54 protein-coding genes (2 of these 54 running past the window's edge) are annotated in these 57,671 nt (G+C 55.2%); 22 read left to right on the forward strand and 32 right to left on the reverse strand.

The window, feature by feature from the left end; translation table 11 throughout:
• Positions 1-977, reverse strand: the 5' portion of a protein-coding gene (locus ACAW74_RS02745) for an aminopeptidase P N-terminal domain-containing protein (protein WP_370696656.1). 319 nt of this gene lie to the left of the window's left edge; the window shows 977 of its 1,296 coding nt (coding positions 1-977); its start codon is at positions 975-977; its stop codon lies off the left edge, out of view.
• A 98-nt stretch (positions 978-1,075) separates the two neighbouring features.
• On the opposite strand from ACAW74_RS02745, the gene ACAW74_RS02750 reads away from it, so the two are divergent.
• The gene (locus ACAW74_RS02750; RefSeq protein ID WP_370696657.1) at positions 1,076-2,620 is read left to right on the forward strand and encodes a S8 family serine peptidase; all 1,545 of its coding nucleotides are present in this window, start codon (positions 1,076-1,078) and stop codon (positions 2,618-2,620) included.
• A gap of 19 nt (positions 2,621-2,639) precedes the next feature.
• Positions 2,640-2,996: a hypothetical protein gene (locus tag ACAW74_RS02755; protein ID WP_370696658.1), complete on the forward strand. Its 357-nt coding sequence runs from the start codon at positions 2,640-2,642 to the stop codon at positions 2,994-2,996.
• Between the two features lie 424 nt (positions 2,997-3,420).
• On the opposite strand, the gene ACAW74_RS02760 is transcribed toward ACAW74_RS02755, so the two are convergent.
• From ACAW74_RS02760 to ACAW74_RS02770, 3 genes are all read right to left on the reverse strand, one after another.
• Positions 3,421-3,915, reverse strand: a complete 495-nt coding sequence (locus tag ACAW74_RS02760) for a GyrI-like domain-containing protein (protein ID WP_370696659.1) — start codon at positions 3,913-3,915, stop codon at positions 3,421-3,423.
• A 219-nt stretch (positions 3,916-4,134) separates the two neighbouring features.
• Positions 4,135-5,097 carry an alpha/beta hydrolase gene (locus ACAW74_RS02765; RefSeq protein WP_370696660.1) on the reverse strand — a complete coding sequence of 321 codons (963 nt, stop codon included), beginning with the start codon at positions 5,095-5,097 and terminating at the stop codon, positions 4,135-4,137.
• Positions 5,098-5,297: 200 nt separating this feature from the next.
• Entirely contained in the window at positions 5,298-5,714 is a 417-nt protein-coding gene (locus ACAW74_RS02770) for a DUF3052 family protein (RefSeq protein WP_370696661.1), read from the reverse strand.
• 496 nt (positions 5,715-6,210) lie between these two features.
• Here ACAW74_RS02770 and queG point away from each other — a divergent pair, with 496 nt between their 5' ends.
• Complete coding sequence (queG, locus tag ACAW74_RS02775) at positions 6,211-7,152, forward strand: tRNA epoxyqueuosine(34) reductase QueG (RefSeq protein ID WP_370696662.1); 942 nt, start codon at positions 6,211-6,213, stop codon at positions 7,150-7,152.
• Positions 7,153-7,233: 81 nt separating this feature from the next.
• Entirely contained in the window at positions 7,234-7,902 is a 669-nt protein-coding gene (locus ACAW74_RS02780; RefSeq protein ID WP_370696663.1) for a TetR/AcrR family transcriptional regulator, read from the forward strand.
• Here ACAW74_RS02780 and kynU read toward each other — a convergent pair.
• Positions 7,876-9,174: a kynureninase gene (kynU, locus tag ACAW74_RS02785; RefSeq protein ID WP_370696664.1), complete on the reverse strand. Its 1,299-nt coding sequence runs from the start codon at positions 9,172-9,174 to the stop codon at positions 7,876-7,878. The two genes, ACAW74_RS02780 and kynU, sit on opposite strands and share 27 nt — an antisense overlap.
• A gap of 329 nt (positions 9,175-9,503) precedes the next feature.
• Here kynU and ACAW74_RS02790 point away from each other — a divergent pair, with 329 nt between their 5' ends.
• A complete protein-coding gene (locus tag ACAW74_RS02790; protein ID WP_370696665.1) occupies positions 9,504-10,511 on the forward strand; it encodes a nitrilase-related carbon-nitrogen hydrolase in 1,008 nt (335 codons plus the stop codon).
• Between the two features lie 89 nt (positions 10,512-10,600).
• Here ACAW74_RS02790 and ACAW74_RS02795 read toward each other — a convergent pair whose 3' ends face one another.
• Positions 10,601-11,227: an NUDIX hydrolase gene (locus ACAW74_RS02795; protein WP_370696666.1), complete on the reverse strand. Its 627-nt coding sequence runs from the start codon at positions 11,225-11,227 to the stop codon at positions 10,601-10,603.
• 199 nt (positions 11,228-11,426) lie between these two features.
• Positions 11,427-12,296 carry an alpha/beta fold hydrolase gene (locus tag ACAW74_RS02800; RefSeq protein WP_370696667.1) on the reverse strand — a complete coding sequence of 290 codons (870 nt, stop codon included), beginning with the start codon at positions 12,294-12,296 and terminating at the stop codon, positions 11,427-11,429.
• 141 nt (positions 12,297-12,437) lie between these two features.
• On the opposite strand from ACAW74_RS02800, the gene ACAW74_RS02805 reads away from it, so the two are divergent.
• Complete coding sequence (locus tag ACAW74_RS02805) at positions 12,438-13,109, forward strand: hypothetical protein (RefSeq protein WP_370696668.1); 672 nt, start codon at positions 12,438-12,440, stop codon at positions 13,107-13,109.
• 119 nt (positions 13,110-13,228) lie between these two features.
• Here the strand turns inward: ACAW74_RS02805 and ACAW74_RS02810 are convergent, their stop codons facing one another.
• From ACAW74_RS02810 to ACAW74_RS02835, 6 genes are all read right to left on the reverse strand, one after another.
• The gene (locus ACAW74_RS02810) at positions 13,229-14,872 is read right to left on the reverse strand and encodes an NAD(P)/FAD-dependent oxidoreductase (protein WP_370696669.1); all 1,644 of its coding nucleotides are present in this window, start codon (positions 14,870-14,872) and stop codon (positions 13,229-13,231) included.
• A gap of 43 nt (positions 14,873-14,915) precedes the next feature.
• Positions 14,916-15,068, reverse strand: coding sequence for a hypothetical protein (locus ACAW74_RS02815; protein WP_370696670.1), 153 nt, complete (start codon positions 15,066-15,068; stop codon positions 14,916-14,918).
• A gap of 11 nt (positions 15,069-15,079) precedes the next feature.
• A complete protein-coding gene (gene yiaA, locus ACAW74_RS02820) occupies positions 15,080-15,472 on the reverse strand; it encodes an inner membrane protein YiaA (protein ID WP_370696671.1) in 393 nt (130 codons plus the stop codon).
• 200 nt (positions 15,473-15,672) lie between these two features.
• Positions 15,673-16,290 carry a TMEM175 family protein gene (locus ACAW74_RS02825; protein WP_370696672.1) on the reverse strand — a complete coding sequence of 206 codons (618 nt, stop codon included), beginning with the start codon at positions 16,288-16,290 and terminating at the stop codon, positions 15,673-15,675.
• Between the two features lie 12 nt (positions 16,291-16,302).
• Positions 16,303-16,968 (reverse strand): NADPH-dependent F420 reductase, encoded by a 666-nt coding sequence (locus ACAW74_RS02830; RefSeq protein WP_370697216.1) that lies wholly within the window; start codon positions 16,966-16,968, stop codon positions 16,303-16,305.
• Positions 16,969-16,992: 24 nt separating this feature from the next.
• Positions 16,993-17,763: a type 1 glutamine amidotransferase domain-containing protein gene (locus ACAW74_RS02835; RefSeq protein ID WP_370696673.1), complete on the reverse strand. Its 771-nt coding sequence runs from the start codon at positions 17,761-17,763 to the stop codon at positions 16,993-16,995.
• A gap of 131 nt (positions 17,764-17,894) precedes the next feature.
• Here ACAW74_RS02835 and ACAW74_RS02840 point away from each other — a divergent pair, with 131 nt between their 5' ends.
• Both ACAW74_RS02840 and ACAW74_RS02845 read left to right on the forward strand, forming a co-directional pair.
• Entirely contained in the window at positions 17,895-18,251 is a 357-nt protein-coding gene (locus ACAW74_RS02840) for a winged helix-turn-helix transcriptional regulator (RefSeq protein WP_370696674.1), read from the forward strand.
• A gap of 101 nt (positions 18,252-18,352) precedes the next feature.
• Positions 18,353-19,579, forward strand: a complete 1,227-nt coding sequence (locus ACAW74_RS02845; RefSeq protein ID WP_370696675.1) for an acyl-CoA dehydrogenase family protein — start codon at positions 18,353-18,355, stop codon at positions 19,577-19,579.
• Between the two features lie 72 nt (positions 19,580-19,651).
• Here the strand turns inward: ACAW74_RS02845 and ACAW74_RS02850 are convergent, their stop codons facing one another.
• Positions 19,652-20,050, reverse strand: a complete 399-nt coding sequence (locus ACAW74_RS02850) for a hypothetical protein (RefSeq protein WP_370696676.1) — start codon at positions 20,048-20,050, stop codon at positions 19,652-19,654.
• A gap of 96 nt (positions 20,051-20,146) precedes the next feature.
• Here ACAW74_RS02850 and ACAW74_RS02855 point away from each other — a divergent pair, with 96 nt between their 5' ends.
• Positions 20,147-21,454, forward strand: a complete 1,308-nt coding sequence (locus tag ACAW74_RS02855) for an acetylxylan esterase (RefSeq protein WP_370696677.1) — start codon at positions 20,147-20,149, stop codon at positions 21,452-21,454.
• Between the two features lie 68 nt (positions 21,455-21,522).
• On the opposite strand, the gene ACAW74_RS02860 is transcribed toward ACAW74_RS02855, so the two are convergent.
• From ACAW74_RS02860 to ACAW74_RS02885, 6 genes are all read right to left on the reverse strand, one after another.
• Positions 21,523-22,710: an alpha/beta hydrolase family protein gene (locus tag ACAW74_RS02860; RefSeq protein ID WP_370696678.1), complete on the reverse strand. Its 1,188-nt coding sequence runs from the start codon at positions 22,708-22,710 to the stop codon at positions 21,523-21,525.
• A gap of 145 nt (positions 22,711-22,855) precedes the next feature.
• Entirely contained in the window at positions 22,856-24,334 is a 1,479-nt protein-coding gene (gene araA / locus ACAW74_RS02865; protein WP_370696679.1) for an L-arabinose isomerase, read from the reverse strand.
• 96 nt (positions 24,335-24,430) lie between these two features.
• Positions 24,431-25,123 carry an L-ribulose-5-phosphate 4-epimerase gene (locus ACAW74_RS02870; RefSeq protein ID WP_370696680.1) on the reverse strand — a complete coding sequence of 231 codons (693 nt, stop codon included), beginning with the start codon at positions 25,121-25,123 and terminating at the stop codon, positions 24,431-24,433.
• Between the two features lie 129 nt (positions 25,124-25,252).
• Positions 25,253-26,932: a ribulokinase gene (locus tag ACAW74_RS02875; protein ID WP_370696681.1), complete on the reverse strand. Its 1,680-nt coding sequence runs from the start codon at positions 26,930-26,932 to the stop codon at positions 25,253-25,255.
• A gap of 145 nt (positions 26,933-27,077) precedes the next feature.
• Positions 27,078-27,695, reverse strand: a complete 618-nt coding sequence (recR, locus tag ACAW74_RS02880) for a recombination mediator RecR (RefSeq protein ID WP_370696682.1) — start codon at positions 27,693-27,695, stop codon at positions 27,078-27,080.
• Between the two features lie 112 nt (positions 27,696-27,807).
• A complete protein-coding gene (locus ACAW74_RS02885) occupies positions 27,808-28,086 on the reverse strand; it encodes an ATP-dependent Clp protease adaptor ClpS (protein ID WP_015331825.1) in 279 nt (92 codons plus the stop codon).
• A 105-nt stretch (positions 28,087-28,191) separates the two neighbouring features.
• Between ACAW74_RS02885 and ACAW74_RS02890 the strand changes: the two genes are divergently transcribed.
• The gene (locus ACAW74_RS02890; protein ID WP_370696683.1) at positions 28,192-29,676 is read left to right on the forward strand and encodes a sodium:solute symporter; all 1,485 of its coding nucleotides are present in this window, start codon (positions 28,192-28,194) and stop codon (positions 29,674-29,676) included.
• Between the two features lie 59 nt (positions 29,677-29,735).
• Here ACAW74_RS02890 and ACAW74_RS02895 read toward each other — a convergent pair whose 3' ends face one another.
• The gene (locus ACAW74_RS02895; protein ID WP_370696684.1) at positions 29,736-30,326 is read right to left on the reverse strand and encodes a 2OG-Fe(II) oxygenase; all 591 of its coding nucleotides are present in this window, start codon (positions 30,324-30,326) and stop codon (positions 29,736-29,738) included.
• A gap of 377 nt (positions 30,327-30,703) precedes the next feature.
• Here ACAW74_RS02895 and ACAW74_RS02900 point away from each other — a divergent pair, with 377 nt between their 5' ends.
• From ACAW74_RS02900 to ACAW74_RS02915, 4 genes are all read left to right on the forward strand, one after another.
• The gene (locus ACAW74_RS02900; protein ID WP_370696685.1) at positions 30,704-31,504 is read left to right on the forward strand and encodes a hypothetical protein; all 801 of its coding nucleotides are present in this window, start codon (positions 30,704-30,706) and stop codon (positions 31,502-31,504) included.
• Between the two features lie 65 nt (positions 31,505-31,569).
• A complete protein-coding gene (locus ACAW74_RS02905) occupies positions 31,570-32,862 on the forward strand; it encodes a glycerophosphodiester phosphodiesterase (RefSeq protein WP_370696686.1) in 1,293 nt (430 codons plus the stop codon).
• Positions 32,849-33,661, forward strand: a complete 813-nt coding sequence (locus tag ACAW74_RS02910; protein WP_370696687.1) for a hypothetical protein — start codon at positions 32,849-32,851, stop codon at positions 33,659-33,661. Before ACAW74_RS02905 ends, ACAW74_RS02910 begins: the two co-directional genes overlap by 14 nt.
• A 97-nt stretch (positions 33,662-33,758) precedes the next feature.
• Entirely contained in the window at positions 33,759-34,583 is an 825-nt protein-coding gene (locus tag ACAW74_RS02915) for a metallophosphoesterase family protein (RefSeq protein WP_370696688.1), read from the forward strand.
• 82 nt (positions 34,584-34,665) lie between these two features.
• On the opposite strand, the gene yidD is transcribed toward ACAW74_RS02915, so the two are convergent.
• A complete protein-coding gene (yidD, locus tag ACAW74_RS02920) occupies positions 34,666-34,875 on the reverse strand; it encodes a membrane protein insertion efficiency factor YidD (protein WP_370697217.1) in 210 nt (69 codons plus the stop codon).
• A gap of 147 nt (positions 34,876-35,022) precedes the next feature.
• On the opposite strand from yidD, the gene lgt reads away from it, so the two are divergent.
• Positions 35,023-35,871: a prolipoprotein diacylglyceryl transferase gene (gene lgt, locus ACAW74_RS02925; protein WP_370696689.1), complete on the forward strand. Its 849-nt coding sequence runs from the start codon at positions 35,023-35,025 to the stop codon at positions 35,869-35,871.
• Positions 35,872-36,049: 178 nt separating this feature from the next.
• Positions 36,050-36,673 carry a transposase gene (locus ACAW74_RS02930; RefSeq protein WP_370696690.1) on the forward strand — a complete coding sequence of 208 codons (624 nt, stop codon included), beginning with the start codon at positions 36,050-36,052 and terminating at the stop codon, positions 36,671-36,673.
• A gap of 14 nt (positions 36,674-36,687) precedes the next feature.
• Here ACAW74_RS02930 and coaE read toward each other — a convergent pair whose 3' ends face one another.
• Positions 36,688-37,290, reverse strand: a complete 603-nt coding sequence (gene coaE, locus ACAW74_RS02935) for a dephospho-CoA kinase (protein WP_370696691.1) — start codon at positions 37,288-37,290, stop codon at positions 36,688-36,690.
• 453 nt (positions 37,291-37,743) lie between these two features.
• Here coaE and ACAW74_RS02940 point away from each other — a divergent pair, with 453 nt between their 5' ends.
• Together ACAW74_RS02940 and ACAW74_RS02945 are read left to right on the forward strand one after the other, a co-directional pair.
• The gene (locus tag ACAW74_RS02940; RefSeq protein WP_370696692.1) at positions 37,744-38,298 is read left to right on the forward strand and encodes an RNA polymerase sigma factor; all 555 of its coding nucleotides are present in this window, start codon (positions 37,744-37,746) and stop codon (positions 38,296-38,298) included.
• Positions 38,299-38,699: 401 nt separating this feature from the next.
• Positions 38,700-39,179, forward strand: a complete 480-nt coding sequence (locus ACAW74_RS02945) for a CHRD domain-containing protein (protein WP_015331814.1) — start codon at positions 38,700-38,702, stop codon at positions 39,177-39,179.
• A gap of 93 nt (positions 39,180-39,272) precedes the next feature.
• On the opposite strand, the gene hisB is transcribed toward ACAW74_RS02945, so the two are convergent.
• Complete coding sequence (gene hisB / locus ACAW74_RS02950) at positions 39,273-40,433, reverse strand: bifunctional histidinol-phosphatase/imidazoleglycerol-phosphate dehydratase HisB (protein WP_370696693.1); 1,161 nt, start codon at positions 40,431-40,433, stop codon at positions 39,273-39,275.
• 455 nt (positions 40,434-40,888) lie between these two features.
• Between hisB and ACAW74_RS02955 the strand changes: the two genes are divergently transcribed.
• The 3 genes from ACAW74_RS02955 (at position 40,889) to ACAW74_RS02965 (ending at position 45,878) form a co-directional block, all read left to right on the forward strand.
• A complete protein-coding gene (locus tag ACAW74_RS02955) occupies positions 40,889-41,923 on the forward strand; it encodes an NYN domain-containing protein (protein WP_370696694.1) in 1,035 nt (344 codons plus the stop codon).
• Positions 41,924-41,978: 55 nt separating this feature from the next.
• Entirely contained in the window at positions 41,979-43,274 is a 1,296-nt protein-coding gene (locus ACAW74_RS02960; protein WP_370696695.1) for an anthranilate synthase component I family protein, read from the forward strand.
• 624 nt (positions 43,275-43,898) lie between these two features.
• The gene (locus ACAW74_RS02965) at positions 43,899-45,878 is read left to right on the forward strand and encodes a DEAD/DEAH box helicase (RefSeq protein ID WP_370696696.1); all 1,980 of its coding nucleotides are present in this window, start codon (positions 43,899-43,901) and stop codon (positions 45,876-45,878) included.
• A 91-nt stretch (positions 45,879-45,969) separates the two neighbouring features.
• Here the strand turns inward: ACAW74_RS02965 and ACAW74_RS02970 are convergent, their stop codons facing one another.
• The 4 genes from ACAW74_RS02970 to apaG form a co-directional block, all read right to left on the reverse strand.
• Positions 45,970-47,481 (reverse strand): serine hydrolase domain-containing protein, encoded by a 1,512-nt coding sequence (locus ACAW74_RS02970; protein ID WP_370696697.1) that lies wholly within the window; start codon positions 47,479-47,481, stop codon positions 45,970-45,972.
• A gap of 162 nt (positions 47,482-47,643) precedes the next feature.
• Complete coding sequence (locus ACAW74_RS02975) at positions 47,644-49,008, reverse strand: monooxygenase (protein ID WP_370696698.1); 1,365 nt, start codon at positions 49,006-49,008, stop codon at positions 47,644-47,646.
• A 33-nt stretch (positions 49,009-49,041) separates the two neighbouring features.
• Complete coding sequence (locus ACAW74_RS02980; RefSeq protein ID WP_370696699.1) at positions 49,042-49,818, reverse strand: O-methyltransferase; 777 nt, start codon at positions 49,816-49,818, stop codon at positions 49,042-49,044.
• A 3-nt stretch (positions 49,819-49,821) separates the two neighbouring features.
• Positions 49,822-50,208 (reverse strand): Co2+/Mg2+ efflux facilitator ApaG/CorD, encoded by a 387-nt coding sequence (gene apaG / locus ACAW74_RS02985; RefSeq protein WP_015331804.1) that lies wholly within the window; start codon positions 50,206-50,208, stop codon positions 49,822-49,824.
• A gap of 112 nt (positions 50,209-50,320) precedes the next feature.
• Here apaG and ung point away from each other — a divergent pair, with 112 nt between their 5' ends.
• Positions 50,321-50,986, forward strand: a complete 666-nt coding sequence (ung, locus tag ACAW74_RS02990) for a uracil-DNA glycosylase (RefSeq protein WP_370696700.1) — start codon at positions 50,321-50,323, stop codon at positions 50,984-50,986.
• 101 nt (positions 50,987-51,087) lie between these two features.
• Here ung and ACAW74_RS02995 read toward each other — a convergent pair whose 3' ends face one another.
• The 4 genes from ACAW74_RS02995 to ACAW74_RS03010 form a co-directional block, all read right to left on the reverse strand.
• On the reverse strand, positions 51,088-52,566 hold the full coding sequence (locus ACAW74_RS02995; protein WP_370696701.1) for a RagB/SusD family nutrient uptake outer membrane protein: 1,479 nt from the start codon (positions 52,564-52,566) through the stop codon (positions 51,088-51,090).
• Positions 52,567-52,581: 15 nt separating this feature from the next.
• The gene (locus ACAW74_RS03000) at positions 52,582-55,746 is read right to left on the reverse strand and encodes a SusC/RagA family TonB-linked outer membrane protein (RefSeq protein ID WP_370696702.1); all 3,165 of its coding nucleotides are present in this window, start codon (positions 55,744-55,746) and stop codon (positions 52,582-52,584) included.
• A 452-nt stretch (positions 55,747-56,198) separates the two neighbouring features.
• A complete protein-coding gene (locus ACAW74_RS03005) occupies positions 56,199-56,714 on the reverse strand; it encodes a hypothetical protein (protein ID WP_370696703.1) in 516 nt (171 codons plus the stop codon).
• 30 nt (positions 56,715-56,744) lie between these two features.
• A protein-coding gene (locus ACAW74_RS03010; RefSeq protein WP_370696704.1) for a SusD/RagB family nutrient-binding outer membrane lipoprotein crosses the window boundary here: on the reverse strand, positions 56,745-57,671 show its 3' portion. Its footprint extends 552 nt past the window's final position; 927 of the gene's 1,479 nt are visible here — the last part of the coding sequence; its start codon lies off the right edge, out of view — the gene reads right to left on this strand; it ends in the stop codon at positions 56,745-56,747.

The following is a 57,671-nucleotide window of genomic DNA, read 5'->3' on the forward strand; positions in this document are numbered from 1 at the left end:
ATGATTTTGCCCACTTCGCGGTGATATTCGTCCCAGATATTTCCCGTTACGAGCAACTGCGTGGCCGCCCTCATCACGCGCAATACGGCGTCGTATACGGCCCGCTGACGCGGCGTGAAACGGCCGCTCACCGGAATCGAGCGGGTCATATCAGCATTGTAGTTGGCATACTCCGCCCCCAGATCGAGCAGCAGTACCTGGCCCGCCTGGCATTGCGCGTTGTTTTCGATGTAATGCAATACGCAGGCGTTTTTCCCCGACGCGATGATGGGCGTATAGGCTGCCCCGCGCGACCGATTCCGCAAAAACTCGTGCATCATCTCGGCTTCGATTTCATATTCCCAAACGCCGGGTTTCACAAAGCCGAGCAGGCGACGAAACATGCCGTCGGTGATGTCGATGGCCTGCTGCAACAGCGCCACTTCCTGCGGCAGCTTGATGGCCCGCAGCTGATGCATCAGCGGAGCCAGCCGGGCGAGCGTATGCAGCGGGTATTGGCGTTTGAAATCGGCCACGAACCGGGCCTCACGCGTTTCTACCTCGTTGCCATTGCGGGTGTGTTCGTTGGCGTTCAGGAAAACGACCTGCGCCTCGAAGACCATCTGCGTAAAAATGGCGTCGAACTGCGTGTTCCAGTAAATCTGTTTCTGCGGAATGCCCGATGTGGCCTCGGCCTCGGCCTTGGTAAGCTTGTGTCCTTCCCAGATTTCGATCAGCTCGCTGGTTTCGCGCAGAAACAGCACCTCACGGAACTTCGGGTCGGGGTGTTCGGGGAATAACACCAGCCGCGACTCTTCCTGATCGACGCCCGACAGGTAAAACAAATCGCTGCTTTGCCGAAACGGCAGCGTGCCATCGGCGTTGGTGGGCAGAATATCGTTGGCGTTGAGGATCACCATCGCCTTCGCGGGCAACAGTTGGGTGAGTCGCTGCCGATTTTGTACGAAAAGTTGGCTATCAATGGGCGAATAGCGCATAAGCAAGGACGAAATCGTGTTTGTTTTGTTGATTGGGAGAAGAGGGCAGTTCGGCTGCGCTGTTCCCCTGCCCAAAGATCGTTGTTTTCTGCTGCGCTATGCGTCATCTGCTCCTTCTTGCTCTTATTCTTTCGGCTACCCTGGCGGCCGCCCAGTCAGGCAATCCACCCAGCTACTGGATTCTGCTGACCGACAAAGACCCCTCGGCAATGCCCGCCCTATCGGCACAGGCGCTGGCCAACCGGCAGGCACTGCACCTGTCGATCGACGATACCGATAAACCCGTTTCAGGTACGTATGTGCGGCAGTTGCAGGCCCTGGGCATTGCACCCAAAAGCCAGTCGCGCTGGCTCAATGCGGTGTCGGCGCGGCTCACCGATGCCCAGCGCGAGCAGGTAAAACGACTGGCTTTCGTGCGAGACCTGCACCCCATCGACCCGGCCATCGTAATTACGAGCCTGCCCAACGTACCCAGCCTGAGCCAGCCGCAATTAGCCCCGGTAATGAGTCAGATTCAGTCGCAGGCGTTCGCGCAGGAAAACCTCACCGGTCGGTTTGTACAGATCGGGGTGATCGACGCGGGCTTTTTTGCGGCCGACTCGGCGGCAGTGCTGAAGCCCATTGCGCAACGGGGTGGGTTCCGGCAGGTACGTGATTACGTGAACCGGGCCAAATCGAAAGACAACCTCTTTCGCACGCTCGACACCTATTCTGATACCCACGGCACCGAGGTGCTGGCAGCCATCGCGGGCTACGATCCCGTCGGTAATCTGCAACTAGGGCTGGGCTATGACGCCACCTTTTACCTCGCCCGCACCGACGCCGGCAACCGGGAGTTTCGGGGCGAAGAAGACAACTGGGTGCAAGCAATGGAATGGCTCGACAGCCTGGGCGTGCGGCTGATCAACACCTCGCTTGGCTACGCGCGGGGCTTTTCCAACCCGCAGGAGAATTACGAAACGTTCCAGATGGACGGCCATACCAGCCTGATCAGCCGCGCGGCGCAGATGGCCGTCGATAAGAAGGGCATGCTCATCATTGTGTCGGCGGGCAACGAGGGCGACGACCGCAACTGGCGGATCATCAGCACGCCAGCCGACGCTGAGGGTGTACTGGCCGTGGGCGCTACCAACTCGCGCTTCTGGAACCGCATCGGCTACAGCAGTATCGGGCCGGAGCCCCTCCCCTACCTGAAGCCCAACGTATCCTGCTTCTCGCTCTACGGTACGTCGCTGTCGGCCCCGGTCATTACGGGGTTTGCCGCCTGTCTGATGCAGGCCAATCCGAAACTGTCGAGCCGGAAGATCAAGGAGATTATCGAGAAATCGGCGCACCTGTACCCCTACGGCAACAATTACGTCGGCTACGGCGTCCCGCAGGCAACCCGCGCCCTGGCGTTGGTACGCGGACAGGAACCACCCCAAACGGCCCGCGAGGTACGTGCCAAAGGCAAGCAGTTTGCCCTGACGCTCACCCAACCTGAAACGGCCGTGTCGATTTTTCGGAAGAAAGACGCCACGCATGTGTTGCAGCAAGAGGTGGTGCGCCCCGCCAAAAACCAGCTTACCATCCGCCGACAACCCAACGAAGCCCGCACCACCATCGACCTCAAACGGGAGGTGGTAGAAGTGATCTGGGAATAAGGCGTAACCCCTCTTGAGAATGAGACCTAAAGTCGCACCAATCTTTGGTAAAAATTGGGTTGAGTTCCTTAAGTTGGCTATCGGTTTCTTCTTATTAGCTTGGATACCGGTAGACTGCGCCAGAACTACCTATAAAAGTTACATTCAGTCTACGCTAGATGAAAGACCTACTAAATATGCTAGAGCTATTATTATTGAGAAGAAACATTTTCTGGGGAACGGTCCTGTTTCGCATGAGTTTAGACACTACTATAGTTTTTACGTAAACAACATTGAATATGAGGGAGTAATCAGAAATAGTTTCCTCAATATAGGCGATAGCATCACTATCAAATATTTAATATCTGACCCTACAATTAATACTGAGCCTAAGTAACATAGACTTCCTGCTGGTTAAACATCTATTAGCATCAGTACACAGGTAATAACACTACATAGGGTTTTCTCGTGGAATCAGGAACACTGGCTGGTATGAAAACGGCTCAGACAGTGACCTATTTTGTGACTGACTGCACTATGAGTATTAGTCAATTAGTCAGAAGCGGATTCACTTTCGTGGCTATCCAATGTCGCTAGTCAGTAAAATTTTTGCACTGCTGGCGAAATATGGTTATGGCAGAGTATACATGCCGCAGTAAATCCAATAGTTTACAACGGTACTATTCGAGTTTTATAACGCTGATAATGAATTTATTATATCGCTTAAATCCACCTGGCATGGCGACTAAACTCTAGCTGTTTGCCGAGCAAGCGTGGGAGCCTATCGACTTTTGAGTCTCAGACGGGTTTATGAAAAAGCCTTAATTCGTGAGATACATGGTCTTTGGCCGGATGGGAATCCAGATCTCCTCTTCCGAATCAGGATGGGCGTTTTTGTAGTTGGCGCCGAGCACCTCGAAATGAGGCCGCTGGTCTAGCTCATACGCAGAGGCGGGTAGCCAGGTCGTGAAGATGTACTGAATAGTGCGGGTATCAGAGCTAGACCCCTTGTGCTGAAACATGGCATATAACCCACCCGGCAAGATGAATGGTTGCATCCCGCCAGGTACGTTGCCCACATCCGACACTTCAACCAAGGCCCACTTCTCGAACTCCATAGCCGGGTTAAAGGCATCGAAATAGTCGGCTGAGTAGGTTTGCAGTGAAATCAGATCTGTCGATAACCGATTGGCGATCTGATGCCGAAGCGGCATAAACGCCCGCCACAGGTCGCCCGTTCGGTTGTGCGTCAATGACATCGTCAGCCGCATCCCGACCAGTGTTTTGGCCGCAATTGTTTCAATCCGTGGTTGCATCGGGTTTTGTCGATTACGGTTGCACCTGCACTATGATTGTATTGGTAATAGCAGTGCCTCCGACGGGGAATTTACATTATTGGACGGAACCCGGAAATGGAAGTAAGCGAAAACGGGCCACCTAGCGACTCTATCTGGTGATAGCGACGCAGGCGCCCTTACACACATGGAGTTGTGCCGTTTTTTTGAGCTTTCTAATTTTCACTTATTGCACTTACATCACTTTGTTGGATCGTATTTCCAATTCTTATAAACAAACCGTATCGCATCATAATAGGCAGGAATTGGCTCTGTCATGTGGTCCTCGTAAGGATAATATTTATACTTGTGTTCAAATGTTTTTAACCTATTCTGTTTAACTAGTTTATTAAACCTTAGCAAGTCATTTCGAAAAGTACCATCTTCATTCCCTACGCTATAGAAAAGTTTTTTGTCTCTCATTGGCAGTTTTGGTAGTTTTTGTTCTGCCACTGGTAAAATATATTTATTACCAAACCATATCGAAGGGCTTATTGCAATATATGCATCGAACATATCAGGGCGCGTAAGCATGCAATTAATAACCGTAAGACCACCGAACGAATGTCCGGCGAACAGTTTGAAAGAACTTGTTTTATAATTAGCCTTTATGTAAGGCATTAATTCCTGTTGAATAAAGTTTAAAAACTGCTCATTGCCACCGGAAGTCTTATAGGTAGGAGACACTTTACCGTCGAAGTCAGTCAAACTAGTAATGGGAGTAAGGTCTTTTATTCGGTCCAAACTAACAATACCCACTATTATTATTGGAGGAATAACCTGCCAATGCCTTAAATACTCGATATATGCAGAAAGAATGTGAAAATGATTCTCCCCATCTAAAAGATACAAAACGGGTAATGCCTTGTTACTATCTACAGAATCGAGTTTGGGAACATTAATGTATATCTGGCGATCTTGATTTAGCACCCGGGAATGTATTAAATGCACATCGTTGGCGATATGATTATACAACTTTGGTACTTGGGCTATTGCCTGTGATGTGAGAAGTACAAAGATTATTATGAAATGCTTCATATCATTGCCGAAAAGTCCGGTAATAGTGCTTAAATGTTGAAATACCTCGTTCAAGATTGCTGCCAACTCACCGATTGCCGCACGTTCAATATAAAAAGCGCACCGCACCGGTGGCACGGTTCGCATTTTGTAATACTGTATTTAGTTCAGCTCTTGTTTTTGGGACATGCACCCCGTTGCCAAGACGCTGTCAGCAAACTGATATTGCCCAACCGGGGCGTTTATCCTGTCAGCCGAAATCCGCCGAACGAACCAAAAGTCCAACCTCTGTAGCCCGCATCCTGTCGCCGGAAGCCTGCCCATGCAACACAGGTAATTAACTTAATCTAATGCTTGAGTTTTCCGTAACTGTTGTTATAAATTTTTCCGTCTTTAGGATGAGTAAATTTCAAGGCTGACCAAGTAGCGTTAATACTTAAATTTTTACTTTCCACAAGGCCATATTCGTAGCCTATTTCGATCACTTTAGTTAGCTTCAGATCTGTTCCTTGCTGACCTGCCTTCGGCCATGATACCCAAAGCATACCTGTTTTCTTTAACTGGTTTTTCAGCTTGGCAAACTGCTCGTGCATCTCTTGCTGCTTCGTAACAAAGAGGTGTATATAGTCGAACGTACCATCGAGGGTTGTCTTAATATCCAGATCGGGTAATTCTATGTCCGCAATGGCTTCCTCGGGCGCATTAATGAACAGCGAACGCCCCCCTGATTTAATGCCCATTTTGGATGAGATAGATTTCGTCATGTTTAGCGCTTGTCGCTTCTTCTGTTACTGCCTGCCCTCGCTAGCTTGCAACTCGCGCCGACAAGCAATGAAAAAATAGGCCAAAAGCAAAGAGAGGTAGGGGCCTTTCTGTAAAACAAATTAATGTACATCAACTCGCTAAATGATAAATTCTTTTTAGTCAACCAGTTATTATTTATTAAACCTCCACATCGGCATCTGGTTGTCAATAGAATAATCAGTAAACGACTTGCCTAGTTGTACTAATTTCACCAAAAAAGAGACAATCACTCAATGTGTTGTGCACATAGGGAGGGGCATCCGAAGCCTTCGTAAATACTACGTTGGGGCTGACAAACCGCTTGGCTGATTCACGAAAAGATACGGTTGTATTTCGCCGTACACAAGCGTACGTGTTGTAACAGCCGGTTCTGTCGTCCTTTTCAATGCTGTCCACCGCCTCGATAGTACGTACCTGACCAGGAAACCTATACCGGTTCGAAAACCTTATGGGTTTGTGAACAACGCTGCGACCAACGCCCGACTTATCAAGGCCAAAGCCCTCGACCTAGGCTTCGACTTCTGCGGCATTGCCAAAGCGGAGTTTCTGGAAGCCGAAGCCCCACGCCTTGAGAACTGGCTCACCCGGAACATGCACGGGCAGATGGGTTACATGGCCAACCACTTCGACAAACGGCTCGATCCGCGCCTGCTGGTCGACGGGGCGCAATCGGTGGTGTCGGTGCTGCTCAATTACTTTCCCGACCCGACCAAGCGCCTGCCCGAAGGCGACGACGACCTGAAGCTTTCCAAATACGCCTATGGCACCGACTACCATTTCGTGCTGAAAGACAAGCTCAAAGACCTGCTTCAGTTTATTCAGGATGAGATTGGCGAGGTCGGCGGCCGGGCCTTTGTCGATTCGGCCCCGGTAATGGACAAGGCGTGGGCGGCCAAAAGCGGGCTGGGCTGGGTGGGCAAACACAGCAACCTGCTTAACCGGCAGATGGGCAGCTTTTTCTTCATCGGCGAGCTGATTCTCGACCTGCCCCTCGAACCCGACGGCCCTACCACCGACCACTGCGGCACCTGCACACGCTGCATCGACGCCTGCCCCACCGACGCCATCGTGGCCCCGTATGTGGTGGATGGCAGCCGGTGTATTTCCTATTTCACGATCGAACTGAAAGAGGCGATTCCTGAAGAGGTTCGGGGCAAATTTCAGAATTGGGTCTTTGGCTGCGATATCTGTCAGGATGTTTGTCCGTGGAATCGGTTTGCCAAACCGCATCAGACCCCCGCTTTCGACCCCTCACCCGAGCTGATGGCGATGAGCCGGAACGACTGGCAGGAGATTACCGAAGAGGTGTTCAAAGAAGTTTTCCGCCGCTCGCCGGTGAAGCGAACGAAGTGGGAAGGCTGGCAACGAAATGTAACTTTTCTGCACCAAGAGGATTAACCAAGCAGTCTGACGTTATATTTAGAGCGTAATTAATCAACTGATTTACAAGATCAGATACAGGGTAACATCAGCTTTTCTATGACCCGCGATCGACAGCAGACCGAACAACGATTGATTGATGCCGTTCACGAACTGATCACCACAGAAGGCTTTGACCAGGTACGTATCAACCGACTGGCGCAACAGGCGAAGGTGAATAAAATCCTGATTTACCGCTACTTCGGTGGTCTGAGCGGCCTTATCGATGCCTACTACGCCAAGTACATGCCCGTCAGCACCGACCCGCTCGTCGACCGAAATCAGCTGGAGGATATTTCGGCCGAGGCTTTTCTTAAACTGTGCTGCGACTACCTGCTCAATGAGTTTCGGGAGTTAAAAACCAATTCTCCCGCCCAGCAAATTCTGAAGAACGATCTGTTCGCATACCAACCGGGCGCGACCAACCCGCTCACGGCGGGAAAAGAAGAGCAAATTCAATCCATGGTCGACACCATGTCGCGGCTGGTGCATCCGGTGCATGGGCGTCCGTTGCTGGCCGTATTTGTGAGCGCTATGACCATGCTGACCTTTCTGGCGCAGGACAAACGTACCCTGTTGGGCATTTATCTGGGCGACGAAAAAGGGTGGGACCAGATTGAACAGGCCGTTCAGTTTTTACACGACGGTCTGGCCAAACTGGTCAATACGGACAACAGCGCTACTCCGATGGCGCAGCCTGTCTCAGCCGATGGTCAGCAGACGACGTAGCGTGTCAGCCACCTGCCAGACCTCCTCAAACGTATTGTAAAGTGGGGTAGGCGCCAGCCGGATGCAATCGGGCTCACGCCAGTCACCGATGATGCCTGCCTCGATAAGCTGCTCGAAAACCGCACGCCCTTGCTTGGCCACCAACAGCGACAACTGGCAGCCGCGCTGCGCCGGGTCGGCGGGGGTGATGATCGTGAGGGCTCCCTGCTGCGTCAGGTCGGTGAGCAGAAACTGGAGATACGCCGTTAGCTGTTCGCTTTTTCGGCGCAGATTGGGCATACCAGCGACGGCGGTTAGTTCCACGGCGGCATTGTGGGCCGCCATCGCCAGTACCGTGGGCGTGCTTACCTGCCAGCCGTCGGCACCAGGCATCGGCACGAAACCACCGGTCATCTCGAACCGCCGCGTTTGGTCATAGCCCCACCAGCCGGCCAGCCTAGGTACGTTGCCGGCATCGCTGGCAGCGGCATGGTGCTTTTCGTGCACAAACACCCCCGATAGCCCACCCGGCCCGCTATTGAGGTACTTATAGGTACACCAGAACGCAAAATCGACGCCCCAGTCGTGGAGGTGCAGGGGTACGTTGCCTATGGCATGCGCCAGATCGAAACCCACCGGGATGTTGTGTGTCTGTGCTTTCTGCGCGATGGCTGCCATATCAAACGCCTGGCCGGTGTAGTAATGCACGCCGCTCAACAGCACGAGTGCCAGCTGATCGGCGTGCTGGTCGATGGCGTCGAGCAGATCCGCTAATTGCCAGGTTGCGGCATCGGGGCGAGGCGTTACTTCCACCAGCACCTGTGCCGGGTCGAGTCCGCGCGCCCGCACATGGGTTTCCAGTGCGTATTGGTCCGACGGGAAATCACCGCTGATGGTGAGGATTCTTGTACGTCCTTCCGTAGGTCGGTAAAACGAGGTCAGCAGCAGATGCATGTTGACCGTCAGGTTATTCATGGCAACCACTTCGGCTTCGGTGCCACCCACGATATGCGCCAGCGCGGCTTTGCTCCGTTCGTGGATAGTCAGCCAAGGGTCGTTTTGCAGAACCGGATCGCGCTCAAACCAGCCTTCAACGGCCAGTTGCTGCCATACGGCCAGTTCCCGATCAATGGCGGCGCGGGTAGCCTTGGGTTGCAGACCAAGCGAATTCCCGCAAAAGTAAATGAGCGATTGGCCGTTGCGTTGCGGGATGTGAAACTGATCGCGGTAGCTGCGAAGCGAATCGGCCTGATCGAGTTGGCGGGCGAAGGTGCGGTCGTTGATGAAGTTCATAGACTACGGAACGAGCCAGAGCCGGCTCGGGGTGCAAAGTTCATCCATCGGCGCGATTTATCGTATTGGGCCGGGTACGTGCCGACAGCGCAAAGCGGGATTTCGATCAACAAATTGGCTAACTAGGTGCCTGTCATCCGATTAGCGAGCAGGGATTTCTTGCGGATTGGCCTGTCTTTTCGGCCTGAATAGCCGCGTGCGTACTGAATTAGCGTCCGTAGTGTAATTTGCGGGCGTGTCATCGTCGTTTTTACCACCATTAATACACGTTTGGAACAAATGATTGACGAAACGGCCTCGTCAGATCAATCATTGCAACACCTACCCCCATGTACAAAGCCCTTGCGCTCCAGTTAACCTGCCAGACCATTAACCATACTACCACCCGCGACGAAGCTGAGGCCGTTATGCTGGCCTCGATCGACCGCATCGACAAACAGATTGAAGCGTCTATCGGTTTTGCGGGGCGGGATACCCTGCTGGTTGTGGTGCCCGAGTATTTCCTGACGGGTTTTCCACAAACCGAAAGCATTGTAGACTGGCGCGACAAGGCCGCTCTTGAGCTCGACGGTCGGATTTACGAGGCACTGGGGGCGATGGTGCAGAAGCACAAAATCTATTTCTCCGGCAACGCCTACGAGCTCGACCCCCACTTCCCCGATCTGTATTTTCAGACGAGCTTCATCATGGGCCCGAACGGCGACGTAATTCTGCGCTACCGCCGCCTCAACGCCATGCTGACCCCCACCCCCCACGACGTATGGGCTTACTACCTCGAAGCCTATGGCTACGACGCCGTTTTCCCGGTGGCTAAAACCAACATTGGCAATCTGGCCTGCATTGCGTCGGAAGAGATTCTGTACCCGGAGGTGGCGCGTTGCCTGGCCATGCGCGGGGCCGAAATTTTCCTGCACTCGACCTCTGAGGTCGGGAGCCCCATGCTAACCCCGCGCAACGTAGCGAAAATGGCCCGCGCCACCGAAAACATGGGTTATGTGGTATCAGCCAATTCAGCGGGTGTGACGGGTATCAACATCCCGATGGGCTCACTCGATACGGGCTCCAAAATCGTCGATTATAGGGGGCTGGTGCTGGCCGAAGCGGGAGCGGGTGAGAGCATGGTGGCCAACGCTGATATCGATTTGAATGCACTTCGGCAGTTTCGGCAGCGCACCGGCCCGGCCAACCTGCTGTCGCGGCAGCGGTTCGAACTCTACGCCGACAGCTACGCGCAACACAGCTACTACCCACCCAACACGCTCCTGGCCGAAACACCCGACCGCGCCGTTTTCCAGCGTAACCAGCAGGACGTAATCAAGCGTTTGTTTGAGAAATAGCAGGGTAGGCAGGGAATGGCAGGGGTTGCAGGGGGCACCGAGTAAACCGATTCCCTGCCTACCCTGCTATTCCCTGCAACCCCTTGCCCCTATTCCAGCACAGCCAGAAGTTCTGCAATCATCATGGCGGTGGCGCCCCAGACCCGGTGGCCCTGAATGTCGTAGTAAGGAGCATCGACGGTGACGCCCCGGACCTGAATCTGGCTATCGCCGACGATGGTTTTGTCGAGCAGGGTGTCGAGGCTTACTTCAATTACGGCATCGACTTCGCGCGGGTCAGGGTAAAAATCGGGGCGCGCTTTCATGGTGCCCACCACGGGCTGCACGTAGAAATTGCTGGGGGGAATGTACAGCTCCGTTAGTTTGCCCAGCACCTTTACGTCCTGCACCCGAATCCCGATTTCTTCCTGCGCCTCCCGCAAGGCTGTCTGAATCAGGTCGCGGTCGGTGCGTTCCATGCGCCCCCCCGGAAACGCCATTTGTCCCGCATGCACGCCATCGTACTGAGGGCGCAAAATGAGCGGCAGGTAAATCGTATTCTGGTACGGGTAGAACAGGATCAATACGGCGCTGCGGCGGGTACGTTCGTTGGGCCGAATGCCCAGTTTGGTACGGGCCGACGACGCCATGAGGCGATGGGCTGCTTCGCCCGGTAACGGTTGCTGGAGCCGCTGCTGAAGGTGTTCAATGAAGAGGGGGAAGGTGGGACGAAGCATTCGGTGGAGCGACGGCGTAACAGGGTTAGGAGGCAGCGATAGAACCGTATAGGCTCAAAAATACACATTCGCCCGTAACAGTCACCCGTAATCTGCTCACGAATGGCCGGTTTTATACCCAACGTCGGCCGTACGTATGGAGCGCTGCCTTACACTGTTAACTGCCACCGGGGCTGTGCTGCGCTGACCGTCAGTGGACTCATGCTGCTCCCTCCCGCAAAAAAGTCAGCAGCAGCCGGTTTACCGCGTCGGCCTCTTCATGCTGCACCCAATGCGTGGCGTTTTCGAAAAAGACCAGTCGCCCCCGGTCGCACAAATCAATACTGGGTTGGGCCATATCGCGCACCAGAAAGGCATCCCTAACGCCCCAGATCAACAAGGCCGGCACAACAACGCGATGCCGGGCAGGTAGAGCCGGACGCCGCCGCGCATAGGCCCGATACCAGTTGACCATCGTCTGAAAAGCCGGAGCACCCGTTGGACCGGGCTGTGCCCACGCCGCCCGATAAGCAGCTAGATCGGCTTCGGAGAACGTACCTGAGCGGCTACTTTGGCGCAGGGTACGGGTCAGGCTCCACCAGTTGCCCAGGCGACTGAGCCATTCGGGCAGGCGCGGCAGTTGAAAAAACAGGGTGTACCAACTTCGAAGCAACTGACGCGGCGAACGACGCAGAAACCGACTCATCACGGCCGGGTGAGGTACGTTAAGACAGACCAGGCGCTCTAATCGGCCGGGGTGGGTGATCGCCAGCCACCAGGCCACTAGTGCCCCCCAATCATGCCCGACCACGGTAGCTTTCTCGACGCCCGCCCCATCGATGAGCCCCAACACGTCGGCAACCAGTTTATCGATGGTGTACTGACCAAGGCCAACGGGCTTATCGCTGCGGTTGTAGCCCCGCTGATCGGGTGCCCAAACCCGATAACCCGCCGCTGCCAGCGCGTCGATCTGCGCCCGCCAGCCATACCAGAACTCTGGAAAGCCGTGCAGTAAAATCACCAGCGGCCCGTCGGGCGGTCCGGCTTCGACGACATGCAGTCGAATGCTATTGGTGTCCCGAAAAGGCATGATGGATCCACTAATTTGTTGACAATTCTACCGGATAGTAAAGTTGCAGAATGGTGTGACGGGAACCTATACCTTGCAGGCTTAACCAAAACGAATCCTATGCGCTTGTTGTCTACTTGCTTGCTGTCTTTCTGCCTGCTTTTGTCACTTTCCAGGGCATCGGCCCAACAGTTCCTGCCGCCTATCGAGCGGTTCTCGGGTAGTAAACCGGGTTATCTGGTGCTCAAAACGGGCGAACGGATTGACTTTACCCTCGACGACCTCGACCGAAAAAAGGGGCTGATCATTCGCATTGAAGGAAAAACCCTGGATGGTAAAAAATTCAAGTACGAAGCCGATGAGATTCAGGAGGCGGGCCTTACCCCCTCCGACTTCGCCAAGTTTGCTTCGTTCAACGAAAGCACCCGATCTATTGCTAAAATGCAACGAAATAAGGTAGGCGAATCGGGCCGGAATCTGGTGCTTTTCTATAACGAACGCCTCGACGATCAGAAGCGGGAAGCCCTGCTACAATTGGTCAATCCTGGTTTTGAGTCGCGGATTCGGGTATATGATGACCCGTTTGCGGCCGAAACCACGGGCGTAGGCTTCGGCGGAATTCAACTGACCGGCGGGATGGACAAATCGTTTTACGTTCGCACTAACAACAAAGTTATTCGGCTGAAGAAGCGGAATTACGACGAACTGTTTGCGCCGCTGTTTGACACCTGTCCCGCCGTTATGACCAAGTACGGCAAGAATTTCGCTTGGCGCGATTTCGCCTACCACGTCTTCATGTTCGATCAGGAGTGCGGGGATATAGCTAGTAAATGAGTTTGAGATTAGTTTGGCGTTTGATGGCTAAGGTTTAAAGTTGGCTGACACGAGAGCACTACTCCTTCGTCAGCCAACTTTAAACCTTAGACGTCAAACGCCAAACTCATTTACCGCCTTTACCGGTATAACGCCGCCAGTTCGTTGGCGCAGCGTTCGCCGTCCATAGCAGCCGACACAATTCCGCCTGCGTAACCAGCCCCTTCGCCGCAGGGAAACAGCCGACGTACCTGTACGTGCTCGCAGGTGTTGCGGTCGCGGGGGATACGCACGGGCGACGACGTCCGGCTCTCGATGCCGATCAGCTGCCCCTCGTTGCTGACGTACCCACGCATTTTCTGGCCAAAGTCGCGCAGCCCTTGCTGGAGCGGTTGGGCAATGTGGTCGGGCAGCACCTCGCGCATATCCACCGACACCAAACCGGGCTGATACGAGGTTGGTAGCAAGCTAGCCGATGGCTTGCCAGTCACAAAATCGGCTACGCGCTGCGCCGGGGCCGTTTGGCTCAATCCGCCCGACAGGCTGCTGCCAACGGTGCAGGCGCGCTGCTCTACGGCCTGTTGCAACAGCAGACCAGCCAGCGGGCCATGCTGCGCGTAAGGCTTCAGATCGGTTTCGGTAATGGCCACGACCAGCCCCGAATTGGCATACGGTGAGTCGCGACGGGAAGGCGACATCCCGTTGACGACCAGTTCGCCGGGAGCGGTTGCCGAGGGCACGATAAACCCACCGGGGCACATGCAGAACGAGAAAACACCCCGCTCCACCCCGCCAAACTTCGTCTGAGTAACGAGGCTATACGAGGCAGCAGGCAGGTAATCGCCCCGGACTGGATGGTTGCGGCCGAGGTTGGGCGTTTGGGTGCTGTGGCGCGGGTTGCCCTGACGTGGGCCGAGGTGGTACTGCAAGGTGTCGATCAGCGACTGCTGATGTTCGATCCGCACCCCCATTGCAAAGGGTTTCGCTTCGATCAGTACGTCGCGTTCATGCAACAGGTGAAAGATATCACGGGCCGAGTGTCCCGTCGCCAGAATCACGCCAACGCCAGTGTGTTCCTTTCCATCGGCCGTGACCACGCCCCGCAGTTGATCGCCTTCGCGCAGCAGGTCCACCACTTTCGTATCGAAATGCACGGCGCCACCTGCTGTCAGAATGCTTTCGCGCAGGGCCGTAACCACGTTGGGCAGTTTGTTGGTGCCGATATGTGGGTGCGCATCCACCAGAATCTGCTCTGTGGCGCCGTGAGCCACCAGAATTTCCAGAATCCGCCGAATGTCGCCCCGCTTGCTCGAGCGCGTGTAAAGCTTGCCGTCGGAATACGTACCGGCGCCGCCCTCACCGAAGCAATAGTTCGATTCTGGGTTAACGACATGGTCTTTGTTGATCGCCGCCAGATCGCGGCGGCGTGCCCGCACGTCGGAGCCACGTTCGAGCACGATGGGCTTCAAGCCCAGTTCGATCAGGCGCAGGGCGGCAAACAGGCCCGCCGGACCGGCCCCCACGATGATGACCGGTTTGGCCCGGCTCACGTCGGGGTACGTTAGTCCATGGCGAATCAGAGGCGGTGGCGTTTCGCCAGCATACACATCCGTTTCGATATGCACACGTACCTGACGGCCGCGCGAGTCGATCGACTGACGGCGTTTGCGCACGACCACGTCGGGCGAATCGGGAAGTTGTAACTGCTTAAGAACGAGCGTGCGGAATGCCGCTTCGTCGAGACCCTGCTCCGGCGCGAGGGTCAGCGTAAGTTGTTGATGCATGCGTAAAACGGGCCGGTGGTTATCCGGCAACAGTGGGACAAATTTACCACTTTCGCCCCACTTTTTCGTCAGAGGCATCGGATAGACCGCTGTAGGGTGCGCCTTTAGAGGGTATCAAGCTTTTGTAGAAACCTGCATGTTCCAATGACCGACGCCCATCCGTATCGAACAGGGCAGCGGCAATCGGTTTGCGCATACAGGGGCTATTTACTTTTCGTCAGCCTGCTTGTCGCGGGTATTTTTCTGCACCGCAATGGCAGCAAATAGACTCAGCATGAACGACATAGCATAGAAGCCTTTTTCGCTGGCCGTCAGCGTGGCGTTCCAGAGGCCCACCGTCAGTAGCAGAATGGCCAGCAGGGTCGAGAACCAGCTCAGGGAGTAGTAGAGATTCGTGACGGGGATACCCTCTTGTCGGTCGCGGACACTTTTCTGCACCGATATGGCCGAAAACAGCCCGTACATCAAGATCGTGAAGTAATAGCCCTTCTCATTGAGGGCCATCGTTGCATTGAAAAGACCGATGTTGTAGGCGATGGCGCCGATAAGCAGCGCCGCCCACGAAGCGCCGATAAATGCCGGAGATGGCTGTTGGTTCATGGTAGAAAAGGCGAGTGGTGATTCTGGGGAAAGATATTAAAAAAAGAATCGCCTGATTAACACGCATCAGCCTGCGGTCGTATCGGTCAGCAAGATTGAGTGAACGGAACGGCAGACCACATGCGCATGGCTGGCCGACGTATTGAATTTTCCGCGTTACAGAACACGCCCTACCTAGCTGTTGGTCGACAAACAAACGATCACCCGATGGGTTCGGTAGCCGATGGTGCGTTTGCAAAAATGAAGTAGAGAGGAATAAACCCAAACACGCCCATCGACAGCCAGGGGTGCACAAACGCCAATGCGCCACCCAGCAGGTAGAGCACGGGGCCAGCCAGTACCGAGCGGGTGGTGGCCTGCCGATAATGTTGTAGATCAACGCTTTTTCGAAGCACCTGCGGATTGGTGAGGGCGTACCACCGGATGAGGCTAAAGGCGAGCGCCATCAGGGCCAGAATGCTCCCAAACACAAACAGAGCCAGTGGGTTACCGGGGTAGTCGCCCATGAGCGCGGTCGGAAAGGGAATAAAGGAACACCAGAGCAGCAGCAGGGCATTGAGCCAGAAGAGCCTGTGGGTGATGTGCTCGACCTGCGCCAGCAGCCGATGGTGATTGACCCAGATGACGCAGACAATCAAAAAGCTGATGATCCAGCTCAGGATTTTGGGCATCAGCGCCAGCAGTGCCACCCCCAACTCACCCAACGACTCGGGCTGTTCAAGGCGTGGGACCTTGATTTCCAGCACCAGCAGCGTAACGATAATGGCAAAAATGCCGTCGCTGAACGCCTCGACCCGCGTTTTGGAAAAGTAATCCATACGGTTGATCGTTTAGCGGGTCAGCATCTTGAACGCCATGCCCCGGCCGTGGCCCCGAAACAGCGCCAGGTTGATCCAGTTGAGGGCGAGTTGCTCGATCAGCGTAAACGTATCGTTGCCGCCGAGGTCGTAGCAGGTGCCGAAGCCAATCTCGGTAGCCAGTTGGGTGGCCACGGCCTTGCCGCGAGTGCTGTCGCCCGCCGTAAACATGTCGGCGGCCTGTTCGCCGAATTGCGGATTGAGCATATTCTCGAAACCCGTGGTATTGAAGCACTTGACCACATCGCGGGTAGCCGTGTAGGCCAGAATGGCGTCGGTGGTGTTGCTGAATCCGGCCGGCCCCATCCCGCGCACGGTGTTCATGGTGTCGATGATGACTTTACCCGTGGTGTCGTCCAACTCCTGCACCACCTCCACGACCTTCAGGGCGGGTGTCGCCAGCACGATCACGTCGGCCTGAGCGGCGGCCCGTTCCGGCGACGTAAACCGGTCTTCCCCAATCTGGGCAGCGAGCCGCATCGATTTTTCGGACAACGGAAAGCGGGTGCCGACCAGGACCGTGTGGCCTACGTCAACGAAGCGTTGGGCCAGGGCGCCGCCTACGTTGCCGGAGCCAATAATGGAAATTGTCATACTAAAAATAATGTGGTGTAGTGTCTGACGCCAGACCTTGTCAATCGGCCAAACGCAAGGCCAGGTACGTTATTCGCCAAGCGCTTCGATGATGGCGCGGGCTGTTTCGGCACCCGAGAAGTTTTGCTGTCCCGTGACCAGATTGCCATCGCGAATGGCAAAACCCCGCCACAACCCGGCCTGCACGAAGTTGGCGCCCAGTTGCTTCAGTTCGTCTTCAATGCGCCAGGGCATCACGTGCTTGTCGCGCGCGAGCAGGCCATACGCCCACACGGCATTATCGGCAAAATCTTCCTCCACGTTGGCAAATCCCGTTACGGTTTTGCCTTTAGCCAGATAGTCGCCATTGCTCAGTTTGGCATACCGCAGAATAGCCGTTCCGTGGCACAGCGCCGCCGTTACCTTCCCCGATTCGTAGAACTCGACAAATTTCTGGTGCAGCTCGGTTGCCTGCCCGAAGGTAAACATCGGCGCCTGCCCGCCCGCCACTACCAGCGCGTCGAAATCCGGTACGTTCAGGGTGGCGATGGGTTTGGTGTTGTCGACCAAGGCCCGCAGGCTTTCGGTGTGAATAAACCCCTGCGAGATGAGGTCGGTCGAGGAGTAGCCGCTCGCATCGTTGGGGTCGCTCATGGCGTCGGGATCGCAGCGGCCACCGTCAGGGCTAAAGAGTTCAATCTCGTAGCCTTTCTCGGTAAATTCGTAGTAGGGGTGTGTCAGCTCGCTCCACCAGAAGCCGACGGGCCAGCCCGTGGTGGTCGAAACAGCCGGGTTGGCAATGACGATTGCAACGCGTTTGGGTCGCCGGGTAGTCACCCGATTTGGATCTTTAAGGCTCATGGCTACAGTTTGTTCTGATTTTTTGTTGACCTGAACAAATGTATGTTCACCACTATACCTTTAGGGATATTTATACACCGAAGTGTGATACTCTCCATTTAGAGAGTGTTTGATAAACAATTACTTACAAGATGCCTGACTTTCTACACAACGGTAAACTTTATTACAATCCCGTCGAGTTTGCGATGGCCCACATCGGGGGTACCTGGAAGATGCCGATTCTGTGGCGGCTCAACAAGCAGGTCATGCGGTACAGTGAGCTGAAAAAATACCTGCCCCACATTAGCCATAAAATGCTGACCACGCAGTTGCGCGAACTGGAAGCACACGGGTTTGTAACGCGCACGGTGTTTCCGGTGGTGCCACCGCACGTAGAGTACAGCATTACCGACAAAGGGCGCCGGGTGATTCCCGTCATCGAAACGATTCGACAGTTTGGGCGTGAACTGATGGACGAGCAAGGCATTGTCGAACGAAAAACGCCCTGATGATCCCTGAGAAAGCCCTGCCGAGGGAGTAGATCGAACCGTTGAGCCCTTAAATTGGACCTGATTGGCAACATATGCCAGCGGTTTCCTGTTTTGGCCGTATGCAACCTCAGCAACCTACTAGCCCACGCCCAGCCACCGTACGCGCCGGTAACACCGATGCCTTCGAGGCACCCGACTTTTACCAGATCGACGACCTGCTGACGGCCGAACAGAAACTGGTTCGTTCGGCCATGCGGACATTTGTTAAGCGCGAAATCACGCCGACCATCGATGAGTACGCCCAACGCGCCGAATTTCCCGAGGGTATCGTGCCGAAGTTTGGTCAGATTGGGGCCTTTGGTCCTACCCTACCCGTCGAGGTGGGCGGCGGCGGTCTCGATCAGATCAGTTACGGCCTGATGATGCAGGAAATTGAGCGCGGCGACTCGGCCCTTCGCTCAACGGTGTCGGTGCAAAGCTCGCTGGTGATGTACCCGATCTGGGCGTTTGGCTCCGATGAACAGAAGGCGCACTACCTGCCCCGGCTGGCCAAAGGCGAGTTGTTGGGCTGTTTTGGCCTCACCGAAGCTAACCACGGCTCCAACCCCGGCGGCATGGAAACGGCGTTTATCGAACGCAGCGATTATTACCTGCTCAACGGTTCGAAGCTCTGGATCACCAATGCTCCCATCGCCGATATCGCCATTGTGTGGGCGAAAAACGAACAGGGTAAAATTCGGGGACTGATCGTGGAGCGCGGCATGGAAGGCTTTTCCACCAATGACATCGAACGCAAATGGTCATTGCGGGCCAGCCGCACGGGCGAATTGATTTTTCAGGACGTGAAGGTGCCCAAAACCAACATGCTGCCCGAAGCCATCGGATTGAAAGCGCCGCTCCAATGCCTCGATCAGGCCCGTTACGGCATTGCGTGGGGCGCCGTGGGGGCAGCGATGGACTGCTACGAAACAGCCCGACGTTACACCCTCGAACGCATTCAGTTCGATAAGCCCATCGCCTCCTTCCAGCTGGTGCAGAAGAAACTGGCCGAAATGCTCACCGATATCACCAAAGCCCAACTCGTGTGCTGGCGGCTGGGTACGTTGAAGAACAACGATGCCGCCACGACGGCGCAGATTTCGATGGCCAAACGCGACAATGTCGACATGGCTTTGCGGGTGGCACGTACCTGTCGGCAGTTGCTCGGTGGCATGGGCATCACGGGCGACTATCCCATTATGCGCCACATGATGAACCTTGAGTCGGTGATTACCTACGAAGGCACCCACGACATTCATCTGCTGATTCTGGGCGAAGCCATTACGGGTATTGGCGCCTTTAAGTAGGAACTCGCTATGCGGTTTGTATCAAGCAGATAAGCTGATTGTCTGCTTGATACAAACCACGTTTGTCAAGGATTAGAATCGGCACCCTGCCGCTGACGAGGCCGTGATGGTAATGCCGGGCAAATCCTGACACAGGACATAGGCTTTTTGCGGATACCGACCCGCCCGGTAGTGGAAGTAAAAGACCGAATCACGGCTCGTATTGAACACATCCGGCAACGTACCTCCCCGAAACGCTACCGAATCCAGACTGGCCAACAGGCAGTTGGGTACGTCCCGGCCATCAACCTGTTTCCAGGTAGCGCCCATTTTGCTGGGTGTTAGCAGCTGCACCACGCTGGCCTCGCAATAGTTGGCGATGAAACGCCCTTTCAGGCAGGTAGAGGCGTCGTCCGGGCGGCAACTCAAGCCCAACAAAAACAAGGCGAGCAGGCTATAAGCCCGGAGGTTTGAACATTGGTTTGACGGCATACATGTAACGGCATCGGCGTTTTTTCAGACAGACCCCCAAACGCCTAAAGTAGTTGGCGTTGCCATTGGCGTTTTTGATAGCAAACCTCTTTTGGTATGAAAAAAACGCTATTCCTTCTCCTTGCTACCTTTACCAATCTGCTGGCTCAACCTGTGGAGCGGCTGGTTAAAGTCGTGGTTACGCCCGATCATGCCGACTGGCAGTACAAGCCGGGTGAAGCGCCCCGGTTCAACGTGGTCGTTTACCAGAACAATGTTCCGCTTCGGGGGGCTTCCGTGCGCTATGAGATCGGTCCCGAAAAAATGGATCCAACGCAGAAAGAGACGCTCACTCTGCGCGACGGCACAGCCAACCTGACGGGCGGAACCCTGAAAACGGCGGGTTTCCTGCGCTGCACGGCCACGGCGGTTGTCGATGGAAAAGAATACAGAGGCATGGCTACGGCTGCTTTTGATCCACTGGCGATCAAGCCGACCGTAGCCAACCCGGCGGATTTTCAGGATTTCTGGAACAAAGCCAAAGCCGATCTGGCCGCCATTCCGCTCGACGCCCGCCTGACGCTGCTGCCCGAGCGCTGCACCGGCACGGTCAATGTCTACCACGTCAACATCAACAATTACGCCCCACCGAGTTGGAACAACGCGCAGGCTCGCCTGTATGGCATTCTGTGCGTTCCGAAAGCGGAAGGCAAATACCCGGCGTTACTGAAAGTGCCCGGCGCGGGCATTCGGCCCTATGCGGGTGATGTGGCGATGGCCGAGAAAGGAATCATTACCCTCGATATTGGTATTCACGGCGTCCCTGTCAATATGGACCCGGCCGTGTATGCCAATCTGGCCGGTGGCGCGCTGTCTAATTACCAGAATTTCAACCTCGACGACCGCGACCGCTATTACTACAAACGTGTGTATATGGGGTGTGTACGAGCCATCGACTTCATCGCCAGCCTCCCACAATACGACGGGCAGAACCTGGCCGTCACGGGTGGTAGCCAGGGCGGGGCACTGTCGATTGTCACGGCGGGGCTCGACAAACGGGTGAAATGGCTGGGGGCGTATTACCCGGCACTTAGCGACATGACCGGCTACCTGAATGGACGCGCCGGCGGTTGGCCGCACCTGTTTACCGGCACGAGTCTGGCGTTTAACAATACGCCGGCCAAGATCAACACCGTTGGTTACTACGACGTGGTAAACTTCGCCCGACTGGTGAACGTACCTGGCTATTACTCGTGGGGCTACAATGACGAAACCTGCCCGCCCACGTCGATGTATGCGGCCTACAACGTTATCAACGCACCTAAGTCGCTCAGCCTCTTCCTCGACACCGGCCACTGGACGTACCCAGAACAAACCGAGAAAATGAACAACTGGCTGGTCGAGCGACTGAAAGGGTCGAAGTGATCTGTTCGAATACGTGGCTGACGCACAAGAGACGCAAAGGCGGTCCGCCGCAGCGGTTGCGTCTCTACCTACGGGTTTATCAGATGCCGCTGTACCAGCGCCTGTACGGCGGCATCGCCTACCACAGCCTGTTGTGGGCGGGGGTGATCGGCGGTGAACACGCGCAGGTCGTCTTTGCTCAGCAGGGTGTTGGGCGACTCATCAGGATTTCCGCTGGTCAATACCCGATTTAGGTCGAGCCCCAGGTACTGCGCCAGAAAGCGGTACGCCGCCGCGCGTTTGCTGGGGCCGTAATCGTGCCCTTCGTTGGCCAGGTGAACGTTGGCGACGTTGGCTTCGGCTCCGTAAAGGCGGTATACGCCCTGCACATAAGGGTATTCTATACTGGGCGTGTTTTTCGTCCAGTCGCCCCCGTCGGAAATCAGCAGCAGCGGACGCGGAGCGGCCAAGGCGGCAATCTCGGCGTTATTGGTCTCGTGGGTGGGGCGTTTGTGAATGGGCATGCCGCTCTCGCAGGTGCATCCGCCAAAAAAGTGGGCCGATACCATCACCGTCGGTACCGACACCGTTACGCGGGGGTCAAGCGCCGTCAGCAGGAACGTCTGCGTGCCCCCACCCGATTCGCCCGTTACGCCTACTCGTTTGGCGTCGGCCTCGGGCAGGCTGAGCAGAAAATCGAGCGCCCGGGTGCTGTTAAGCGTTTGCAGGGGCTGCGTTGTGGGAAGTTTGTGGGCGCATTGCGTGGCCTCACCGTAGCCAACCATATCAAAGGCAAACACCACCGCCCCCATGCGGGCCAGCGTAGCGCACCGTTGCTGCGCCGCCTCCAGCGTGCGGCCTTCCATCGTCGGGGAGTGTCCATGCGGACAAAGCACCACAGGCCGTTTACCCTTGAACCCAATTGGCCGATATAGATTGCCCGTCACGAAATAGCCGGGCAGGCTCTCGAACGCTACGTTCTCGACGGTATAGCCGTTTTGTTGGCGCAGGCTGTGGCGAATAGGCTTCAGCGGAGCGAACGCCGGTTTGTCGGGCAGATTCATCCCCGCCCGAACGCCTTGCCGAATCAGCGTTGCCCGTTTTTCCCAGGCCGCCCGCGTTGGGTATGTTCGGGCGATGTCGGTGAGGCGTTGGGCGGCCTCGGCCTCGGTATAATAAGCTCCCTGCCGCAGATCGGGGCGGGCCGCATCAGGCTGGGCCTGCATAAACAAGGGCACAATGAGCAGGACGGGCAACAAGAAACAAAACGATTTCATGACTACCAAACGCAAAATCGACTCCGTCTTACCCAAGGGGATCATCACAGAGCCACAAAGGGCACGGAGGCGTTTTTAGCGAATCAGTTGTTCGCTCCAAAATACCTCCGTGCCTTTTGTGGCTCTGTGGTAATCCTTTTTACACTTACCGATAATAGGCCTCGCTCCACCGAAGCTGATTCTTCAGGTCGAGCAAGCGGGTGTGTTCGTCGATCAGTACGTATTCGATACCAGCCATTTCGGCGAAATCTTCCATATAGCTGGCGGTCAGGTTCTGGCTGAACCCGGTGTGGTGCGCGCCACCCGCGTAGATCCAGGCGGCAGCGGCCGTAGCCAGATCGGGGTTGGCCTTCCATAACACCCGTGCGACGGGCAAATTGGGTAGTTCGTGCTCCGGCTTGACGGCTTCGACCGTGTTGACCAGCAGCCGGAACCGGTTGCCCATGTCGATGATCGATGCGTTGAGCGCCGGACCCGCCGGGCAGTCGAACACCAGCCGGACGGGGTCAGCCTTGCCGCCAATGCCCAACGGATGCACCTCGCAGCGAACGGCACCCTCAGCGATGCTGGGACAAATCTCAAGCATGTGCGCTCCCAGCACGAGGTTATTACCCGGCGCGAAATGGTACGTATAATCTTCCATGAATGAGTTGCCACCAGGCAGGCCGGAACCCATCACTTTCATGGCCCGCACCAGCGCCGCCGTTTTCCAGTCGCCCTCACCACCAAAGCCATAGCCGTCGGCCATCAGGCGCTGGGTAGCAATGCCGGGCAGTTGAGCCAGCCCGTGCAGGTCTTCAAACGTATCGGTAAAGCCTTTGAACTTACCGTCCTCCATGAATTTCCGCATGCCCGCCTCGATCCGGGCCGCCGTCCGCAACGACTCGTGCATAGCACCGCCTTTGCGCAGGTTGTCGGCCAGGGCATACTGGGTTTCGTAGTCGGCCAGAAGCTCATCGACGGCGCTGTCAGGTACGTTGTTGACGTAGAAAACCAGATCGCCCACGCCGTGCGTATTGACAGAATAGCCAAATTTCAATTCAGCCTCGACCTTGTCGCCTTCCGTTACGGCGACCTGCCGCATGTTATCACCGAAGCGGACAAATTTGGCGCCCTGCCAGTCGTGCCAGCCCGCCGCAACCCGCGCCCAGGCACTCAGTTGCTCATGGACGTGAGGCGCCTGCCAGTGGCCCACAACCACCTTCCGGTTGAGGCGCATCCGCGACATCATAAACCCAAACTCCCGGTCGCCGTGGGCCGACTGGTTCAGGTTCATGAAATCCATATCGATCTGCCCCCAGGGAATGTCCTGGTTAAACTGCGTGTGCAGATGCAGGAGGGGTTTCTGCAACTGTTTCAGCCCCCGAATCCACATTTTGGCGGGCGAAAACGTGTGCATCCAGGCCACCAGCCCAATGCAGTTCGGGTCGACGTTGGCCTGGCTGAGCAGGTTATAAATCTCGTCGGGCGTGGTCAGCACGGGTTTATACACCACCCGCACGGGCAGTTGACTGTCGAGTTCAGCCACAATCCGTTGTGAATGGTCAGCTACCTGCCGAAGCGTTTCTTCCCCATACAGGTGCTGACTACCCGTAATGAACCAAATGTCAAGTGATTTTAGCATACCATTTTTTGTTCAATGTTCCACGTCCAATGTCCAAAGCAGTTTGCCTTATCTAGCAGCGACCTTGAACGTGGAAGGTGGAACATTGAACGTCGTTCATTGTCCGTAATACGAATGGGCGCCGTGTTTGCGCTCGTAGTGTTTTTTGATGAGAGAAGCAGGGAGCCGGTTTACGTCGGGCCGCAGCGTACAGCTTAGATAGGCCATCTGGGCAATGGCCTCCAGCACCCCCGCATTGTAAACCGCTTTTTCGATGGATTTACCCCAGGTAAAGGGTGCGTGGTTGGCCAGCAACACCATTTCCACCTCGTCGGGGGTCAGGCCGCGCCGCGCAAATTCCTGCAAAATCTGGTTGCCCGTTTCATGTTCGTAATCACCTTCGATCATCGTGGCGTCCATGGGTGGGGCGCAGGGCACATCGACGGTCAGGTGGTCGGCGTGGGTGGTACCGAGGATCGGGATATCGAGTTGCGTCTGCGCCCAGGCCGTTGCGTAGGTCGAGTGCGTGTGTACAATGCCACCGATGCCCGCCCAGTTTTTATACAGAACCGCGTGCGTTTTTGTATCCGACGAGGGGCGCTTGCTGCCCTCCACCACGTTGGCGTCGAAGTCGACGATCACGATGTCGTCGGGCGAGAGGCTATCGTAGGGAACACCACTCGGTTTGATGGCAAATACGCCCCGCTCCCGATCGACCACGCTGGCATTGCCGAAAGTAAAGATCACCAGACCCAGCTTCGGCAACTGCATGTTAGCCTCGTAGCAGGCTTGTTTTAATTCGTTATACATGGTTAATCTAATGAATAATGCACGATGTACAATGCACAATGGAATATGGAATATCGTACGGAGAGCTTTCGCGACAGCGGTTCGCCGCCCGGCTCATTATGCATTGTACATCGTGCATTGTACATTCCCTTACGCCTTCTTTTGCTCGACAAATTCGCCCAACGCTTTGTACCGCTGGAACAGGCGTTCGTAACGGTCGGCGTTGGCCGGGATGGGCGTATAGGTAGCATCGAAACCGCTGCCCATTGCCTGCATGGCCGTGGGTACGTCGGGGTGAATACCAGCGGCCACGGCAGCGTACATAGCCGCGCCGAGCGCCGGCGCCTGCTCAGACGTGGCAATTTTGATGGGGCGATTCAGCACGTCGGCGAGGGTCTGCATCACGAAGGCCGATTTTTTGGCCACGCCACCCAGTCCAATTACCTGGCGGATGGGAATGCCTTCGCTTTCAAATCGCTCCACGATCGTCCGCGAGCCAAAGCAGATGGCTTCGACCAGCGCCCGGAAAATTTCGGGTGCGCCCGTGCCCATGTTCAGGCCCGTGATGGCTCCTTTCAGCGTCTGGTTGGCATCGGGGGTACGGCGTCCGTTTACCCAGTCCAGCGCCAGTACACTGCTCAGTTCGGGGTCGACGGCTTCGGCGGCAGTTGAGAGCTCGCCCATCAGCCGACTGGCAATATCCTGCCGGAGCGCCGTTTTCTGCTCATCCGACAACGTACCCGACGAATCGACCAGCCGCAGCGGCCACTCGAGCACCCGCCGGAACCACGCCAGCAAATCGCCAAAGGCCGATTGCCCCGCTTCGAGGCCCAGCATACCGGGCACGATGGAGCCATCCACCTGTCCGCAGATGCCCCGCACCAGCGTGTCGGCTACATCGGCGGTGGGCGCCACCACCATGTCGCAGGTCGACGTACCCATCACTTTCACCATCGAGTAGGGCTCAATCTGCCCGCCGATGCCACCCGCGTGGGCATCGAACGTACCTACGGCCACCACGGTGTCGGTGGTGAGGCCGAGGCGCGTGGCCCATTCGGGTGAGAGCGTACCCGTGGGTTGGTCGGCGGTATACGTATCGCTGAACAGGCGGTCGCGCAGGCCCGCCAGTTTGGGGTCCAGGTACGTTAGAAAAGCCTCAGAGGGCAGACCATTCCAGCTTTCGTGCCAGAGCGCCTTATGCCCCGCGGCGCACCGGCTCCGTTTCAGGTCGGCCAGCGACGAACCGGTGAGCAGCAGCGGGATGTAGTCGCAATGCTCCATCCACGAGTGCGCAGCCGACGCCACCGCTTCGTCGGTGCGGACAATGTGCATGATTTTGGCCCAGAACCATTCCGACGAATAAATGCCGCCCTCAAAGCGGGTGTAATCGCCTTCGTCGGGGTGCGTTTCGGCCCAGGTACGTGCCTTCTGGTTGATTTCGTCGGCTTCAGCTACAGACGTGTGGTCTTTCCACAGCACAAAATGGCCGTTGGGATTATCGGCAAAAGCGGGCGTGAGGCCCAGCGGCACCCCGTCGGCATTGACGGCGACCGGCGTGGAACCAGTGGTGTCGACGGCAATCCCGCGCACGTCGGCGGCGTCGACTTCGGGCGAGGCCGCGAGCACGGCCCGAATGGTGGTTTCAAGCCCCTCGATATAGTCGAGCGGGTGCTGCCGAAACTGATTGCGGGCCGGGTGGCAATGCAGACCGGCCTGCCAGCGTGGGTACGTGAATACCGACTGAGCCAGTTCGCGCCCGTTGCTGGCATCGACCAGCACCGCCCGAACCGAGTCTGTACCGAAGTCGAGGCCAATTACGTAGGCTATCATAAAGAGAAAGGTAGGGGGTCATTGGGCAATACGATCGGCTGCTGCCTATCAACACGAAGACAGCGGCAGTTAGCCCGGTACAAATAAAAAAAGAACCTCTGGCATTCTACCAGAGGTTCTTTTACGAAAGCTAAGCTAAAATTGACTATTCGTAAGCGATACGGCTCACAATACTGCGTCCGAGCGTGATTTCGTCGGCATATTCGAGATCACCGCCGATGGGAATGCCTCTTGCAATGGTCGATACGCGCAGGCTGAAAGGCCGCAGTTTTTTCTGTAGATAGAACGCCGTAGTATCGCCTTCCATGGTGGGGCTAAGGGCCAGAATAATCTCTTTAACGGGTTCGTCGCCTTCGTTTTGCTGGGTCAGCCGCTGCAACAGTGAGTCGATGTGCAGATCGCTGGGGCCAATGCCTTCTACGGGCGAAATGATGCCACCCAACACGTGATACAGGCCTTTGTATTGCGCTGTATTTTCAATCGCCAGCACGTCGCGGGTGTCTTCCACCACGCAGATGGTCGATCCATCGCGGCGGGGGTTGGCGCAAATCGAGCAGAGTGTATCGTCGGAGAGGTTATGGCATTTGCGGCAATACTGCACCTTCGTGCGGGCCGATACCAACGCCTGCGCCAGCGTCTGGGTTTGATCTTCGTCGCGCTTCAGCAGGTGTAACACCAGCCGCAGGGCCGTTTTCTTACCAATGCCCGGCAGCTTCGACACCTCCGTCACCGCATCTTCAATAAGCTTCGAGGGAAACTCCATGTATAGAGAATGTACAATGAATAGTGTACAATGTACAATGGATTGCCGCACATGACAGTTGTTCCTTTACAGGAGCTTCATTGTGCATCGTACCGTATCGTACATTGTGCATTCAGTTAAGCACCTCGGCAGAAATGCCCCGGCGGCAGATTTCATTTCGCATGGGGACCAACTCCTCAAAACCACCATTTTTGACGGTGCATTTGCCCTTGTAGTGAATCAGCAGGGTGCATTGCTCGGCCTGTTCGGGCGTGTGGTGCACCACGTCGATCAGGGTGTCGATCACGTGTTCAAACGTATTGACGTCGTCGTTGAAGACTACCAGGTTGTAGACTTCTGTCTCAACGACTTCGTCCAATACCTCAACGTCTGGTTCTGAGAACGGCATCATAACTGGGCAAGTTGTTGGTTTGATTGTTGGCAAATTTACGGAAATTTGGCCGGTTAATCCCCTTTATACTAACCCCGCGAGTCGGTTAAAAGTTGCCCCTCTGAGATGAATTCCACTACTGCGCTGATTATCCTGATTGCCTATTTTGCCATGCTGATCGGGGTGTCGTACTACACCTCCCGTGGGGCCGACACCAACACGTTTTTTACGGCTAACCGCCAGTCGCCCTGGTATTTGGTGGCGTTTGCCATGATCGGCACGTCGCTCTCGGGCGTCACGTTCATTTCGGTGCCGGGGGCCGTGGGCGGGGCGTTCAAAGGCTTCGAGGGCTACAAGGGCTTCTTTTACTTCCAGGTGGTGCTCGGCTATATCATCGGTTACTACGTCATCGCCACGGTGCTGATGCCGATGTACTACCGCATGAACCTGATTTCGATTTACGGCTACCTCGAAAAACGCTTCGGATTCTGGTCATACAAGACCGGCGCGGGCTTTTTTCTGCTGGCCCGGACGGTTGGCTCGGCCCTGCGGCTTTACGTGGCGGCGGGTGTGTTGCAACTGGCCATTTTCAACGATCTGGGTATTCCCTTCGAGGCGTCGGTGGCCATTACAATCCTGCTGATCTGGCTCTATACGTTTAAGGGCGGGGTGAAAACGATCATCATCACCGACACGCTGCAAACTACGTTTCTGGTAACGGCTGTGGCCCTGACGATCGTGCTGATTGCCCGGCAACTCAATCTGGGTACGTCGGAAGTGACGGCGGCGATCAAGAACAGCCCCTACTCGCAGGTGTTTTTCTTCGACAACTTCAACGACCCGCGTAACTTCTGGAAGCAGTTTATTTCGGGGGCGTTCATTGCCATCGTGATGACGGGGCTGGATCAGGATCTGATGCAGAAAAACCTCACCTGCAAAAACATTGGCGAAGCCCAGAAGAATATGTTCTGGTTTACCATCACGCTCACGATTGTGAACTTTATGTTCCTGTGCCTGGGCGCGTTGCTGTACATCTACGCCAATACCAAAGGCATCGAGGTGCCCGCCAAGACCGATAACCTGTACCCGATGCTGGCGCTGAACCACTTTGGCCCCGTGGTGGGTATCACCTTCCTGCTGGGCATCACCGCCGCTACCTACGCCTCGTCTGACTCCGCCCTGACGGCGCTCACCACCTCATTCTGCATCGATTTTATGGAGGTGGAACGCCGCCCCGAGGCCGAACGCTCACGGATCAAACACTGGGTGCACATTGGGTTTTCGGTACTGTTCTGGATCGTGATCGTCATCTTCAATCAGTTCAACAACGGTGATCTGATCACGGCCGTATTCGACCTGGCGGGGTACACCTATGGGCCACTGCTGGGCCTGTATGCCTTCGGGCTGTTCAACAAACGCCCCGTCCGCGACAATTGGGTGCCACTGGTGTGCATCCTCTCCCCTTTCCTGACGTATTATGTGAATGCGCATTCGCAAGCGTGGTTCAATGGCTACACCTTCAGCTTCGAACGCCTGCTGCTCAACGGCCTGTTTACGTACCTGGGCCTCTGGGCACTCTCCCGCAAAGCCGAGCAACCACAGACGGTATAAGCAAACGCATAAAATAAGGGAGCAGACCGGCGGGTTTATAAACTAGCCGGTCTGCTCCCTTATTTTATGAACCAGCAATTCACGGAAAACCGGTAGTCTTTAAACGCCAGATTGGGCGCTCTGACAGGCGCAACCGAGTGGGGAGCCACCGACGAGAAAACTAATAAGCTATTGCTAACGGGGCTGATGGTTACCGGCTTGTCGGAACCGGGCAAAAAATCGACCGGGTACATAATCAATTCGCCGCCTTCAAACTGTTTGGGCTTGGCGAAAAAGTAGTAGACGGCCGTCACGACGCGCATATCCTGAATAAGCGTCTTGTCATTGATATCAATATGCTCTCTGAAGTGGCCACCGTCGCCAAAGGCCGCGATGTTTAGTTCGTGTTTGCGAACCGGAAACGGTGCCACACCAGCTGCCTGGAATATCGCGGCTTCGTTATCCGTCAGGGCTTTTTCGAAAACGTCGGCAAACTTTCCCATCGCAAATAGTGAGCTGGACTGCTTGGCGGTTGGGTCGACCGCAGTGCCGTGATTCACCTTTGAGGGTTTAAAATTGTGCTCATTGGCAAGCACATAGTCGTATAACTCGTTTACGATTTCTTTCGACAAGAAGTTTTCGAACCGATAATAAGGAAACAACTTAGGCATAGGGTACGGCTATTTGTTAACTAGTTCACTAACAAGCCAATAGATAACGCCAAGTTTGCGCTTCTTTCGCAGAACTAGTATCGATTGGCCAACAGAAAGCCGCGGAGCTATGGCTTCATTCAGGTACGTATGTCGTGCTTTGTTTTAACCGTTATTACGACCTACGCCTCGTCTGACTCCGCCCAGAACGTACCCAAGCTGGCAATCCGGTGAGCCGACTGGGCTGGCCAATATGACTGCACGGATCGCCGCCTTTCCAACAGATCCCGCTGGGTAATAAGAGGCACTTAAGTTACTAGACAGTAGTCCCGCTTAACTTTTCGGCTTCATGGTCTGTTTGTATAAGGCTGGTGGGTCAAATGACCACTGGCCTCATCATGTATCGCCCCATTCTACTACTTTTTTTCTCCCTGCTGCTATTGGCTCCGGCCTGGGGGCAGGTTAAACGTCCGTCTCGTACGAAGCGCCCCCAGAACCCGTACCGACGAGCTTACCAGAAGGGCGAATTCACCCTCCCCCCGACCGATTCTACCTCGCCGCGCGTACCCTTTGTGCATTTTCCGTTCCCGCTCACCAAAGGCATTAGCCGGGCTACGCTGGGCGTTACGTTCACCACGACCCCCCGCGACATCACCGAGGAAGTACAGTTGAGCGTCCCTGCTGGGGACCTGGTGGTACTCCACGGCCTGACCGACAACCTGGCTCTGACGGGTCGGTTCACGTTTCAGTTTCTGCAAAACAACGCCTCGGCGGGCCTGCGCTACAGCTTCCCGATCAAGGGGCGGTTTTATGGGTCGGTTGGAGCCGAAGCCGGCGCCTGGTTTGGCTCGCTCCAACTAGCACAATTCAACAACCGGGGATTTGGCATACAGGGGCGGCCAACGGCAGCCATTGGCTTTCGCTCGTCGCGCGACCTGCTGGTTACGCTGCGGGGTGAGATCGACATGAGCTTCTTCTACCGGTCGCGGGTGGGGCAAACCGTCAGCGAACGCGGCCGGGTACTCTACAATGGCGCCGGGGCCACAATCACGCTGGAGCAGGCGTTCTTTGGACGGCGGCACGTGGCACTTGGCTTCCGGGCGCTCTATACCGACTTCAACTGGCAGTTCTGGTCGTTGTATTCCACCTTCGATCGCGCCATTTTTTATCCCGAGGCCTTCATCGGCTTCTTCTTATAACCTATGAGCCGGGTCTGTTGCCGATTTATCAGCAATGGTCCGTTTATCCAACGTCATTGCTACCTATGCGATCGCTTTCGTTTCAACTCTTATTAATCAGCCTGTTGGCCCACCTGATCGGGTGCCGACCGGGCCTCAACGATACCGTACCTTTTCCCAAGCAGTTGGGTGAGGGGTTGAATACGGAAGGGGCCAAGCTGCTCTACACCCAGACCCGCAAAGCCTGCGAAGGCGTCTACACCATTGCCGATGGTTCCGATGCTTTCGGGGAAGAACTGGCCGCCAAGTGGTCACACACGGTGAAAGCGCCGGGCGACACCACGCACTACATGACGCTCTTCTGCGAACCGCAGGCTGCTTTTTTTATTTTGGAAGGTCGGCAGGTAGGCGACTCGCTGGTGTTTGAAGGTTTCTGGCGGCGGTTGGTCAATTCCGAAACCGGAACAGCCCGTTTCGTCGTGCAGAAAGCCAATGGCGGCAGCGTGTTGCTTGACCCAACCTGTTGCCAGACCATACCGCCGGGGCAGGTTGTCTTTCGGGGCTTTTATGGATTTGGGGAAGAGCCGCGTCGGTTTCCGATGTCATTCGCCTCGAACCGCCCACTGAACCCTCAGCCTTTCCAGATTCTGGCGCACCGGGGGGGTGGCCGCACCTCCGACCTATTGCCTGCCTCCGAAAACTCGGCCGAGATTATTCGGCTGGCTCCCCGACTGGGGGCTACCGGCGTCGAGATCGACATCAGACAGACTAAAGACGGCGTACCGATTCTGTACCACGATAATCAGCTCAACCTGCGGCTGACCCAGAAAAACGGCCTGATCGGGCCTATCGAAGAATACACCTACAAGCAACTGTCGTCGTTTGTGCGGCTGATTAACGGCGAAAAAATTCCGACACTTGAGGAAGCCCTGACGGCCGTCGTATACGATACACCCCTCGAAACGGTCTGGCTCGATACAAAAGATGTGCGTGACATGGAGTTGGTCCGGCAGATTCAGCAGACGTATCAGCAACGGGCCAATGCGCTGGGCCGACGGCTCACGATCTACATAGGCTTGCCTTCCGAAGAGACTGTGGCGCAATTTGAACAACTGCCCAACCATCAGCAGACGGTCTCTCTCTGCGAACTGGATACGTCTATTGCCAAACGGATCAACGCCAAGGTGTGGGCACCGCGCTGGACCCTGGGGAATCCCATTGCCGAGACCAGGGCCATGCAGGCACAGGGACGGCGGGTCTTTATCTGGACCCTCGACGTACCCAGCTTTATTGAACAGTTTATCAATGACAATACCCTCGACGGTATCCTCACCAACTACGCGCCCGTTGTGGCTTATTACCACTATGTCAAGCGATAAGCCTCAACCCATCTACCGCCGTGGGAGACCTACCAAGCCCGCTCTGCGCCGGTTAGTTGTCTTGTTTTGCGTGTGCTGGCTGGGCCTGACCACTGCCGCCCTGGCCCAACAAACCGATTCGACGCGCCGCCGACCTGTGCGTAAAATCCCGAGAAGCACGCGGGTACGTACCCGGCGCCCCCTCCCACCGGCCTACACCCCCCGCCTCAACCGGCGCGGTCAGGTACGTAGACTCAGCCCCGAACAGTTGTGGGATGCCAAACCCGACTCTACGCACCCCAACCGGGGGCCGTTTCGCCTGCTGGTTTACACAAGCCTGGGTGGGTCTATTTATATGCCTGCCATTGGCACCCCAGGTACGTTGGCCGATGAGCGCAAAATCCGGCTGGGCCTGCCGCTGACGGCGCGTGTGATGTGGCAAACCGACCACCGGCTCCGGCTGGGCATCGAAACCGGCTATCTGGATATGTATAGTTACCGGGGGACGATCAACGGCGAACCGGCCCGCGTTCGCCTGTCGGCCGTACCGGTACTGGCGGTGTTCTCCATGTCGGTAGTACGGCGGTTTGCACTGTATGCCGGTACGGGCCCATACATCGTTAATTCTGAACTGAGCTACGATGGCAATACCCGAGGCCATACGTTCAGCATCGGCTGGATGGTGGCCGGTACGTATACGCAGCCGATCACCCATAATCTTGGGCTAGCTGCCGAATTGAAATGGTACGACGCCACCCAGACCAACGACGCCTGCATGCTCTTTCAGGCCACGCTGGTCTGGCGGGCGCTGACCTGGTAGAACTTTGTTTGCCGTTTGGGGTTTGATGTTAAACGTTCGGTTTGGCGCTGGTCGGTAGCCAACGTTAAACATCAAACTCCAAACATTACACTCAATTTTGCTAGCTTTTCTTGCCGATACGCAGGCGCCGATGTGGATTGAGGCCCTGTTTCTTAAGAAGCGGAACAACGTAAAGGCCACCCAAGCCATTTTCCGCGAATTGCTGCGCCGCCGCCCCGAAACGCTCTACTGGCTGGGCGACGTGGTGGTGCTGGGGTACAAGAACAACGCCTGGCCGATGGTCGATACGTTTCTGGCGCACTGCGACGAAGTTGGTATCGATGTGAAGGCCATCCTGGGCAACCACGACGTAATGGGTCGCCCCAAAAAAGGACAGCGGAACTTCCAGCGGCGTTTTGCCGATCACGTACCCACGGGCTATGCCCACGTCACCGACGGGGTCGGCGTGATTCTGCTCAACTCCAACTTCAGCACGCTGACGCTGGAGCAGCAGAAAGAACAACAGACGTTTTATGAAACCACGCTGGCGGCCTACGATGCCGATCCGACCATCCAGTCGGTTATTGTCACCTGCCACCATGCCCCTTTCTCCAACAGTCGGCTGGTCGGGTCAAGCAAGCCCGTGCAATTGCGGTTTGTGCCGCCCTATCTGGCCTCCCAGAAAGCGAAGCTTTTCATCACAGGGCACGCTCATGCTTTCGAGCGATTCGAAACGGGCGGTAAAGTTTTTCTGGTCATTGGCGGCGGCGGCGGGCTTCATCAGCCGCTTTACACCGACCGTCACGAAGACCGGGCTCCCGACTACAAACCCATGTTTCACTACCTGACCGTCGAACCCGAGGGCGATTTGCTGCATGTCTGCTCGCATCGCCTCTCCGACGACCAGACCAACTTCGTCGACGGGTACGGGTTTGTGGTGTGAGCAGGGGCAGCGCGCAGAGATCAGTATGCAGTTAGGTGCAGCAAAGACATTGCATACTGTACACTGATCTCTGCATACTGCCTCAAGGCACTGGGTCGTAGCCGTGGCCACCCCAGGGATGGCAGCGGCCGATGCGTTTAAGGCCCAGCCAGCTGCCCCGCAATGCGCCGTGCTTTTGTATCGCCTCGACCATGTACTGTGAGCAGGTCGGCGTATAGCGGCAGGCATTCGGGAAGAAAGGCGAAATCGCTCCCTGATAAAAACGAACGAAGGCGATCAGCAGGTAACGCATCATAGCAGGTGCTGTTGTTGGCTGGTTTGGGGCTACTGTCACGCCATCTTGACACAACAGCCAACAGTAAAGAGTAAACAGTGAACACAAACCAATATCTTTGCCCATAACAAGGAAATCTCTATTTGATTCACCCTCATCGCACGAATGCTTGCCTACATCACCTGGGACGCGGACCCGGTTCTTTTCTCCGTCAACGCCTTTACACTTTTCGGCATCAATTTCGGTCCCTTTGAAATTCGCTGGTATGGTTTGCTCTTTGCCGCTGGTTTTCTAATCGGCATGCAAATCATGACGCACATCTTCCGCAAAGAGAAAAAACCACAGGAAGACCTCGACGCGCTGCTCATCTACATGGTTCTCTCGACCGTGTTGGGTGCCCGGTTCGGCCACTACCTGTTCTATGAACCCGAAGTGCTGTTTCGGAATCCGCTCGAAGTGATCCTCCCCCCCTACCGGGGCCTCGCCAGCCACGGCGCCACCATCGGCATTCTGACGGCCCTGTGGCTCTATTCGCGCCGCAAGTCGAGCCAGCTGACAGGCCAGACTTTCCTCTGGACAACCGACCGCATCGTGATCGTGGTGGCCTTGGCCGGGGCCTGTATCCGGCTTGGTAACCTGATGAACCACGAAATTGTGGGGCTGCCCACAACGGTACCCTGGGGGTTCATCTTCAAATACAATAATGAATACCCGGTGGGCGTACCACGGCATCCGGCTCAACTTTACGAAGCCCTCTCGATGCTGACGTTATTCGGGGTGCTGCTGGCCATCTGGAACCGAACAAAAGAGAATACGCCACGCGGGTTGCTGTTGGGCATCTTTCTGATCTGGTGCTTCGGGCTGCGTTTCTTCTACGAATACCTGAAGGAAAATCAGGTGGCGTTTGAAAACACGCTCCCGCTCAACATGGGTCAGATCCTGAGTATTCCGGCTGTGCTGTTCGGTATTTACTTTGTGTGGAATAGTCGCCGGATGGCCTTACCGAAGGCCTAGGTACGTTCCTTAAAACGAACTAACATCACGAAGCGGATGGGGGTAACCTCATCCGCTTTTTTGTTCCGTTTACATTGATGATCAACGCGTTCAATCAAATCCCTACCCAACGTACCCAGCCAATATCTACATTGGGCTATCAGCTACGTGGCTGATAAACTAAACCCCTTTTGTTCGAATGAAAACTGGTTTACTATCCATCTTGGGTACGTTCTGTTTGTCAGCGATGTTGGTGAGTTGCGGCAGCAAAGACAAGGAGCAAAACGAAGACGACGGCGCTACGGCGTCGGTCGGTGGTACGCTGAACGCCGTGCAGGAAATGGCCAAACAAGCCGAAGAAGCCCAGAAAAACGGCCCTGTTGAAACCGTCGATTTTCGCAAGCTCAAAGAACTGCTGCCTGCGGAGGCCGATGGGCTCGCGCGCAAATCGGCCACAGGCGAGAAAAACGGCATGGCCGGCTTTACGATCTCTACAGCTACGGCCCGCTATGAAAACGCCGACAACAGCGAAAACATCGAACTCGCGCTGGTCGATGCGGGCGGGTCGGGCGCGCTGATGGGCCTTGCCGCCTGGACGATGGTCGACGTTGATAAAGAAACCGAGGACGGCTACGAACGCACGACCAAAATGGGCGATAACAAATGCTACGAGAAGTATACCAACAGCAGTAAATCGGGCGAGATCGCCATGGTTGTCAAGAGTCGTTACATCGTGACGGCTAAAGGCAATGGCGTATCGATGGAGAAACTCAAAAGTGCGCTCGAAGCCATCGACACCGACGAGTTAGTCGCGCTAAAATAAGCCGGTACCGACACTTAAACCGCCGTTGCTTTGCCGAGAAACAGCTCGTGCAGGCGTAAGATTTGCGGAAGAAGCAGGTTCGCTTCATCGTTGATCAGCACAAAGTCGGCTAGTTTAAGGCGGGCCTCCTCGCTGATCTGCCGGTCGATGATCGCCTGTATCTCGGCAGTCGACCGTTGTGGGTCGCGCTGCCGAATGCGGGCTACACGCAGCGGTTCCGGTGCCGTCACGACCACCACCGCGTCGAGGTCATTGCCATCACCGGCCGCGTTCATCAGGGCCGCTTCTTTAAGGACATACGGATACTGCTTATGTTCATCGGCCCAACGCGCCGTATCAGCAAATACGCGCGGGTGAACCAACGCGTTGAGTTGCTTCAGCAACGCGGGGTTGGTAAACACCTGCGCGGCCACAAACGCGCGGTTATACTGCCCGGCGGCGTCATAGGCGGCTGGGCCCAGTAGCCGGATAATATCGGCTTTCAGGATGGGGTCGTGGTTGGTCAGCCACTTGGCACGCTCATCAGCCTCATAAACAGGCACATTGAGTATCCTGAATACATGACAGACGGTGCTTTTGCCGGAACCAATGCCCCCAGTAATTCCTATTTTTTTCATACAATCTCAACTGGTCGCGCAAACCACTATACCTGTCTACAGGCTGCAACGGCCATAATTCGTGCCGCGTATGGGAGTAATCAACGGGTGCCGCCCGTTCTACTCAATTTTAACGGTACTATCGGCGGCAACAGCGCTACCGGTAAAAAATTAAACTGAGTAAAAATTCTTTGTGACATATGTTAGTGGTGTAAAGTCTGAACGGTTATGATTGCATTACAACCGTTGCTGACCCTTTAGCGGGGCAGATCAACCCGTTTGTACCTTCATATAGCCATACATTTTGGATGACCGGGTAAACTAATGCTATTATAAATAGTGAGTTAAAGTTCGCTTTGAACTTTTTCACTTACCCAAAAATTCATAAGTTTGGTAAACAAACCGTTACATTTCGCATGCGCCCAGATAACCCATATCACTCTAACCAGTTAACCCAATTAGTAGTATGTACTCATGACAGCCTCAACCACGAAAGACGAGGAGCTGATACGGATGTATCTGGCGACACGTAAGAATCAGTATTTTGAAACGCTTTACCAGCGGTATTCGAATAAGGTATACCGCCGCTGCTTCTCCCTAACGAAATGTTCGGCCAAAGCAGAAGATTACATGCACGACATCTTCATCCGCGTCCACTCAAACCTGGGAAATTTCAAAGAACGATCTACTTTTTCCACCTGGTTGTATTCCATCTCCTACAACTACTGCATGGATCAGATCCGGCAAAGCCAGCGGCTTTCGATGGTGATGATCGACGAAGAGATGGAGCATTACATTGCCGATGAGGTAGAATACGACCACCGTGAAGAGCAAATTCAGACGCTCAACATGGCCATCAAAACGGTCTCTTCCGATGAAGCAATGCTCCTGAAGTTGAAATACGAAGAAGATCTCGACATTAAAGAGATCGCCGAAAAGTTCAACCTGAAGGATAGCGCCGTAAAAATGCGCCTCAAACGTACCCGCGATAAGATTCGGAATCATTACACGTATCGCCTGAACGGTTAACCGAAGCGCCTCTTCCCAACGTGATTTGTGTTGTGTGCCAATCCTGGCACAAGCCTCCTTCACAAATCGCCGACGGAAACAGCTTTCGTTCCAGCTTATCGCCCTATTGTCTGCCGGTTCCCTCCGTACCGGCCTGTTGTTCGTACCGATACCGATTACTACAGGTACACCGCTCAGTCAGCGCTTACGCCAGCAACGTCTGGCTTACCAGTTCCCTCTCTATCTTACAGCCATTCACGCCAGCGTCCATCTTGCCGACAGCCTGTCGGAAGCTCTTTTGCCGCCTTCCCGCTACCCGATTTCGCCTAATTCAGTAACCGTTCCAACAGAGTCGGCCCGGTAATGCAACAATTTTGACGGGTTTGTGCTTACTTAGTCGTGATCAAGCTAATCATACTATCATGACTATGACACGGAAATCTTCCCTGCGTTTGCTGGCTTCTGCACTTTTGCTCGGCTCAGTAGCCACCCTCAGCAGTTGCTACGAGAATACACCAGCCGCAAACACGGCTCCGATTCCACCCGCACCCATCCAACTTACGGCTACGCTAAACGGATCGCAGGAAAAACCAACCTCGACCACCTCGACCGCTTCAGGTACGTTCGCCGGCACCATCGACCGCACTTCGCGTGTGCTGAGCTACACGGTAACGTTTACCGGTATTACCCCAACGGCCGGCCACCTGCACCGGATCACCAACGCCGATGGGACAGGTCCGGTAACGGTTCCGTTCTCGTCATTGACCTCGCCTATTACCGGCACCACGAGCTCGCTGCGTCAGTCGCAGGTCGATAGCATGGTGGCTGGTCAGTTTTACGCTAACCTGCACACGCCTACTTATCCCGCCGGCGAAATCCGGGGCGATATTCGGGTGAAGTAAGGTTCAACGTCCAAGGTCCAATGTTCAAAGCAGGCTGACGCGTCTTACTCGGGCGTCAGCCTGCTTTGAACATTGGACCTTGAACCTTAAACGCTACAGCACCCCTTTAGTGCTCGGCAGGCTGTCCAGGGCTTTAATGTCGCGCTTGACGGCCATTTTGATTGCCTTGGCGAATGCTTTAAAAATGGCCTCGATCTTGTGGTGTTCGTTATCACCCTCGACCCGGATATTGACGTTGGCCTGCGCCGTGTCGGCGAACGATTTAAAGAAGTGGAAGAACATTTCGGTTGGCATCTCGCCAATTTTCTCCCGCTTGAATTCGGCGTCCCACACCAGCCAGGGGCGACCCGAGAAATCGATGGCTACCTGCGCCAGCGCTTCGTCCATCGGCAACAGAAAGCCATATCGGCTGATTCCCCGCTTATCACCCAGTGCCCGCCGGTAAGCCTCGCCCAGCGCCAGTGCCGTATCTTCGATCGTGTGGTGTTCGTCGATGTGCAGATCGCCATCAACGTGAATGGTGAGATCAGCCCCGGAGTGCTTGGCCAGCTGGTCGAGCATATGGTCGAAGAAACCAAGGCCCGTATGCATATCGGCACGGCCGGTTCCGTCCAGATTCAACTCGATCCTGATCTTCGTCTCGTTGGTATTACGCTCTACGGAGGCCGTGCGGGCGGGCAGACGCAGGAACGTGTAAATATCGTTCCAGTTGTCGGTTGTCAGCGCAATCGCCTGTCGCATGGCATCGGTCATGCCGGCGGTGTCGGCGCTTTGTGTGGTCGGGTTGGCATTGGGCGGCACAAACAGAATAGCTTTGGCACCTAGGTTCACTGCCAGTTGCACGTCGGTGAGTCGGTCGCCAATGACGTAGCTGTTGGCCAGATCATACCGGCCCGTGTTGGCCCCGTCCAGGTACGCCGTGAGCATGCCCGTGTTGGGCTTGCGCGTCGGGGCATTATCGGCGGCGAAGGTGCGGTCGATCAGTTGGGCGGCGAAGTGGATATTTTCGCCCGCGAACGTACCCAGCATTTTGTTGTGAGCAGGCCAGAACGTACTCTCGGGAAAAATATCCGTTCCCAGCCCGTCCTGATTCGTCACCATTACCAGTTCATAAGGGGTTTCTTCAGCGATGCGGCGCAGGGCCGAGAATACATTCGGAATAAACTCGAGTTTTTCGAGTGAATCGATCTGAAAATCCGTCTGTGGCTCGATGATGAGCGTACCGTCACGGTCGATAAACAATACAGGTTGCATGGCCGCGAAGTTACGCAAACGGATATGGTCTTGGCACAGGTGACCCGACTGAAAAGCGCGGTGACGACCGCCAGTACCTACCGTCTAATCAACAAGTATAGGCACTCACCGCTGAGCTTTATCGCTTTGTACAGCTTATTGACAGCAAAACTTTTGTGGGCGTTTATGGGCAAAAAAGGCCTCCAGGTGGCTTTTTCGCTATATTTGAGCCGTTGATTACCCCTTACAGCGGTTATCTAGTAACATAACAAAATCTAATCAACCTGCTTACCAGGTTGGTGACTCGTATAAAGGTAACTCGATTTCATACGCTCTGTACTTAGTAGTATACATCTATTACATAGTGCCTACGTACCGATAATTTTCTCTCGTACCAATGCCTCTACCAGATAGACATCCATACCTTTTTATTCCAACACACAGTCAGTTACATACAATAGCGTCCAAAAAACAGAATGCAAAACCAGCGAAGCAGTAAGCTCACCCGAATAGGTGTGTTCTATGATGGTAATTATTTTCTTCATGTAAGCAACTACTACAATTATTCTCACGAGCGCCGCAGCCGTATCAGTATATCTGGGCTACACTCATTTATCCGTAGCCAGGTAGCCGACGTCGAAGATACCGACATCCACCTGTGCCAGATTGTTGATGCCCACTATTTCCGGGGTCGCCTGAATGCGCACGAAGCCAGTCAGCGTGGTAATCAACTCTTCTACGACCGTTTGTTCGACGACATTCTGATGTCGGAAGGGGTAGTTACCCACTACCTGCCCGTAAAGACCTATCAGGGGTATCGACAGGAGAAAGGCATCGATGTCTGGCTGGCCCTGGAAGCCTACGAACTGGCTACCTACAAGCAGTTTGATGTGATGGTACTCATCACGGCCGATGGCGACTACGTGCCGTTGATTCGAAAGTTAAATACGCTTGGTACCCGCGTAATGGTGCTTAGCTGGGATTTCGAATACCTCAATGACGAAGGCGAAAAAATGGTCACGCGCACCTCACAGGATCTGCTGGAAGAAGTGTCGTACCCGGTTGCCATGCATCAGGAAATCGACAATCGGGTTCGTAAAAACGATTCGATGATCCAGAACCTGTTTGTGAAGCAACAGCCCCGCACCGATGGCCCCCGGTTTGAGCCGTCGCCACGGCCCTATGCCAATACCAACGGTAGCTACGCCAACGGCAACACCACCAACTACCCCGCCACTGAAACGGACCCGGACGCCGAACCCGCCGATGAAAACGGGCTTGGGTTTGACACCGAAGGCGAGCGGTTTGAAAGCACCATCCGCAGCCTGAAAACAGGATACGGGTTCATCAACTGGCCGCCCAACAACCTGTTTTTCCATTACACCAGCGTTACAGCAGGCGATTTTAACGACTTCCAGGTCGACGATGTGGTGTCGTTCCGTATTGGTAAGAACAACGAAGGCAAAGACATCGCCGTTGATGTGCAGGTCGTTGAATATCACGAAGGTTAATTAGTTGAGGCGGGTTTGTCGGCCCGGCTGGCCAACCCGCCCTTATGCTTCATCAATGAACGTGTTTCGCTTTGCGGCTCCCGACCTCGCCGACTGGCGCTGGCGTCTGCTGGCAACCGCCGAAACGGCGTTTGACGCCTTTGTTTATCTGAACAACAACGGCATCGCTTACCCTAACGACCCGTTTCCGAACCGCCTCTACGCGGGCGCGAAGCGGGTCGTTTCGTTTACGGGTCAGGCCGACCTTCAGACGCTCGCCGATTTCCACGCCCGGCACCGTTGCCACCTGGCTGGGTACGTTGGGTATGATATCAAGAATCAGATCGAGGCTTTGCACAGCCGCCACCCAGACCGGCTGGGGTTTCCGGATAGCTGGTTTTTTGAGCCCAGGTACGTTGTTGACATCAGCCCCGATGCCATTGAGGTGCACACTGACGAGGCGGATGCCGGCCCCTGGAAACGTTGGTTAACCGACTCCACGACGCTCCTCCCCTTACCTCCTGCCCCTAACCCCACTGACGCCATGATACAGGCGCGGGTTAGTCAGGCCGAGTACGAGACGGCGGTCCAGCAGATACGGGCGCTCATCGAAATGGGCGACGTTTACGAACTGAATTACTGCATCGAGTTTTACGCCGAACAGCTGGCGCTTGACCCTGTAGGTACGTACCGTGCCCTGTGCGGGCGATCGCCGATGCCGTTTTCTACCTTCCTGAAACAGCAGCAGCGGTACGTGTTGGGTGCGTCGCCTGAGCGTTTCCTGAAACGAACGGGGGAGCGGTTGCTTTCACAACCTATTAAGGGCACGATCCGCCGGGGCCAAACGCCCGACGAAGACGAGGTGCTGAAACAGCAACTTCGGACAAGTGAAAAAGAGCAGGCCGAAAACCTGATGATTGTGGATCTGGTGCGTAATGATCTGGCTCGGTCGGCGCAAACCGGCACGGTGCAGGTCGATGAACTGTTTGGCATTTACACCTTCCGGCAGGTGCATCAGATGATTTCGACGGTATCGGCCACGGCCCGCCCCGACGCCTCGCTGGCCGACATACTGAGTCACGCCTTCCCGATGGGGAGTATGACGGGTGCTCCCAAGATTCGGGCCATGCAGCGCATCGACGAACTCGAAGCCAGCCGACGCGGAGTGTATTCGGGAGCCATTGGGTACGTTACCCCCGAGGGCGACTTTGACTTCAGCGTGGCAATCCGCAGCATTTTCTACGATGCCGCCAGTCAACTAGCCAGTTATAGCGTGGGCAGTGCCATTACCTACGACGCCGACCCGGCGCAGGAATACGCCGAGTGCTTGCTGAAAGGCGACGCGATGCGGGCCATTTTGGGCGGTTCATAACCTGTGTCGGCAGGGTTATGTACAGGCTCCTACCAAGCTGAAAGCATAACGGCGGCTTCATGAATGCATAACATAGGGCACATCCACCGCCACTAGCTTTGTGGTGTCCAACAAGCCCGTTTATGCGCCATCCATTTCACCCTTTCGTTTACAAAGCCCTGCACTGGCTTTTCATGGGTATCGTTGCCTGGCTGATCCTTTTCGGACGCCTTGCCGCCGCCTAGTCTTGGTTTAGCGGGCTACATACCTTCAAATAGTACAACACTATTCACATACAGACTTGCTTTTCACTAAAAAAAGTCTTACTTTTGTAGCTGAATTCAAGCGACATCCGTCGGCTTCTCTCTGTTCTTAGCGGCATCTCTTGCCGCACTCGTTCATAACAAGGTGGTTTACAGAGCCAGGCCCGGATGTACAAACAGTACAGGCTGTGGGTGATGGTTCCTCCTGACGAGGGTCAACAACGCTGTTCTAAGCGATTCAAAAATCCAATTGGGTATTCGGTAGGGGAAGGGTTTTTCTGCAAGGGTATGGGTTGGTGCTTAGTTGGTCTGCCGCACACGTCACTGTTTGCTTGACGAATCGTCCGCCGTATGCGGGCTTCATTACTTTTTATTCTTTTTTATGACTCTGGAAAACATCCAGTCTGATCTCGACGAAACCGTCGAACAACAACCCGTGCAGGAAATGGCCGCACAAGAAGAGCAACCCATCCAGGAAGCTGTACAGGCACCTCAAATTAAAGACACGATTACGGTTCAGCCCGACGCGCCCAATCAGCGCACATTTGCCGATCTGAACCTCTCACCCGATATGCTGGCGGCTGTTACGGAAATGGGCTTTACGACGCCCTCTCCTATTCAGGCCGAAGCGATCCCCCCCATTCTGGCTGGCCGCGACGTGATTGGTCAGGCGCAGACGGGAACGGGTAAAACCGCCGCCTTTGGTATTCCGGCCCTTGAGCTGGTCGATCCCAGCGACCGCAGTGTACAGGTATTGATTCTGTGCCCGACCCGCGAACTCGCCCTGCAGGTAACCGAAGAAATTCGGAAACTGAGCCAGTTCAAGCGTGGTGTGTTTATCGAAGCCATTTACGGTGGTGACTCAATTGAGCGGCAGATTCGCTCGCTCAAGAAAGGCGTGCATATCGTAGTGGGTACGCCCGGCCGTGTGATGGACCACATGGAGCGCAACACCCTGAAGCTCGACAACGCCAAAATGATTGTGCTCGATGAGGCCGACGAAATGCTCGATATGGGCTTCCGCGAAGACATCGAGAGCATACTCGAAGATTTCCCGACCGAGCGCCAGACGGTGCTGTTCTCGGCCACGATGTCGAAACCCATCCTGTCGATTACGCAACGGTTCCAGCAGAACCCGGTGCTGGTGAAAGTGGTGAAGAAGGAACTCACGAACACCAACATTGAGCAGGTGTTCTTCGAAGTAAAACCCCGCGCCAAAACCGAAGTAATGTGCCGCCTCATCGACCTGTACGACCTGAAACTGATGCTGGTGTTCTGTAACACGAAGCGGAAAGTAGAAGAGATTGTGGAAGAAATGATGGTGCGTGGCTACCAGGCCGAAGGGCTGCACGGTGACCTGCGTCAAGCGCAGCGTAACAACGTGATGAGCAAATTCCGCTCGGGCGTGACGACGATCCTGGTCGCTACGGACGTAGCCGCCCGTGGTATCGACGTCGATAACGTCGACGCAGTTATCAACTACGACGTACCCCTCGACGAAGAGTATTATGTACACCGGATTGGCCGCACAGGCCGGGCCGGGAAGTCAGGCCGGGCGTTTTCGCTCGTAAGCCGCGACGAGAAATACCGGTTCCGCGACATCCAGAACTACACAAAGGTTCGGGTGGAGAAGGGCGTTATTCCGTCGTTTGAAGACATCGTAGGTATCCGGAAGGCTCGGTTTATCGAGCAACTGGCCGACGATATCCGTACCAGCAAAGACCTGCACCTGTACGAAGATATGCTAACCCAACTGCATCACGAGGGCTTCTCGACCGATACCATCGTGTCGGCCCTGATGAAGCGCAGCATGGGTATCGAGAAAAACGAATTCTCGGATCAGGACCTGAACGCCGAAGATCGCCGCAATGGCAAATTCGACAAAAACGACCGTTTCGAAGATCGTCGTGGAGGCGATTCACGCGGTGGTCGTTTCGAAGACCGTCGCGGCGGTGATCGCGGTGGCCGTTTCGAAGATCGTCGCGGCGGTGATCGCGGTGGTCGTTTTGAAGACCGTCGTGGAGGCGATTCGCGGGGTGACCGTTCATTTGGTCCGCGCGATGGTGGCGATGGCCGTAAAGGTTATTTCACCAAAGACAACGAGCGCGTACCCCGTGAGCGTGAAGCCAACATGACGCGTCTGAGCGTGAGCATTGGCCGTCGCGATTACGTGCGTCCCGGTGATATTGTTGGTGCCATTGCTGGCGAGTCGGGTATCCCCGGCAGCAGCATCGGTAGCATCGACATCTTCGACAAGCACACGTTCGTCGACGTACCCAACGATGTTGCCAACCGCGTTGTTACGGCGATGGATGGCAATAACATCAAAGGCCGTCGGGTCAATGTTGAAGTGGCCCGGTAAAAAATAAGGTTCAAAGTTGAAGGGTCCAATGGTCAATGATGCTCTACTAATGCAGAGCAGCGTTGATCATTGGACCCTTCAACTTTGAACCCTACTTGATATCCAATTGCTGAATCAGCGGGTTGGCTTCGGGCGTGAGCGTAAAAAACACGTCGACAGCGCCGCGTTCACCCACCATGCGGAACGTACCCCGCAGGTTGTTTTCGGGAATCAACTCCTCCATCCGCACGACCTTACCGATTTTCTCAAACAGCGCCTGCGTGTTGCGCCGACGTAGGTCAACGGGTGTATCGGGGAAGAAATTCTCGGCAAAAATGCCACTGGCTTCAGCCTTATCAAAGTTGGGCAACAACCGCACCAGTTCGGCTTTGCGTTGCGCCAGAATAGCCGAAGGCGGCAGCACCCGCGGTTTCAGTCCTGCCAGCGCAATGAGCGTATCGAGCGCCGCCGTGTTCAGCGTGCGCATACCCGCGTAGGTCAGGTTGGCGCAACTAATAATCCCGATGCCGTAATCGGGCATCACCTGCCACTCGGTGCCGAAGCCGGGCAGCCCGCCGCTATGCCCTACACTCACGCGTCCGCCGCAATCACGCGCCCAAACCAGCCCGTAGGCATAAGCCTGCGCTGTTGGGCAAAGCCGCCCCGATGGGTACCGGAACTGGGCATTTAGCCCCCGAAAATTCCAGGGTTGCTGCATCTCCCGCAGCGAACTACGCCGCACGGGTCCGGTTTCTGCGCCGTCGCGGGCAGGCCACGCGCTCAGGTGCAACGCCATATACCGGGCAAAGTCCTCAACCGTCGTGATCAGACCACCCATGGCACCCCAGGAGCCATCGGGCAGGGGTGTTTCGGCCAGGTGTTGGCCCTCCTGCCAGCGGTAGCCGTTTACGTAGCGATTAGGATCCGCTTTGCGGTAATCCCAGATTGTGCTGGTCATACCCAGCGGGCGCAGAATGTTATCGGTGATGTATTGCTGATACGGCTGCTTGGCAACGTTGCTAATGATCCGCCCCAGCAGGGTGAAGCCTAGGTTACTGTATTCATAGGCCACACCCGGCGCGTTGGCTACCGATAGCCCACCACGCAGAAACTGGCTCAATTCGGCTTCTGAGTCAGCCAGTTGCCGGTCGCCCCAGGGGTTGTCTTCGGGGAAGCCGGCAGCATGTGTCAACAGGTGTCGGATTGTAATCGGGGGCGCGTCGGTCGTAAGCGGTTTAAGGCCCTTCAGTTCGGGAACGTACCCAGCCGCCGGGTCGTCGAGGCGTAATTTGCCTTCGTCGCGCAGTTTCAGAATAGCCATCGCCGTGAGGCTTTTGGTCATCGACGCAATACGAAACTGAGACTGCGCCGTGACAGGCCGTTTTGTAGCCAGATCGGCCTCACCAAGGCCTTTGCCGTAGACCAGTTTACCATCGACTACTACGCCAAATCCAATGCCAGGTACGTGGCGTTGAGCGGCATAATCGCTAAAGATTTTCTCGACGACGGGCAAGGCAGCTTCGATGCGGCGGAGCCGGTCATCGGCTGTGGGTACGTTGTTGGCCGGTTGGCAAAACGAGCTCAGCGGCAACGCCAGGAACAAACAGAGTAGCGGATGTTTCATACTGCAAGGTAACAAGCCACCCTACTGCTGAAACGCTATTGCTTCACTAACGCTTAATTTTCTGCTTCGACAACTCCTGTTCCGCCGGCTGGATCGCAGCGTAGGTACGTCCAGACATCGAATACCCCAACAGGCTAGGCAATCGATTTGGGGCAGACTCCCCTACTCTTCGTAATAGTATCCGAAAATGATCCCCATTTCGTCTTCGCTGGTCAGGCCAAACTTCACGGTTTTGCTCGTCGTGTTGTTATAGGTGATTTCCGACGTCAGGCCTTCGCCTTTGGCCAGCGTAATGGGTGTCTTGAAGTTGATGATATCCGGATGCTCCCAGTCGGTGGTGCTATAGACGACCTCACCATCGCGTGTTCCCCCCTTGATGCGGATCACAAACTTCGTTCCCAGCTTGTGCATGTGTGAGGTTAGCGTCAGTACCTGTCGGGTTTTGGTGGTTACCAGAAACGTTTTCTTGAACGTCATTTCCTGCCCCGCCGGAATCGACAGGTTGGTATTCCCCAGATTCAGCGTACGCACTACCTTCGTAACGGCCGCTTTGGGTGTCGTATAAAAGTTAAGATAGGCCTCACCCTGCATCGTGGTCTTGCCTTTGTTGACGTAGTGCGCGTTCAGGTCGACCGAGGAATTGGCCGGAATCAACAGCGCCGCGCCTTCCGGAAACGAATAGTCGAGATTGGGCGATTGGCTACCCGCCAGATACACGTGGTTGCTCATTTGCAGCACCGTAGCGATGTTCAGCGAGCCGTCGGTATTGCGCAGATCACGTACCTGATTGAGCGGCGGTGCCAATGCAGGCGACTCGAAATCGTGTGCAATGAAATGGTGGCTACCAGGCCGCATCGACACGGTGAAGCGGTTCACGTAGATTTCGTCGGTGTTACCCACGTTTTTCCGAACAAACAGTTCGCGTTCAAAATTGGGGGCTACATCAAATGGGTCGATACGCAATTGATACCCCTTACCGGCAACAGGCGCAGCTGGTGCCTGAAAGCTCGCGTTAGACCCATTGCTGGGGGTTTTATCATCCAGCAAGGTAGGGTCGATGAGGTTGCCATCCGGCAGCGCGCCACCGTCGATCCAACGCCGGACAAATTCAATCTGCCCAACGCTGAGTGGATCGATTCCCAGGGGCATTGGGTTTCCGTAATTTTTACCGCTATGGTGTGCAGCGTCGAAGTTTAGCTTGTGATAAAGCAGACTTTTCTGCGACTCGAAGGCTTTGACGCGTTTCAGGCCGTCGGTCACGGCCAGCGCATTTTTAGGGTCGACCCCTACCAGATTCTTGTACGCCTCGCCAGCCGCCAGTACCAGCCCATGCTGCTTAAAGGCCGCATCGTTTTCCGACGCGTGGCAGCCCGCCGTAGCACAGGAAGGCGTCAGGATTCGATTCTGGATCAGCCCAAACGTGGTCTGCTCGGTAGCGGTTGGGGCGTCGTTGGTCAGTTGCTTACTACAAGAGGCCATCAGACCAGCAAAGGCAAACGCAATAGCAAGGACGAACGACTTTCTCATAGTACAGTTACGGTAGACGGGGCAGACGGTTGCCTAGAACTTCAATAGAAAATGCTGACGTGGCTGCTGACGGCGAAAAAACACCAGCCCTATACCAAACAGATCAACCGTTACCTGAACCGACGGATGGCTCTTGATGGTTGCCCAGGCCTGTTCCATCTCAGCCGACCAGTGAATGTCGTCGAAGATAAACAGCGAGTCGTTGTGTGCTTTTTCCAGGCAACTACTAAAATATTGGATAGTAGGCTGATACCGATGATTCGCATCAAAAAACACGAAGTCCAGACTGCGTATTTCTGCCAATTGAGACGCCAGCGTTTTACTTAGGTCACCAACAACTATATCAACGTTTTGATAACCCAGTTTATCGAGATTTTGTCTCGCTTTGCTGGCGATATTGGGGCAACCTTCAAACGTAACAACTCGACTGTTGGTGTGCGCAGCAGCATCGGCCAGGTAGGCGGTTGTCAGCCCCAGCGACGTACCCAGTTCGAGAATAGTTGTGGGGTTGAACCGGTGCACCAGCCGGTTGAGGAGTTGTGCGTAGCGAACCGGTTTCTGGGCCGATCGGGCAATTTGCCCCAGTTGCCGCGATTGCCCGGCACCCGTACGCGAGCCCGCGCCGAGGTCGGTTACGTTGATGGTTTCGGTACTTTGGCGGAGTTGATGCCGCAGTTGCTCGATCGCCTTAAACGGCGTTGCCTCAGAACGAGCACTGATAACCTCGGTATAGAGGGCGTAGACAAAAGGCGAATGGAGGCCGTGGGCGTTACCCGCCCGCCACCAATGCCGGAGATAGGCCTTGATCAAGAATTAATTCAACTGGAACGGCACCACCATCGTGAATTCGGGCACCTGAATACGAAACTGTTTGCCGTCGATGATCCGCTCGACCAAATAGGAGCCCACCATTTTACCCATGCTGGCGTGCAGGTTGCAGCCCGACACGTACTCGTGGCGTTCGCCGGGTTCGAGCACGGGTTGCAGGCCAATGACGCCTTCGCCCTCTACCTCGCGTACCTCGCCGGTCGCGTCGTAAATGAGCCAATGGCGGCGCAGCAACTGAATCGTGTGCTCACTGTGGTTTTCAATGGCAATGCGGTACGTAAAGACAAAGTGCGCCTGCAATGGACTTGAATAGCCATGCTGGTACTCTGTTTTTACAATTACCTCTATGCCTTCCGTTACGGCAGAAACCATAAACAAAGCTCGTTTTAGACAACCTTAGAACGTAAAATAAGTTGATAAGTTTGCCAGGTCAATCGGCCTGTCGGAAATTATTTTTCCGACTTCACTCCATTTCTTTCTTACTATGAACGTTACAATCGCCGAATCCTGGAAACCCTACCTACAACCTGAGTTTGACAAACCCTATTTCCCAAAGTTAGCCGAATTTTTACGGCAGGAATACAGCACCCAGCGGATTTACCCGCCCGGCCGTTTGATTTTCAACGCGTTCGATCAATGCAGTTTCGACGATACGCGCGTGGTCATTCTGGGGCAGGACCCGTACCACGGTGAAGGACAGGCCAATGGGCTTGCCTTCTCGGTAGCCGATGGCATCACCAAGCCGCCGTCGCTCATCAATATTTTCAAAGAAATTCAGGATGATTTGGGCAAACCCATCCCCAAATCGGGTAACCTGGAACGTTGGGCGTCGCAGGGCGTGATGCTGCTTAACTCAACGCTGACGGTGCGGGCCGGTCAGGCGGGGTCGCATCAGGGTAAAGGCTGGGAAACATTTACCGACGCCGTTATCCAGCTTCTTTCCCAGCAGAAAGAGCACGTGGTGTTCATGCTGTGGGGGGCCTACGCCCAAAAAAAAGGAGCCGTCATCGACGACTCCAAACACTTCATTCTGAAGGCTAAACATCCGTCGCCTATGGCGGCTCAATGGGGTGGCTGGTTTGGCAATAAACACTTTAGCCAAGCCAACACGTACCTAGAAAGCAAAGGGTTGGCCCCGATTGAGTGGTAAAAAAGCGTTTGAGGTTTCGTGTTCACCGTTTGATGTTAGCTGACGCTCACTACTCTGGCGTCAGCTAACATCAAACGGTGAACACGAAACCTCAAACGTTCTTAGTTATCCGTCGCCAGCTTGTTGAGGGCTAGCTCCTGCGCTGAGATCGGCCAGATGTAGCCGTTTTCTGAGGCAGCTTTGGCAGCCACTGAGCCTTTTGCCGGAATAGTTTGCAGCAACCGCACCAGGTCGTTATTCCGCAGGCCTTCACCGAGGAATTCGATGTTGCGTTCCAGCAAAATAGCGTTGGTCAGCTCGGTGGCGTTGGCGAAGCTAGTCGTCGTATAGGTGATCGACGCGTCCGACCGGTTGCGAACAGCACTCAGCAGCGCTACCGCCTGTGCATCCACCGCATTGGCCGTACGCACTTTGGCTTCAGCCAGGTTTAGCAACACTTCTGAATACCGAATAACCGGAACATAGTCGGTATACGGGCTAACTGTCTTGTACTTGATCAGCCAGTTCTTGGCGGTAGCCCCCGTGCCAGTTTGACGAATAAAAGACCGGCGGCGGTCGGTAGCCGTCCAGTTCGGGTTGGCAATAATGCCACTCGGGTTCAGCGAATACTCCGCGCCCCCTGTTCCGCCATTGCTCGCATTCGGCTGGAAGTAGAACGCCAATTGGTTCTGCGTACCGGGGAAGTCACCCGCCGTGGTGGTCATCGGCATCGAGAAAATTGACTCGGTAGTCGTGAAGTTCGTAAACACCGTAGCAATGTCGGCTTGTAGGCGGTGGTTTACACCCGTCGGCGCATTGAACGGAGCGGTCGAGCTCACGATCTTGTTCGCCTCCGTAACCACGTCGGCATAACGTTGCATGGTTAGGAAGACCCGCGTTTTCAGCGCGATAGCTGTGTTTTTATGGGCTCGCGTCGTGTTTTCACCCGTACCGCTGTAGGTCAACGGCAAGCCGGTTTCGGCTTCATTCAGGTCTTTTACGACCTGTGCATATACATCAGCCACCGTACTCCGCGCCAGATCCGATTGGCCTGACCCTTTGATCCCGTTCAAGCGAAGGGGTACGCCGGGTTTATTGCCGTTCCCATCGGCGTAGGGCCGAGCATAGTATTGCAGCAGGCTGTAGTACGAAAGCGCCCGAATCAGCTTAGCCTCGGCGATATACCGGGCAGCGGCATCTGCCGGTACGACTGTAGCCGGCACAGTGGCCATGCCGTCGATGAATACGTTACACTTATTGATGCACAGGTAAGCGGCAGACCAAAGGTTCTGCACCGCCGTAGCACTGTTGGTGGCGTTGAGGTTCCATACATCTGAACCCGTCACAAGGTTCGAGGTTTCGTTGAGGAAATTTTCGCCCCGAATGTCGCCGTAGATCAGGTAGCGGCCGCCATAAAAGTTCCCGTCTTTTAGCGCGCTATAGAGTGACAGCAGCTGCTGTTGCACCCGGCTAGCGGTACTAAACGATGAGGCATCAGACACCGACGTCTGCGGAATAGGGGTCAGCAGGTCACGATTACAGGCCGACGTACCCAGGAGGAATGCGCCTAACAGAGACGCTTGTACTAGTATTTTTTTCATGGTTGATGGTCGGTATTAGAAACCAGCCCGCAGGCCAATAGTGATAGTCCGGGCGTTGCCGACCGTATTCCGGTCTACGCCTTGTGAGCTCGTGCTGTTGCCGTTTGACGACACTTCCGGATCAGGACCAGGATAGGCCGTCAGAACAGCCAGGTTTTGTCCCTGAACGTACAACCGCACATTGCTCAAGCGAACGCGCTGTGCCAGGCTCGCGGGCAGGTTATACCCCAGCGATACTGTCCGCAGCTTCACGAAATCACCCTTGAATACGTTGATATCCATCGGGATGGCCGAACCGTTCGACGTATTGTCGCCGAAAACAGGCTTGGCGTACTTCTTACCCGTATCGCCTTCTTTCATCCAGGCGTCGGTCAGCACATCGCGGGCATTGTTCCAGAACCGTTGGTCATGCAGACCAGCGTTGGTGCCATAATAGACGTAGAAACCGGTCTGATAGGTCAATAGCACGTTCATATCGAACGGACCGAGGCGGAAGGTGTTGTCCCAGCCACCATAGACTTTCGGCAATACGTTGGCATACATAACGGCGTCGGCGGCTTGCGTAATGGCCGTACCACCCGTTGGGCTAACGTACCGGGTCCGGCCGTCAGGCGTCGTCGAATAGTTAAACTGACCGGCCGCACCGGGTGCGTAGAACTGATAGTAGACGCTCTGGCCAGCCGAGTTTACGAAGATGCGCTTGCCAGTTGCCGGGTCAACACCAGCCGTCGGCACTACCCACAACGTACCCAGCGGATAGCCAACCTGCGTGCGGTTGACCGTCTCCAGACCCGACGTACCTGTCAGGATCGACTCCAGACCGGGTGCCAAGGCCGTTACTTCGTTTTTGTTGAACGTGATGTTGAAGCTCGACGACCAGGTAAAGTTCCGCTTGTTGATTACTCGCGCATTCAGCGACAGTTCAAGCCCCCGGTTATACATCCGCCCTACGTTCTGCGGCAGGGTCGTACCCGGAACACCCGTTGAAGGCGATTGAGGTACGTTCAGGATCAGGTTATCGATGTCGTTTTTGTAATAGGCAACTTCTCCCGTAATGCGGTCGCTAAACAAGCCGAAGTTAAAGCCGAAGTCGGTCTTGGTGCTCGTCTCCCAACGCAGTTCAGTATTTCCTACTGTCTGAAAGGCGAGCGTAGCCAGGCCGCCATACAGGCCCGAGCCATAGATCGAGTAGGGCGAGTAGTCGCCAATACCGCCGATGTTCCCCACTTTACCGTAGCTACCCCGCAGGCGGAACGTACTTACCGTGTTGCCGAGACCAGCCCAGAAGCCTTCTTTCGTCAGATCCCAGCCCGCCGAAACACCATAGAATACCCCTTTCTTCTGGCCAAGGGCCGAGTATTCATCCTGCCGAACATTGCCGCTCAGGAAGTATTTCTCTTTAAAGTTATAGTTCAACCGGCCAAAGCCCGAGAGCAGGTAGTTCTCACCGAAGCCCATCCCGGTAGGGTTATTTACAGTCCAGCCAGCCTGAATGATGTTATAAGCAGGATCTGACAAGCCCTGGCGGTTGATTCCGTAAGACAGAAATGTACGGCGCTGCTGCTCCTGACCAACGAGCAGGCTAACGTTGTGCGCTTCGTTGAACGACTTATCGAACTGCGCCGTATTAGTCCACAACCAGGTTTTATTCCGGGCAAAAATGCTCGAGGCATTACCCTGCGAAGCATTACCATCGCTCGATTGCGGTGCCTGGAAGATGTCGTTATCCACAAACAGGTAGTCGATGCCGTACACACTACGGAGGGTGATCCAGCTGAGGGGTTTCACCTGCAGGTAGACACTGGCCTGAACGTGGTTGTTCTCGCTGTTCGACCGGTTCAAATCGAGCATCGGCTGTGGGTTGGGATACGAGATCGCCGTGCCGACAACGTTAGTACCTGTTCCGATGGCCGGTCCATTGATGTTGTATGACCCGTCGGCATTATATACAGGCAGGATTGGCGGCAGTACAAGACCAACCCGACCCAGCCCGCTGGTGTTGAAGGCTTCCCCGTTGAGTGAGCCCGATGTTCCGGCCGACAGGTTCTGTTCGTTTGAGTACGACGCTTTACCACCGATCGTTACGGCCTTACCCAGCTTGCTATCGACGTTGAACAACGTGTTGATGCGTTGGAAGTCGTTGCGGCGAATAACCCCCTGCTGGTTGGTGTAGCCCGTTGAGAAGTAGTAGTTGGTATTGTCGTTACCACCCGATACGTTCACGGTATGGTTGTTGGATACCCCCTGCCGGTAAATATAATCGTACCAGCGAGTCTCGATGGGGTTACCATTAGCGTCGTTGGTCTGCGTGAATTTCACGGCCGACTGCGACGGGTTATTGGCTACAGCCTGCGTTTTAAAGGCGATGTATTCGCTGGCGTTCAGCATCTGCGGCAGGCGGTAAACGTTCGAGAAACCTACCCAGCCGTCGTAGTTTACTTTCACCTTGCCGGCCTTACCACGCTTGGTCGTGATAAACACAACCCCGTTGGCTGCTCGCGAACCGTAGATGGCCGTGGCGGCGGCATCTTTGGCGATATCCATCGTCTCGATGTCGTTCGGGTTGATGCTCGCCAGTGGGTTGGCCGGGGCGTTAGTCAGGCCCTGGTCACCGGTATACGTCGGGATACCGTCCACGACAACCAGCGGATACGAACTTAGCGAGATGGAGTTAGTACCCCGGATACGGAATACCGGCGGGTTGTTTACCACGCCGTTCGGCACCGTGATCTGCACCCCGGCCGCACGCCCTGCCAGACCCGATTCAAAGCTCTGGATAGGTTGTGTGGCAATAGCCGATCCTTTTACCGACGAAATGTTACCTGTGGTTTCCTGCCGGGTCTGCGTACCGTAGCCCGTCACCACCACCTCACTCAGCTGTTGCGAGTCGCCTTTCAGCGCAATGGTCACCTCCGATTGGCCGTTCAGCGCAATTTCCTGCGAGCTGTACCCGATAAAGCTAAAGACCAGCCGCGCGTTGCGGGGAGCACTTAACTGAAAACGCCCCTCACCATCGGTGTTGGTGCCACGCGTTGTACCTTTTACCTGCACGCTTACTCCTGGCAGAGCAGCGCCGTCGTCTGATGAAGTGACCCGACCCCTCACTGTCATGTCCTGTGCCATCAGCGGCAACGAGAACAAGGCAAACAGAAGCCAGCATCCCGTAAATAGTTTACTCATAGAATTACACAAGTTAAGTTAGATGAGCGACCAGCAATACCCCGACACGTACCTGAGTAATCCTTGTTTTTCAGTGATCATCTCAGTGTTCGGTGTATTCTCATTTCGCAGTGCAATGTTAATGACACTTTACGTAATGACCAATTAATATTCTGAGAAAAGTATAATTAGTGAATAGTTATCAATATTAATTTTCCGTTTAAATAATAGTACAAATCCGATAAAATATGCCTATATTGCGCACAAAATAGTATTAATACTCATAAACATATACTTAACCATTTATTTAAAAAATCATATTTCATCATTTATTGAAGCCAACCAATATTGCCTGTTTACACCCCCATTTACTTCTAGTCAGGCGCATACATAAATGATTATGATTACATTTTATTAAGGCACAAAAAAAGCGCCGCTGAGTGATCAGCGGCGCTTTTTTAATACGTCAACAATTAAGGCACTAGCCGGGCACGTACCTGTTGCGTCACGATCTGCGTGTTATCATCGAGAGTAACCAGGAAGATAAACGCGATCTCACGGGGTGTGTACGGGTCAGCCGACGGCGTCGTATTGACACCTGTTCCAAACTTCGTGCGGAAAGCCGCCAATGTGGTTTCAAAGACGGCAGTTGTGCCTGTAGCAGCAATTGGAGCGGTGTTGATAATGGCCGAGGCTGTATTCAACGAAGCCGCATTTACGGCTGTGCCACCACCCGCTACGCGCGTGATTTCCTTGATGGTGCGTCCGCTCGACTGGGGAATCGACAGCGTGTACCGAATCGTACCCGCCCCTGCCGCAGAAACCTCGATGTACGGGTTTCCGCCAAACGTGGTGGCACCGGTGAACGTTACGGGCACCGCCGGGCGATTGTCGCGCACTAGCGGGCCATACTCCAGATCATCTTTGCAGGCAAAGTTGGAAGTAACCAACGCCACCAGCAGCAAGCTTTTTATGATTGTCTTTGTCATGTGTCTCAATGATTTTGCCGTGAACATCCGTTAGTTAGCGTCCCACCACACCTTCACATTCGACTGCGGGGGGGCTTGTGGGAAATTCGGGTTCCGCTGAATTTCTTCCTGAACGTATACCGCCCGAACCGGGATCGTGCCATCAACACCCGTCGCGTTTTGCGAGCGCGTATTGATCGACGCCGGGTAGCCCGTGCGGCGGTAGTCGTTCCAAAGCTCGATACCGTTGCCCGTGAAAGCGATGTACTTCTGCGTGATAATCTGAGCGATTTTCTCCTCGTTGGTACCTGTTAGTGTAGCCACCTTGGGGTTAGCCGCCAGGTACGTATCGATCTGCGCGGCCGTCAGGCCTGCCAGGGTCATCGACGCCCGAATGCCTTCCGTGTACAGCGCCTGTGGATCGCCGGGGGTACCCAGCCGAAGGGCTGCCTCAGCCAGAATAAATGCCCGCTGGAAGTTGGTCAGCAACCGCACCGGACCTTCGCCGTTCGCGCCAACAATAGCCGCCCCGTAGCGCGAATAGTTAACCGGAGTTGGGTAGCCGCCCCGCTGTCCGTTATCGGCGGTGCCGTAGTTACCCGCGGCGTTGCGCGTGAAGAAGATCGGCAACCGGGGATCATTGAGGCTCTGAAGCAGGTTCAGATAGCGCGTGCTCAGGATCAGATCATCACGGAACAGACTGATGTACGTGTACTCATAGCGCGGATCGCGGCTCCCTACGGCACCACCAAACGCCACGTTCAGGTCCTGCGCGTTTGAGTTGATGTAATTGCCGCTTTGCAGTACTTCGTTGATCACCGTGGTGGCCAGCGTCGGGTTCTTCACGCTGATCGTCGAGGCCAGTTTCAGCAGCAACGTACCCCCGGCACGCCGCCAGTTGGCCAACGTACCTTTGTACACGACATCATCCAACGTACCTGGCACCAGGCCAGTTGGACTACCGTTATTGCTATTCAA

This window comes from Fibrella musci (assembly GCF_041321105.1).
Classification (GTDB): domain Bacteria; phylum Bacteroidota; class Bacteroidia; order Cytophagales; family Spirosomataceae; genus Fibrella; species Fibrella musci.

Bases quoted from the DNA above. Each gene is read 5' to 3' on its own strand.
- ACAW74_RS02750 (WP_370696657.1), top strand. From the start codon at position 1,076: ATGCGTCATCTGCTCCTTCTTGCTCTTATTCTTTCGGCTACCCTGGCG.
- ACAW74_RS02755 (WP_370696658.1), top strand. From the start codon at position 2,640: ATGAGACCTAAAGTCGCACCAATCTTTGGTAAAAATTGGGTTGAGTTC.
- ACAW74_RS02760 (WP_370696659.1), bottom strand. From the start codon at position 3,915: ATGCAACCACGGATTGAAACAATTGCGGCCAAAACACTGGTCGGGATG.
- ACAW74_RS02765 (WP_370696660.1), bottom strand. From the start codon at position 5,097: ATGCGAACCGTGCCACCGGTGCGGTGCGCTTTTTATATTGAACGTGCG.
- ACAW74_RS02770 (WP_370696661.1), bottom strand. From the start codon at position 5,714: ATGACGAAATCTATCTCATCCAAAATGGGCATTAAATCAGGGGGGCGT.
- ACAW74_RS02780 (WP_370696663.1), top strand. From the start codon at position 7,234: ATGACCCGCGATCGACAGCAGACCGAACAACGATTGATTGATGCCGTT.
- kynU (WP_370696664.1), bottom strand. From the start codon at position 9,174: ATGAACTTCATCAACGACCGCACCTTCGCCCGCCAACTCGATCAGGCC.
- ACAW74_RS02790 (WP_370696665.1), top strand. From the start codon at position 9,504: ATGTACAAAGCCCTTGCGCTCCAGTTAACCTGCCAGACCATTAACCAT.
- ACAW74_RS02795 (WP_370696666.1), bottom strand. From the start codon at position 11,227: ATGCTTCGTCCCACCTTCCCCCTCTTCATTGAACACCTTCAGCAGCGG.
- ACAW74_RS02800 (WP_370696667.1), bottom strand. From the start codon at position 12,296: ATGCCTTTTCGGGACACCAATAGCATTCGACTGCATGTCGTCGAAGCC.
- ACAW74_RS02810 (WP_370696669.1), bottom strand. From the start codon at position 14,872: ATGCATCAACAACTTACGCTGACCCTCGCGCCGGAGCAGGGTCTCGAC.
- ACAW74_RS02815 (WP_370696670.1), bottom strand. From the start codon at position 15,068: ATGCGCAAACCGATTGCCGCTGCCCTGTTCGATACGGATGGGCGTCGG.
- yiaA (WP_370696671.1), bottom strand. From the start codon at position 15,472: ATGAACCAACAGCCATCTCCGGCATTTATCGGCGCTTCGTGGGCGGCG.
- ACAW74_RS02825 (WP_370696672.1), bottom strand. From the start codon at position 16,290: ATGGATTACTTTTCCAAAACGCGGGTCGAGGCGTTCAGCGACGGCATT.
- ACAW74_RS02835 (WP_370696673.1), bottom strand. From the start codon at position 17,763: ATGAGCCTTAAAGATCCAAATCGGGTGACTACCCGGCGACCCAAACGC.
- ACAW74_RS02840 (WP_370696674.1), top strand. From the start codon at position 17,895: ATGCCTGACTTTCTACACAACGGTAAACTTTATTACAATCCCGTCGAG.
- ACAW74_RS02845 (WP_370696675.1), top strand. From the start codon at position 18,353: ATGCAACCTCAGCAACCTACTAGCCCACGCCCAGCCACCGTACGCGCC.
- ACAW74_RS02850 (WP_370696676.1), bottom strand. From the start codon at position 20,050: ATGCCGTCAAACCAATGTTCAAACCTCCGGGCTTATAGCCTGCTCGCC.
- ACAW74_RS02855 (WP_370696677.1), top strand. From the start codon at position 20,147: ATGAAAAAAACGCTATTCCTTCTCCTTGCTACCTTTACCAATCTGCTG.
- ACAW74_RS02860 (WP_370696678.1), bottom strand. From the start codon at position 22,710: ATGAAATCGTTTTGTTTCTTGTTGCCCGTCCTGCTCATTGTGCCCTTG.
- araA (WP_370696679.1), bottom strand. From the start codon at position 24,334: ATGCTAAAATCACTTGACATTTGGTTCATTACGGGTAGTCAGCACCTG.
- ACAW74_RS02870 (WP_370696680.1), bottom strand. From the start codon at position 25,123: ATGTATAACGAATTAAAACAAGCCTGCTACGAGGCTAACATGCAGTTG.
- ACAW74_RS02875 (WP_370696681.1), bottom strand. From the start codon at position 26,932: ATGATAGCCTACGTAATTGGCCTCGACTTCGGTACAGACTCGGTTCGG.
- recR (WP_370696682.1), bottom strand. From the start codon at position 27,695: ATGGAGTTTCCCTCGAAGCTTATTGAAGATGCGGTGACGGAGGTGTCG.
- ACAW74_RS02885 (WP_015331825.1), bottom strand. From the start codon at position 28,086: ATGATGCCGTTCTCAGAACCAGACGTTGAGGTATTGGACGAAGTCGTT.
- ACAW74_RS02890 (WP_370696683.1), top strand. From the start codon at position 28,192: ATGAATTCCACTACTGCGCTGATTATCCTGATTGCCTATTTTGCCATG.
- ACAW74_RS02895 (WP_370696684.1), bottom strand. From the start codon at position 30,326: ATGCCTAAGTTGTTTCCTTATTATCGGTTCGAAAACTTCTTGTCGAAA.
- ACAW74_RS02900 (WP_370696685.1), top strand. From the start codon at position 30,704: ATGTATCGCCCCATTCTACTACTTTTTTTCTCCCTGCTGCTATTGGCT.
- ACAW74_RS02905 (WP_370696686.1), top strand. From the start codon at position 31,570: ATGCGATCGCTTTCGTTTCAACTCTTATTAATCAGCCTGTTGGCCCAC.
- ACAW74_RS02910 (WP_370696687.1), top strand. From the start codon at position 32,849: ATGTCAAGCGATAAGCCTCAACCCATCTACCGCCGTGGGAGACCTACC.
- yidD (WP_370697217.1), bottom strand. From the start codon at position 34,875: ATGCGTTACCTGCTGATCGCCTTCGTTCGTTTTTATCAGGGAGCGATT.
- lgt (WP_370696689.1), top strand. From the start codon at position 35,023: ATGCTTGCCTACATCACCTGGGACGCGGACCCGGTTCTTTTCTCCGTC.
- ACAW74_RS02930 (WP_370696690.1), top strand. From the start codon at position 36,050: ATGAAAACTGGTTTACTATCCATCTTGGGTACGTTCTGTTTGTCAGCG.
- coaE (WP_370696691.1), bottom strand. From the start codon at position 37,290: ATGAAAAAAATAGGAATTACTGGGGGCATTGGTTCCGGCAAAAGCACC.
- ACAW74_RS02940 (WP_370696692.1), top strand. From the start codon at position 37,744: ATGACAGCCTCAACCACGAAAGACGAGGAGCTGATACGGATGTATCTG.
- ACAW74_RS02945 (WP_015331814.1), top strand. From the start codon at position 38,700: ATGACTATGACACGGAAATCTTCCCTGCGTTTGCTGGCTTCTGCACTT.
- hisB (WP_370696693.1), bottom strand. From the start codon at position 40,433: ATGCAACCTGTATTGTTTATCGACCGTGACGGTACGCTCATCATCGAG.
- ACAW74_RS02955 (WP_370696694.1), top strand. From the start codon at position 40,889: ATGCAAAACCAGCGAAGCAGTAAGCTCACCCGAATAGGTGTGTTCTAT.
- ACAW74_RS02960 (WP_370696695.1), top strand. From the start codon at position 41,979: ATGAACGTGTTTCGCTTTGCGGCTCCCGACCTCGCCGACTGGCGCTGG.
- ACAW74_RS02965 (WP_370696696.1), top strand. From the start codon at position 43,899: ATGACTCTGGAAAACATCCAGTCTGATCTCGACGAAACCGTCGAACAA.
- ACAW74_RS02970 (WP_370696697.1), bottom strand. From the start codon at position 47,481: ATGAAACATCCGCTACTCTGTTTGTTCCTGGCGTTGCCGCTGAGCTCG.
- ACAW74_RS02975 (WP_370696698.1), bottom strand. From the start codon at position 49,008: ATGAGAAAGTCGTTCGTCCTTGCTATTGCGTTTGCCTTTGCTGGTCTG.
- apaG (WP_015331804.1), bottom strand. From the start codon at position 50,208: ATGGTTTCTGCCGTAACGGAAGGCATAGAGGTAATTGTAAAAACAGAG.
- ung (WP_370696700.1), top strand. From the start codon at position 50,321: ATGAACGTTACAATCGCCGAATCCTGGAAACCCTACCTACAACCTGAG.
- ACAW74_RS02995 (WP_370696701.1), bottom strand. From the start codon at position 52,566: ATGAAAAAAATACTAGTACAAGCGTCTCTGTTAGGCGCATTCCTCCTG.
- ACAW74_RS03000 (WP_370696702.1), bottom strand. From the start codon at position 55,746: ATGAGTAAACTATTTACGGGATGCTGGCTTCTGTTTGCCTTGTTCTCG.
- ACAW74_RS03005 (WP_370696703.1), bottom strand. From the start codon at position 56,714: ATGACAAAGACAATCATAAAAAGCTTGCTGCTGGTGGCGTTGGTTACT.